Origin of the sequence: Flavobacterium chungnamense, assembly GCF_039539165.1 — a bacterium.
GTDB lineage: Bacteria > Bacteroidota > Bacteroidia > Flavobacteriales > Flavobacteriaceae > Flavobacterium > Flavobacterium chungnamense.
On the sequence record NZ_BAABCS010000016.1, the window covers coordinates 1 to 57,671 of the forward strand.

Genomic DNA, 57,671 nt, shown 5'->3' on the forward strand with positions numbered 1-57,671 from the left:
CATAAGCAAAAGTTTAGTTAAAATATTAAAATTCAACACTTTAAATATACTAACTTTTGCTTTTTTACCCAAATATTTTTACACTTTTATATCGAACTCACGTTAGTTACTCTCTTTTCATTTACAATTTCAGTTGCTCAAGAAGGAAAAAATAAAGAACAGGAAAAAATTATTGAAGAATTTTTAATCAATTGTGCGCAAAGATACAATTACAATACAAGAATGTCAGATTGGCAAAATTGTTTGGACAATGGATTAGCAAAAGATAGTACGATTGCCTACTTATGGCAACAAAAAGCAATGCCCTTTTTTAAAGTAAGAAAGTATGAAATTGGGATGCCCTTTCTTGACAAAGCCGTAAAATATAACGCAGAAAGATGGCAACCTTATCGTGGTTTTATAAAATGTATTTTCTCGAAATCTTACAAAGATGCAATTGATGATTTAGAAGATTGTAAGAAAAAATTTGGTAACGGTTATGTTATGGATCATTCCTATGATTTTTATATTGCTATTTCCTATTTACAATTGAACGAATTTGAAAAAGCTGAGAAAATTCTTCAAAATTATGTTGATGAAATTTATAAAGATCGGGATAAACTTGAACATCCAACAGCTTACTTTTATTTAGGAATTTCAAAATTTGAATTAAAAAAGTTTGATGAAGCCATTGCTGTTTTTGACAAAGCATTAAAAATTTATCCTAATTTTTCTGATATAAAATTTTATAAAGCAATATGTTTAGTACGAAAAGAAAAATTTGAAGAAGCAAAAACATTATTAAAAGAATCGGAAGAAGATTATAAAATTGGCTATAAGTTAAATGAAGATAACACCATTTATGAAACCTATCCTTATCAGAAAAAATGGGACAAATAATAACATCTATCAAACGATAACAAATGTTTATGACTTGATTGATTCTAAAAATTAGAATTCTATTTATCTTTGCAGAAGATTTTCAAAATCTAAAATTTTATATCTAATAGTTAAAAATTAAAAATATGTATCCAGAAGAAATGGTAAAACCAATGCGAGCAGAACTTTCTGAAGCAGGTTTTCAAGATTTATACAGTGCAGAAGAAGTAAAAAATGCAATTAAAACGGAAGGAACAACACTTGTAGTTGTTAACTCAGTTTGTGGTTGTGCTGCAAGAAACGCTCGTCCAGGAGCAAAAATGAGTTTGGACGGAGCAAAAAAACCAGATCATTTAGTAACCGTATTTGCTGGAGTTGACAAAGAAGCTGTTGATGCTGCAAGAGAAGAAATGTTTCCTTTTCCTCCATCATCGCCAAGTATGGCTTTGTTTAAAAATGGTGAATTAGTGCACATGTTAGAACGTCATCACATTGAAGGTCGTCCTGCTGAAATGATTGCTGAAAACTTGAAAGACGCTTACGCAGAATTCTGTTAAGACATAACCGCAAAGAACGCTAAGAATTACGCTAGGTTCGCAAAGAATTATTTACCGCAAATTCAGAGGTTTTAAATTAATCTATGAATCTGCGGTTTATTTTTTTATATCCTTGTGAACTTTGCGAAAAAACTTTGCGTCTTTGCGGTAAAAAACTAACTTTGCACCCGAATTCTTCCATTTAGAATTCAACACATAGTTCTCACTTAAACGTTTATAGCATGCAACTGTATAACACATTAAGCGCAGAAGAAAGAAAAGAGCTAATTGATTTAGCTGGCAAACAACGACTTACATTGTCTTTCTATGCGTATGCCAAAATTGAAGATCCGAAAAAATTTCGCGACGACTTATTTATCCAATGGAACAAACTCGATGCTCTTGGTCGAACGTATGTTGCCAAAGAAGGAATTAATGCTCAAATGAGTGTTCCAGCCGAAAACTTTGAAGCATTTAGAGAAACTTTAGAAGCATATGAATTTATGCGAGGCATTCGGTTGAATGTAGCAGTAGAACATGACGATCACTCATTTTTAAAATTAACTGTAAAAGTTCGAGATAAAATTGTTGCAGACGGATTGAATGACGAAACATTTGATGTAACCAATATTGGTGTGCATTTGAAAGCAAAAGAATTCAATCAAATATTAGAAGATCCTAACACAATTATTGTCGATTTTAGGAATCATTACGAAAGTGAAATCGGCCATTTTAGAGGTGCAATTACTCCTGATGTAGAGACTTTTAGAGAAAGTTTACCGATTATCAACGAGCAATTAAAAGACTTTAAAGAAGATAAAAATTTGGTTATGTATTGCACCGGAGGAATTCGATGTGAGAAAGCTTCTGCATATTTTAAACATCAAGGTTTCAAAAATGTGTTCCAATTAGAAGGCGGAATTATTAATTATGCCAAACAAATAAAGGAAGAAAACATAGAAAGTAAATTCATAGGAAAGAACTTTGTTTTCGACCACAGACTTGGCGAAAGAATTACAGACGATATAGTTTCGCAATGCCACCAATGCGGAAAACCTTGCGACAATCATACCAATTGTGAAAATGATGGTTGCCATTTATTATTCATTCAATGTGATGATTGTAAAGCTGCTATGGAAAATTGTTGTTCAAAAGAATGTTTAGATACCATCCATTTGCCATTGCTAGAACAAGTAAAACTTCGTAGAGGAATTCAAGTTGGAAATAAAGTCTTCCGCAAAGGAAAATCAGAAAATCTATTATTTAAACATTCAGGTGAACTATCTGATAAATCCTTAGCGATTGCTAAAAAACCAAAAGACATTCGTCAGAAAATAAAAGTAAAAAAAGTGCTTGTTGGTAAAGCCGAACATTATTATCCAAAACCACAAGTTGGATTATTTATCATCGAGAATAACGAATTAAATATAGGTGATAAAATCTTAATTTCTGGTCCTACTACAGGAAACGAAGAAGTAATTTTAGACAAAATGATGGTTAACGGAAGTGAAAATTCGATTGCTAAAATAGGTGATAAAGTTACTTTCCTTTTACCTTTTAGAGTAAGATTATCTGATAAATTATTTAAGATTTTAGAGTAACTATTTTAAAAATCAACCATTTAAAATCCCAAATTTCAACTGTTTTTTCAAACTTGGAATTTGGGATTTTTTTATTGGAATTTATTTTTTAAAAATACTATCTTTACAAATTAATCGTTTTATGAACTTAAATTGCTTTTTGGCAATACTACATATATAATTATGGCATGTACAAGTTGTTCAACTTCTGATGGTGGCGCACCTAAGGGTTGTAAAAATAATGGGACTTGCGGCACCGATAGCTGCAATAAATTAACCGTTTTTGATTGGTTGGGAAATATGAATTTACCAACTGGAGAAGCGCCTTTTGATTGTGTAGAAGTACGCTTTAAAAATGGTCGTAAAGAATTTTACAGAAATACTGAAAAACTTACCTTAAGTATTGGTGATATCGTTGCAACTGAAGCTTCGCCTGGTCATGATATAGGAATTGTTACTCTTACAGGAGAATTGGTTAAAGTACAAATGAAGAAAAAAGGTGTTGACCATAAAAGTGTTGACATTACAAAAGTATACAGAAAAGCTTCTCAAAAAGATATCGACATTTGGAGTGAAGCTCGTGATAAAGAAGAACCTATGAAAGTGAAGGCAAGAGAAATTGCTATTGCTTTAAAATTGGAAATGAAGATTTCTGATATCGAATTTCAAGGTGATGGTTCAAAAGCTATTTTCTATTACACGGCAAATGACAGAGTAGATTTTCGTCAGTTAATTAAAGAATTCGCACAAGTATTCAAAACTCGTATTGAAATGAAACAAGTTGGTTTTCGTCAAGAAGCAGCTCGTCTTGGTGGAATTGGTTCTTGTGGAAGGGAGTTGTGTTGTTCAACTTGGTTAACCGATTTTAGAAGTGTAAATACATCTGCGGCTCGCTACCAACAATTATCATTAAATCCTCAAAAATTAGCAGGACAGTGTGGTAAATTAAAATGTTGTTTGAATTATGAATTGGATACTTATCTTGATGCATTAAAAGATTTTCCTGATTTTGAAACCAAATTATACACTGAAAAAGGTGATGCAATTTGCCAAAAACAAGATATTTTCAAAGGATTGATGTGGTTTGCTTATACCGATAATTTTGCTAATTGGCATGTTTTAAAAATTGATCAGGTTAAAGAAATAGTAGCTCAAAATAAAGAAAAAATACGTGTTTCTTCTCTTGAAGATTTTGCAATAGAAATTGTTGTAGAACAAGAAGCAAACTTTAACAATGCAATGGGACAAGAAAGTTTAACTCGATTTGACCAACCAAAAAAGAGCAAGAATAAAAATAAAAACAGAAATAAAAATAAAGCTCAAAATCCAAACACAAATCAAGTAGAAAAAACCGCCTCAAACCCTAATTCAAAACCAAATCAAGGTCAAAATCAAAACGAGCGAAAAAGAAATGACGAAGGAAATCAAAAACCTCAAAATAAAAGACCTATAATCATTAAAAAGAATGAAGATAAAAAATAGCATACTGTTTATTTTAGTAGCGCTTTTAGTTATTTCGTGCGATAAAAAACGTGTTTTCGACGATTATAAATCAGTTGGAAATTCTTGGCATAAAGACAGCGTTGTAACGTTTAAGTTACCTCAATTTGATAGTACAAAAAAATATAACTTATTTGTAAATGTTAGAGACAATAACGATTATCCGTTTAACAATTTGTTTTTAATTGTCGCATTAGAACAGCCTAACAAGAAAACATTAGTTGATACATTAGAATATCAGATGGCAAATCCTGATGGAACGCTTATGGGAGAAGGATTTTCTGATGTAAAAGAGAGTAAACTTTTTTATAAAGACAAAGAAGAATTCAAGTTGAAAGGAGAATATAAAGTTCATATCAAGCAAGCGGTAAGGCAAACCGGAAAAGTAGCTGGAGTTGAAAACTTAAAAGGAATTACTGAAATAGGTTTTAGAGTTGAATCTTTAGACTAGAAATTATGGCACAAAAAACTAATACTCAAAATAAAGGTCAAGTAAAAGACATAAAATATTATTCAAAAAAGTTTTGGAAATTATTTTTTTATACTCTTGGCGGACTTTTTCTTTTCTTTCTATTTGCTTCATGGGGTCTTTTTGGTAAGATGCCTTCATTTGAAGATTTAGAAAATCCAGATTCTAATTTAGCTACTGAAATCATTTCTTCTGACGGAGTTACTTTAGGTAAATTTTATAACGAAAACAGGACTGCCATCAAGTACAAGGATTTGCCAAAATCACTGGTAGATGCTCTAGTTTCAACGGAAGACGAACGTTTCTACGAACACTCTGGAATTGATGCAAGAAGAACTTTTGGTGCAGCAGTACAATTAGGAAGAGATGGTGGTGCGAGTACTATTACTCAACAATTAGCAAAAAATTTATTCCATGGTGAAGGTTCTAAATTTCTTCCTTTTAGAATCGTACAAAAAGCTAAAGAATGGATTATTGCAATTCGTTTAGAAAGACAATATACCAAACAAGAAATTATTGCTCTATACTTAAATCAGGTCGATTTTGTTAATGGAGCTGTTGGAATTCGCTCGGCATCTAAAGTATATTTTAGTAAAGAACCTCGTGATTTAACTGTCGAAGAAAGTGCTTTATTGGTTGGAATGTTAACAAATCCTTCAAGATTCAACCCAAATCGTTTTCCAGAAAGAGCTCTTAAAAGAAGAAATATTGTACTTGGTCAATTGGTTCGAAATAAGCATTTAGAAGAATCTGCAAAGAAAATTTTGGAGAAAAAACCAATAAAATTAGATTTTCATCCTGAAAGTCATCTGGACGGAACAGCAACATATTTTAGAGAATATCTTCGTGATTATATGAAGAATTGGGTTAAAGAAAATAAGAAACCAGACGGAGAAGAATACGATATATACGGTGATGGATTGAAGATTTACACTACTATTGATTCAAAGATTCAAGAACATGCAGAAGAAGCGGTTTTGGCTCATATGAAAAACCTTCAAGAAGAATTTTGGACGCAACAAAAAGGAAATAAAAATGCTCCATTTATAAATATTACTGATGCTGAAACAGATAAAATCATCAAACAAGCAATGAAAAACTCTGAAAGATGGAGAATTTTAAAAGCAGATGAAAAGACAGATGAAGAAATCATAGCCTCTTTCAGTAAAAAGACAAAAATGACTGTATTTACCTGGAAAGGTGAAAGAGATACCATTATGACTCCACTGGATTCTATTAGATATTACAAACACTTCTTGCAAGCTGGATTAATGTCTATGGAACCTCAAACAGGACAAGTGAAAGCTTGGGTTGGAGGAATAAATTATAAATATTTTCAGTACGATCACGTTGGTCAAGGTGCACGTCAAGTAGGTTCAACATTTAAACCTTTTGTTTATGCTACAGCAATCGAACAATTAGGAATGTCTCCTTGTGACACCATAATAGACGGACCTTTTATGATAAGAAAAGGACGCCATCATGTAACTGAAGATTGGGAACCAAGAAATTCTGATCAAAAATACCGAGGAATGGTTACTTTGAAAAAAGCATTGGCAAATTCTATCAACACTATTTCGGCAAAATTAATTGATAAAACCGGACCAGAAGCTGTTGTAGAATTAACCAAAAAACTAGGTGTTACAACAGAAATTCCAGTGCAACCAGCAATTGCATTAGGCGCTGTAGATATTACGGTTCAAGATATGGTTGCTGCTTATAGTACATTCGCAAATCAAGGGGTTTATATAAAACCTCAATTTATATCAAGAATTGAAGATAAAAATGGAGCTATCATTTACGAACCAGTACCAGAGTCTCACGATGTTTTAAACAAAGATGTTGCTTTTGCAGTAATAAAACTTCTTGAAGGTGTTACTGAGGGTGGTTCTGGTGAACGACTTAGAACAGAAGGTGGAGGAAGTGGTGATAATCGTTGGACTGGCTATCCATATATGTTTAAAAATCCAATTGCAGGAAAAACTGGAACAACACAAAACCAATCTGATGGTTGGTTTATTGGAATGGTTCCAAATCTAGTAACTGGTGTTTGGGTTGGTTGTGAAGATCGTTCGGCTCGTTTTAAAAGCATTACTTATGGTCAAGGAGCAACAGCAGCTTTACCTGTTTGGGGGTATTTCATGGAAAAATGTTATGAAGATAAAGACCTCCAAATATCGACAGATGAATTTGAGCGACCAGATAATTTTGCTATAAAAGTAGATTGTTGGACAGCTCCAAAAGCTTCTGTAGCAACAGATTCAACAGATACAGAAGAACAAAACACTGACGAATTTGGTCTTTAAATTTTAGAAAATAAATTCATAGTTAAAATTATGATTAATAAAAAAGTGAATTCAGTTCAAGACGCACTTCAAGGCATTGAAGATAATATGACTATTATGTTAGGCGGTTTTGGATTATGTGGTATACCTGAAAATTCAATTGCAGAATTGGTTAAAAAAGGGACAAAAAATCTAACATGTATTTCAAATAATGCAGGAGTTGATGATTTTGGATTAGGATTATTATTACAACAAAAGCAAATCAAAAAAATGATTTCGTCCTATGTTGGAGAAAATGCAGAGTTTGAACGTCAAATGCTTTCAGGTGAGTTAGAAGTTGAATTAATTCCACAAGGAACTCTTGCTGAACGTTGTCGTGCAGCACAAGCCGGAATTCCTGCATTCTTCACTCCTGCAGGTTACGGAACCGAAGTTGCTATTGGTAAAGAAGTTCGTGAATTCAACGGAAAAATGCACGTAATGGAACACGCTTTCAAAGCCGATTTTTCTATTGTAAAAGCATGGAAAGGCGACGAAGCAGGAAACCTAATTTTCAAAGGAACAGCAAGAAATTTCAATCCATCAATGTGTGGAGCTGGAAAAATAACTATTGCTGAAGTTGAAGAACTTCTTCCAGCAGGAAGCTTAAATCCAAATGAAATTCACATTCCAGGAATATTAATTCAAAGAATCTTCCAAGGCGAAAAATTTGAAAAAAGAATTGAGCAACGTACCACTCGTAAAAGAGCATAATCATGGCATTAGATAAAAACGATATAGCAAAAAGAATAGCTAAAGAAGTAAAAGATGGCTATTATGTAAACTTAGGAATCGGTATTCCAACATTGGTTGCCAATTATGTTAGGACTGATATTTCTGTAGAATTTCAAAGTGAAAATGGAGTTCTCGGAATGGGTCCATTTCCATTTGAAGGCGAAGAAGATGCCGATTTAATCAACGCAGGAAAACAAACTATTACTACGTTGCCTGGAGCAAGTTTCTTCGATTCTGCATTCAGTTTCGGAATGATACGTGGTCAACATGTAGATTTAACCATTCTTGGCGCAATGGAAGTTTCAGAAAACGGAGACATCGCCAATTGGAAAATTCCAGGAAAAATGGTAAAAGGAATGGGTGGAGCAATGGATTTAGTAGCTTCCGCAGATAATATTATCGTTGCTATGATGCACGTTAATAAAGCTGGCGAAAGTAAAATTTTAAAACGTTGTACTTTGCCTTTAACTGGTGTTGGCTGTGTGAAAAAAGTAGTTACAGAGTTAGCCGTTTTAGAAATCACTCCAAAAGGATTCAAATTATTAGAACGCGCACCAGGAGTTTCTGTTGAACACATCATAGCATCAACCGAAGCTGCATTAATTATTGAAGGAGAAATTCCAGAGATGGTTATTGATTAATTTAAGACCAAATGCTTTATTTTGTGTCTCCTACTAATAAAAAATAAGTGTGAAAAATTTATTATAATTATTTTATTTCCGTTATTCATATTTAGCCAATCAAAAAAAATTACTGGATATTTATTTATTCAAGATAGTATTTGTTTAGGTCAAGATAAACAAAAGCAAGTAATTAAACTGGATGCAAAAAATGTAATAATTCATCTGAGCAAAGATCTTTTACATAATAATAAATATTTATGTAAAACCAACCGAAAAGGTAAATTCATAGTAAAAATCTCAGAAGAAGAACTTAATTATTATAGGTACTTACTCTTTACTGGACCAAATATAGAAACTTCATTTATCTCATTAGATTCAGTACCAAACCAATTCAAACATCAGTTAATAAATATAAAAGAAACAGAATACAGCATTGGAAAACCTGCTATTTATTTATATCCGGAAAAAACCCAAGAAATTTCGGTGCAACTTAAATTCAAAGGAAAACTTAAGACCACATACCCTGCTTATAATGAAGGTTGGGAAGTTATTGTAACACCAAATGGCGAATTAACCAATAAAAAAGATAATAGAAAATACAACTATTTATTTTGGGATGGAGTTTATAATTTTCCTGAAAGTCATTACAGTCATAAGGATGGTTTCTTGGTGAAGAAAGAAAATTTAACTTCTTTTTTAATTTCGAAATTAGATTATTTAGGTTTAAATAATACTGAAATTAATGATTTTATTGTTTATTGGCTGCCACAATTAGAACAAAATGAAATAAGCTTAATTCATTTTTGGGTTAACGACAATATCGATCAATCGTCTATTCTAGAGATTAATCCAAAACCCAATACAGAAATAATTGTATTTATGGAGTTCAAAAAAGTATCTAGAACGTACAATATAAAAGAACAAATTCTAACTAAATCGATCCGCAATGGTTTTACTGTTGTCGAGTGGGGTGGAACAAATCTTGATACAAAAAGAATAATAGAATAACTTATTTTCCTCTCAAATACTCCAATAAAACTTCGTTGGCATTCCCAAAGGTTGGAAATTGTTCCACGGTACTCACAACTCGTTTTTTATTCAATTTGTAAGTCAAATCAAATTCGGTGGTGAATAAAATTGCACTTAAGAAAGGATTATTTATAAATTCCAACAATCTATTGAACGTCTTATCAATGGAATGAATTTCAATAATTTCTTCCTTTTGAAACTTGAATTTTAATTCCAACTTCAAAACATCCTCATCCATAATCGGACGAACATAAATATTCATTAATTCAGCATTTCCGATGGTTTTTGCTAAAGTTAATTTGGCAAAAGTTCCATCTTCCAAACTCGATTTAACTTTGGTATAAAATTCTAAAAATGTTTCTTTAAAAGGCATTTGAATAATTTTGATAGCCACAGATTCTCAGAAAGTATAATTAATCTGTGAATCTGTGGCTAATTATATTTATAAGTTAGCAAAGAAATCGTTCCCTTTATCATCAGTAATAATAAAAGCTGGGAAATCTTTAACTGTAATTTTTCTCACGGCTTCCATTCCGAGTTCTTCGAAGTCTACGACCTCAACTTTTAAGATATTATCTTGAGCTAAAATTGCTGCTGGTCCACCGATGGAACCTAAATAGAATCCTCCATAAGTTTTACAAGCTTCCATAACTTCTTTAGTTCTATTTCCTTTAGCAAGCATAATCATACTTCCGCCAGCTTTTTGGAATTCTTCAACATAAACATCCATTCGTCCTGCTGTAGTTGGCCCGAAACTTCCTGATGGCATTCCGTCTGGTGTTTTTGCTGGTCCAGCGTAATATACAGGATGGTTTTTGAAATACTCTGGCATTGGTTTTCCAGCATCCAAAAGTTCTTTGATTTTTGCATGAGCAATATCTCTGGCTACGATTAAAGTTCCGTTTAATTTCAAACGAGTTTTAATTGGATATTTAGATAATTCTGCTAAAATTTCAGACATAGGACGATTCAAATCAACCTCAACTGCCGCTTCCAAATGTGGTGGGATAGCTGGTAAAAATTGCTGCGGATTGACTTCCAATTGTTCTAAGAAAACTCCATCTTTAGTAATCTTTCCTTTGATATTTCTATCGGCAGAACACGAAACTCCTAATCCAACCGGACAAGAAGCAGCATGACGTGGCAAACGAATTACACGAACATCATGCGCAAAATATTTTCCTCCAAATTGTGCACCAATAGCACTTTCTTGGCAATATTGTAGTACTTTTTGTTCCCATTCTAAATCACGAAAAGCTTGACCAGCCATGTTTCCAGTAGTTGGAAGATTATCAAAATATCCTGCAGATGCTTTTTTCACAGCTGCTAAATTTGCCTCAGCAGAAGTTCCACCAATTACCAAAGCCAAATGGTATGGTGGACAAGCAGAAGTTCCTAAATCTTTAATTTTTTCGCGAACAAATTCCTCCATAGATTTTTCATTCAACAAAGATTTCGTCTTTTGATATAAGAATGTTTTGTTCGCAGAACCACCACCTTTTGTTAGAAATAAAAATTCGTAAGAAGCTCCTTTTTTAGCATAAATATCAATTTGAGCGGGCAAATTCGAACCTGAATTTTTCTCTTCAAACATCGAAATTGGAACAATTTGTGAGTAACGAAGATTCTTGTTTTGAAACGTATTGAAAATCCCTTTTGATAACCATTCGGCATCATCAACTCCTGTAAAAACGCTTTCGCCTTTTTTTGCCATAACAATTGCAGTTCCGGTATCTTGACACGACGGCAACTGACCTTCAACAGCTACAGAAGCGTTTTGCAACAAATTATAGGCTACGAATCTATCATTATCAGTAGCTTCTGGGTCATTTAAAATGTTATTCAATTTTTGCAAATGCGCTGTTCGTAACATAAAAGAAACGTCGTTCATGGCTTCCTGCGCCAATAATTCTAATGCTTTTGGATCAACCGTTAGAATTTCTCTGTCTCCAAATTGCTCAACTTTTACGAAGTCAGAAGTAAGTTTTTTGTATTGCGTATCGTCTTTTAATATCGGATACGGATCTTGATATATAAAGTCCATTATTAAATAGTTTTGAAATGTAAAGTTACGGAAAGTAGATTAATTTAAGGACACTTGATTTGGTTATTTAGTATAGATAGTCTCGTATCTAATTTTCTCTATTCTTTTTAATTATTGGATTTTTTTCCATGAAATTAAATCCAATATCAATTATTTTTATGGTTTTGTCTTTCATCAAAATTTTATAATATCTTCCATCTGTAGTTATTCCACTTATATCTGACACTTCATTCCAATCACTAAATTTTAGAGTATACTTTGGATCTACTTCTTTTTTAACTTGTTTGCCTTTCCTTAAAGCCACTTCAAGAAAAAAACTTTCAGAATCTTTTAAACGAAATTTAGAGTCTTTATTTATGAATGAAAAGAGGCTAACTTTCTCATCAAATAAAAACTCATCATCGAATTCGACTTTTACATTTTGATAAGCAAAACTCAATTCTGAATAAGCTTTATCTAAATCTACAGGAGATTGTATATAACAAGAAATAGTTTTTACAATTTTACCGTTCTTAAAAAATGAAATAGTATTTGTTTGACTATCTGTTGCTTGTATTGAATAATTGTCTTTTAATTTTTGAATAGGGATTTTATCAAATAGGTTAAAATAATATTTAACTTGAGCACTATCTAACTTAGATTGTAAATTATTTGTTTGAGTATTTGAAGAATAGGGCTTAAAAAACAAATCCCCTTTTCTATCTATATAGGTAGAATTAAATGGACAACTTCCATAACAAGGACTTCTGTAAATAGTTATTGCATCATAGCTTTTGTCGTCAAAATAATTGTTTTGTTTTTTAACTAATCTATAAAAAGCATTTTCATATCCTCGAATAATCATTGTATCCTTCCATATCTTATTTATTTTGAGTGTATCCCAAGAATTAGAAAATTTATTAAAAAATAAAATATTTGACTTATCAATTTTATAGTTAGTTTTTGATCCTAAAAAATAATAACTTCTTAAAAACTCGTGCCTTTCCTTCGCTTGCCAAACTTTATTGCTAATTGTATAATAAAAGCCTTGTTTGTAATCTATCAAAGAATCATTTAGAATTTCAAAATTATAATGAGGAGCAAATTCAGTTTCCAAAATACTCATAGGAAATTTAACTTTTGTACTATCATAATTAACAACTTTATCGAAATACCAATTTCCTATGTAAGGATTTGTCTTTTCATTTTTACAAGAAAAAAGCAGAAAGAGTACTAAAAAGAATATAAATTTATCCATTTTAAATTTTTAGGAAAACGAAAATTTAGACTTTCTAGTATCTATTTTACAAAAAACCAACTAGCTACAAAAATGGCAGTAATCACACAAATTACATCTACTAAAAGCATTGTTCCTAAAGCATATCGAGTGTTTTTTATATTAACCGAACCGAAATAAACAGCAATAACATAAAACGTACTTTCAGCACTGCATTGAAAAATACTACTCAATCTTCCTGTCATTGAATCGGCGCCAAAAGTATTCATAGAATCAATTAAAAATCCACGTGAGCCTGCAGAACTGAATGGTCTAAGCATTGCAACAGGAAGCGCATCTGTTATTTCTTTGCTTACGCCCATATTGGAAAATCCAAATGCAATCCAGTTACTTATAATTTCAAATAGTCCACTATTTCTGAACAACGAAATAGCAACTAACATTCCTAAAACATAAGGAAAAATAGTGACTCCAGTTTTAACGCCATTATTTGCTCCAACCACAAATGCTTCATAAACGGTGGTGTTTGCTTCTGTAAATTTCTTTTCTTTTACGAATGATAATATCAATGTGAAAACAATAATTACTACCAAAATCAAAGCGGAAAGATTAGAAGTAAAATAATTTTTACCTATTAAATCCAAATGATTTACATACATCAATAAACCAATAATTGCACCTATCATTCCCATTAATCCAGCAACCAAAGACGCACTTTTGAAGTTGATTTTTTGCTTTATTCCTACAATTAAAAACGCAGCAATGGTTCCTATAAAAGAGGTAATTATACAAGGCAACATCACATCAGCAGGATTTGCAGCGCCAGCTGCAGCGCGATATCCAATAATTGAAGTTGCAATTAATGTAAGTCCAGAAGCATGTAAGCACATGAACATGATTTGTGCATCACTAGCTTTATCCTTTTCTGGATTTATTTCTTGTAAACTTTCCATGGCTTTTAATCCAAATGGTGTTGCTGCTGAATCTAATCCTAAGAAATTTGCAGCAAAATTTAGCGTCATATAAGAAATTGAAGGATGATTTTTTGGAATACTTGGAAATACTTTTACAAAAACTGGGCTTAATATTTTTGCCAATTTTTGTGATGCGCCAGAAATAATTAACAATTCCATCAATCCACAAAAAAATGCTAAATAAGCCATAAGTGGTAAAATCAAGTCGAGTAAAGTGCTTTTACAAGTCGGCAATAATCCATCTGATTTTTGTTTTCCACTATAAATTTTAACAACTTTATTAGAAAAAACATAAGTAGAATCAATATTTAAAGTATCACGATTTATGACCATCGTTTTATCTGGAGCCTTTTCGATACTGTCTTTTATAAAAGCAGGTAAATCTTGAAGGTATTTTTCAGAAACTAAAATTGGATCATCCTTTTTTCCGTTTAAAACGAAATCAATAGTGTAGTTACTTCCAGAGAATAAACTAAAAATCACGAAGACAATAGATGAAATAAAGATAACGAGCCAAAATCTACTTAATACCATGGTTTTTTGTTTTTGTAAATATAACTATTTATAAAAATATGCCACAGATTCACAGATTAATTTGATAATAAGAATATAAATTATACACCAAATTTTTAATCCAATTTCAATAAAATCAATAAAAATTTCAATTTTAAAATCAGTGAATCTGTGGCTTATTTATCTATACGTGGTGTATCTCGTCTTCAACCAATAAATCTTCTTTTCTGAAACGTAGAAAAACTTGAGCTACAGCAATCACGTCTTTTTCGCAATAAGTCACAATTCTATCGATGTCTTTTTCTACATAAAAAACATGACCTACTTGGCTTCCGTCGATGTCTCCTTTTGGAGAAGGAATTCCGAGGATTTTGGTTAGTAATTTTAAAGATGTAAAATGCTTATAATCGCCAAATTTCCATAACTCTAAGGTGTCTAAATGTTGAATTTCCCACGGCTTTTTTCCGAATAAATTTAGTTTGTTTGGAATACTAACTTGATTGATAATCATTCGACGAGCAATAAATGGAAAATCAAATTCTTTGGCATTGTGACCACAGAGAATATTTTGGGAACCGTCGAAATGATTATTTAGTAGATTATTGAAGTCTAATAAAATTTTCTTTTCTTCACCAAAAAAAGAGGTTACTCTAAAGTTTCGAATATCACCTTTTGTTGTAAAATAACCAACAGAAATACAGACAATTTTTCCGAATTCGGCCCAAATTCCTGCTCTGTCATAAAATTCTTCGGCAGTGAATTCTTCTTTGCGTTGGTATTGAGTTTTTTGTTCCCAAAGTTGTTTCATTTCATCGTCAAGCGAGTTGAAATTTTCTTCTAATGGAACAGTTTCTATGTCAAGAAACAAAATGTTGTCTAAGCGGATTTTTTCAATCATAATAAGAATTTATATGGCGTTTATATTTATTAAATTACCCTGATTAACATGTAATTAGGTTGCGAATATAATTAAAATGACTTTAAATTTCCAAATTAAAATAAAAAAAACTCCTTGACCAAGTTAAAACAAACTTTGTTGATAGCTAGGTGTTTCGTGTTCAAGAAGCCATTTTTTTCGCCATAAACCTCCTGCATAACCTGTTAAAGAACCATCGGTTCCAATAACTCTGTGGCATGGAACTACAATCCAAAGTGGGTTTTTACCATTAGCTGATGCTACTGCTCGAATGGCTTTTACATCACCAAGCTTTTTGGATAAATCCATGTAGGACATTGTTTTTCCGAAAGGTATATTGAGTAATTCTTGCCACACTTTTTGTTGGAAATCTGTTCCTTTTGGATTTATCTTGAAATCAAAATCTTTACGTTTTCCTTCAAAATATTCTTGAAGTTGTGACACTGCTTCTTGGAGTTCGTTTGGAATTTTTGTGGAAAATTCACCTTCTGATAAAACAGAAATTATAGAAACTCCATTTTCGTCACCAACAATTTTGGTGATTCCGAGTGGCGAATTTATGAAAGCAGTTTTTGACATTCTTTTTTAGAAAGTTTAAATATAAAAAAAATCACAAAGCAAAAAGAAAAACTCTTGACTTTGTGATTTTAAAATAAACATGAAAATTTTATTTTTCTTGACTGTAAATATATTGTTCTAAAGATTCTAATTCTTCATCGGAAAACGTTTTTGTTAAAGCAAAGTTGGCTTTCATTACTTCGTATTGTGTTGGATCAACGATTGGTTTGCCTTCTCCTTTTAGAAATGTAATCATATTTGCATTTTTCTCTTTATAGATTTCTGCAATGTCTTGTATGCTTGGTCCAACTAATTTAATATCGAGTTTGTGGCAAGTTGCGCATGTACCTTTTCCTTCAAAAATTTCTTTTCCTTTTTCGGCTAATGGAAATTCTGATACTTCTGGTTTAACTGCTTCGACATTTTCTTTTTCGTCTGAAACTGGGTTGCCAAATTTATCTGTTTTTTTGTCTCCACCACAACTCACAATGAATAGTGCTACTAATAAAGTTAGTGGTTTTAAAATTGTTTTCATTTTACCTTTAATTAAAATATGTATCAAAGATACATCTGATGACTTATACTAAATATGATTTTTATCAGAGAATAAAAATTCAATACAAATGCTATTTAGCCCTGATGCAAGGGAATCTCGTCTTTTGGGACGAGAAGGAAAGGCAGCAGGAATAAGGTTTGCTGATAAATCCCGAGCCATTCGCTCCTATCTATTCAAAATAATCGCTGCTTCTTTGGCAAAATAAGTTGAAATTAAACTTGCACCTGCTCTTTTGATACACATTAATTGTTCCATCATAATTTTGTCGTGATCTAGCCAACCTCGTTCTGAAGCAGCTTTAATCATGGCATATTCGCCCGAAACGTGAAAAACCGTTACCGGAACGTTCACCGCATTTTTGACTTCACGAACAATGTCTAAATAAGCAATTCCTGGTTTTACCATAACCATATCGGCGCCTTCTTCTACGTCCATAAGTGCTTCTTTGATGGCTTCTATGCGGTTAGCGTAATCCATTTGGTAGGTTTTTTTGTCTTTTGGTACTTCGACATCGGCTTCTCTTGGCGCACTGTCTAAAGCATCGCGAAATGGTCCGTAAAATGCAGATGCATATTTTGCAGAATAACTCATGATTCCCACATTTGAAAATCCAGCGACGTCTAAACCTTGGCGCAAACGCAAAACGCGTCCGTCCATCATATCGCTTGGCGCTACGAAATCGGCTCCAGCTTGTGCGTGAGAAACGGCCATTTTTACAAGTGCGTCGTTGGTCGAGTCATTAGCAACATCACCATTTTCTATAATTCCGTCGTGACCGAAAATTGAGTAAGGATCGAGAGCAACATCTGGCATCACAATCATTTCTGGACAAGCCGATTTTATTGCTTTGATAGCTCTTTGCATTAATCCGTTTGGGTTCCAAGCTTCTTTTCCGGTGTTGTCCTTTAGAGATTCGTCGACTTTTACGTAGATGTTTACTGCACGAATTCCTAAAGCAAAAAGTTCTTTTACTTCTTCAACAGTTAAATCGATGGATCGACGGTAAATACCAACCATTGAAGGAATTTCAACTTTTACGTTTTCGCCTTCTGCAATGAACATAGGAAACATAAAATCGGATGGACTTAATGTGGTTTCGCGAACTAAACTTCTTATGGATTCGTTAACGCGTAATCTTCTGCCTCTTTGTAATGGGAACATATCTTTTAGCTTTAAGCTATCAGCAATTAGCTGTTAGCATTATTTAATTTAGTAATTAATCCGTTAAGCATTTTTTTAATCTCTTCAACTTGAAATAATAATTTTTGACCATTTTCAATTTGTATAAACTGTAAATCAATGCTCAATATTATTTGATATTCTAATTCATTGGCTGAACCAAATGCAAAATATAAAAATCTACAAAAATCCTTATCAGAATTTCTACCACAACCTTCTGCAATATTAGTTGGGATTGAACTTGAAGATCGTTTCATTTGACTAGTTAATGCAAATAATTCGTCTTTAGGAAAATCACGAGTAGTTTTATAAATATCTAAAACTAGCTCATGTGATTTTTGCCAAACAATATATTTTTTATAATCTCTCATCTTTTTGAGCTAACCGCTAATAGCTGATAGCTTACAGCCAGTCTATCGGTTTTTCTAATACTTTAATTAATTTTTCTTCTTCACTTCCAGAAACTGGATGATGGTCGTAATGCCATTGCACATGTGGTGGTAATGACATTAAAATAGATTCAATTCTTCCGTTAGTTTTTAATCCGAATAATGTGCCTTTATCGTGTACCAAATTGAATTCTACATAACGACCACGACGGATTTCTTGCCAAGTTCTTTGTTCTGGAGTGTATGCTAAATTTTTTCTTTTTTCAACAATGGGAACGTAAGCTTCTAGAAAACTGTTGCCAACTTCAGTTACGAAATTGTACCAATCTTCCATTTTCATGGTTTTGGTTTCTTTACAATAATCGAAGAATAATCCACCAAGACCTCGAGCTTCGTTTCTATGAGCGTTCCAAAAATAGTTATCGCATTGTTTTTTATATTTTGGATAAAACTCTGGATTATGCTTATCGCAAGCGGTTTTGCACGTTTGATGAAAATGTTTTCCATCTTCTTCAAACAGATAATAAGGTGTTAAATCTTGTCCACCACCGAACCAACTATTAATTACGTTTCCGTTATAATCATACATTTCAAAATAACGCCAATTTGCGTGAACCGTTGGAGCCATTGGGTTTTTAGGATGAATTACCAAACTCAATCCGCATGCGAAGAAATCTGCTTCACCTACGTTGAACATTTTTTGCATTGCTTCGGGTAATTTTCCGTGAACTGCCGAAATATTTACGCCACCTTTTTCGATTACGTTTCCGTTTTCTATAACACGCGTTCTTCCGCCGCCACCTTCTTGTCGTTCCCAAATGTCTTCACGGAATTTGGCAACACCATCAACTTTTTCTAGTTTGGAAGTGATTTGATCTTGTAGGTTTTGGATGTATGTTAGGAATTTATTTTTCATTTTTTTGAGCTTAAAGCTAATAGCGTTCTGCCGCTACACGACAGTTGTGCGTAGTTCTTGTTACTTTTTCTTACAATATATCTTACTGTCTTTAAGTTTAAACCCAACGCTTGAATATAAATTTATTGCGGCCAATCTATGGTCTTCAGTAAAAAGAAGTATTTCGGAAAGTTCTTTTTCTTCACCTACTTCAACTAATAAGTTTATCAATTTTCTTCCTATACCTTTTCCACGTGAAGCTGAGTCTACAACTACATCTTCAATCCAACCCTTGTTTCCAGATATAACTTTGTAAGTACACATTAATGCAATTCCAATTATTTTATTATTATCCTCACAATATGCAACTGTAATTTGGTTTTTCTCATTCAATATTTCTTCAAGATCCAACTGAATTTTGTTTGGACTTAATTGACGAAATAATTCAGAAACTTGTTCTCTAATGTCTATATTTAAATCATTTTTGTTTAAAATAGCTGCTTTCATTTCTTTTTAAGTGTTTTAAAAAATACAATCTTATTGGGTTATAATTTTATTTCAAATTAAAGTTATAATTTTCTGGGAACACGATAGAATTACTCAAAACTATATTCGGGCAGCTATTTTTTATATTCCTTCACAGCTTCAACAAAAGCCTTCGCATGATCTACTGGAATATTTGGTAAAATTCCGTGACCAAGGTTTACTATATAATTGTCTTTTCCGAATTCGTCTATCATTTCGTGTACCATTTTTTTGATGGTTGGAATTGGAGATAACAATCTTGATGGATCGAAATTTCCTTGTAATGTGATTTTTCCGCCTGTTAAATAACGTGCGTTTCTTGCCGAACAAGTCCAATCTACACCAAGTGCTGATGCTTTACTTTTCGCCATATCGTTCAACGCAAACCAACATCCTTTTCCGAAAACAATAACTTTAGTGTCTTCAGCCAAAGCGTTAACAATTTGGTTGATGTATTTCCAAGAGAATTCTTGATAATCTACTGGTGATAACATTCCGCCCCAAGAATCGAAAATTTGAATGGCATTACAACCTGCTTTTACTTTTTCTTTCAAATACAAAATCGTTGTATCGGTGATTTTTTGTAATAAGGTATGCGCTGCAACTGGATTTGAAAAACAAAACCCTTTAGCTGTATCAAAGCTTTTTGAGCCTTTTCCTTCTACGCAATAGCAAAAAATTGTCCAAGGCGAACCTGCAAAACCAATAAGTGGCACCTCATCGTTCAACATTTCTTTAGTTAATTTGATTGCATCAAAAACATACCCTAAAGTTTCATGAACATCTGGAACAATTACTTGATTTACTTGTTCCATTGTACGAATTGGATTTGGAATAATTGGTCCCAAATTGTCTTTCAATTCAACGTGAATTCCCATAGCTCTTGGAACTACCAAAATATCAGAAAATAAAATCGCTGCATCTGGTTTTACAATTCTAATAGGTTGAACTGTAATTTCTGCAGCTAATTCTGGAGTTTCGCAACGAGTGAAGAAATCATATTTGTCTCGCAAAGCTCTGAATTCTGGTAAATATCTTCCTGCTTGACGCATCATCCAAACTGGTGGTCGTTCTACAGTTTCATTATTTAATGCTCTTAAAAATAGGTCGTTTTTGATCATTTTTTTATTTGTTGCCACGAATTTCACGAATTATCACGAATTATTTCTCGCAAAGTCGCAAAGTCGCGATATTTTAATTATTGTAATATTCTATAACTTCATCTATCACATTTTCTATGGATGGTTTTTCTGCAATGATGATGTTTTTTACTTTTTTGTTTTCTAATGCTTCTGCGGTGGTTTCTCCTATGCAAAAGCACATTTCTTCTTTTATGGTATTCAATTTGAAATAACTTTCAACTCCAGACGGACTGAAAAATAATATTCCGTCTAACTTTTCTTTAATTTTTTTTGAAGTTATGTTGGTTTCATAAACTTCTATTTCGTTGAATGTTATTCCGTTTTCTTTTAGTGTGTTTGGTAAAACGTCACGACGTAAGTTTCCGCTGAAAAAGGTGTAACTTTCTTTTGAATAAATAAGTGAAATTATTTCAGCCAAATCGGATGCGTAACCTGTATAAGCAATTACATTGAATCCATTTTCAGTTAATAAATCTTTTGTTTTCATTCCAACAGAAAAGACATTTTTGCTTTTTAGTTCATCGCATTTTGGATGTTGTAAAATACTTTGAACTGCATTTTGACTTGTAAAAATCAGATTGTCGTTAACTTTTGAAAGTTCGAAATTCTTGATTTTAGTTTCAATGAAATCTTCAATAATTAAAGAAATATTGGCGGCGAGTATATCTTGCTTTTGATTTGGTAAAAGCTTTTTTGTGGATAGTATGTTGATTAGTTTTGTCATTTTATAGGGAACACAGATTTGAGAAATCTATTTTTTTAAAATCTTTTTAATTTCTGCCATTAATTCTGTGCCGCCATTGTTTAAAATTTCTTGAGCTGCATTGAAACCTAGTTTTTTCCATTCGGAAATATCAACTACTTTTTCAATTTCTAGTTTTTGTTTTCCATCGATGGATAATAAAACTCCTTTGAAATTGATAGTATCTTCTTTCTCATTATAGATTGCAATTGCTCCGATTGGCGCTGTACATCCGCCTTCTAACGTTTTTAGAAATTGTCTTTCTATATAGGTACAAATTTCGGTTTCGATGTGATTTAATTGCGAAAGTGCATCCAATGTAAAATTGTCATTTGCCATAGCAACCACAACCATCGCTCCTTGTGCTGGCGCTGGAATCATCCAATCTAAATTGATATAATTCTCTGGTTTTAAGTTGATTCTTTCCAATCCTGCTGCTGCAAAAACGGCTCCGTTCCAATCATTTTCATTAAGTTTTTGCATCCTTGTATTCACATTTCCTCGCAAATCAACCACTTTATGATTTGGATATTTATTCCACCATTGCGCTTGACGACGCAAACTTCCTGTTGCAATTGTTCCATTAGATTCTAAAAAATCTAAGTTTCCTTTATGAACTAAAATGTCTAAAATATTGGCTCTTTCTAAAACGGCAGCTTGAACAATTCCAATTGGAAGTGCCGTAGGAACATCTTTCATAGAATGCACGGCAATATCAACTTGACCATTTATCATTGCAATGTCTAATGTTTTGGTAAAAATTCCTGTGATTCCGAGTTCGTAAAGCGGTTTGTCGAGAATGATATCACCTTGCGATTTTACGGCTATAATTTCGGTTTTATAACCTAAATCGTTGAGTTGTTTTTGAACGGTGTGTGCTTGCCAAAGTGCTAATTCACTATCACGAGTTCCTATACGTATTGTTTTTTCAGACATTTTTTCTTTTTTGAACCATTAAGGAATTAAGGTTCATTGAGGTTTATTGTTGCGAAATTTTATTTTTAAAAAAATGATTTCTCTTGTTCTAACTGAAATACTTTTTCAATCCATTCAATTCCTTCTTCCATTGAGTCGCCATCTTTTAAATGATTTACAAAGTGATTTGTGATTTTTTGAATGATTCTATTGCTGATTAATTCAGCTTGTTCTTCGTCAAAATTAGCCAATTTTTTGCGTTGAAAATTCAACTCGCCGTCTTTGATAGAATTTAATTTTTCTTTCAGAGCATGAATAGTCGGCGCAAACTTTCTGTTTTTGGTCCAAGCTATAAATTCTTCTTTGATTTCCTCTATAATTGCTTCGGCTTGAGGAATATGTAGTTTTCTGTTTTCCAAAGTTTCATCCGTCATTTGCGACAAATGATCCATGTGAATTAAAGTAACGCCTTCAATATCTTTTACATTTTCATTTACATTCTTTGGAATAGATAAATCTAAAATCAACAACGGTTTTTTAAGATTCAAAATAGCTTTGTCAACTGTAGGATTTTGAGCGCCTGTTGCCACTACAACCACATCGGCTTTTTGTAATTCCAATTGTAAATCGGCGTAATCTTTTACAATAACATTTAATTTTTGAGCTAGCTTTTCTGCTTTATCTTTGGTACGATTGATTAAAGTAATTTGCTCGTGTTTGGTATGTTTTACAAGGTTTTCGCAAGTATTTCTTCCGATTTTCCCTGTTCCGAAAAGTAAGATGTTTTTGTTGGCAATATCTTCTACGTTTTTGAAAATATATTGCACTGAGGCAAAAGAAACAGAAGTTGCACCTGAAGAAATTTCGGTTTGTGTTTTAATTTTTTTACTCGCTTGAATAACCGAATTGACCAATCTTTCTAGAAATGAATTAACCATTCCGTTAGATTTACTTTCGTTAAAAGCGGTTTTTAGTTGACTAATAATTTCAAAATCTCCAAGAATTTGACTGTCTAAGCCAGTTCCAACGCGAAACATGTGATTGATTGCTTCTTGATTTTTATAGATATAGGCAACTTCTTGAAATTCTTCTACAGAACCTTGGCTATTAGCACATAAAAGCTTGATTAATTGATATGGATGTTGTGCAAAACCATAAATTTCAGTTCTATTGCATGTAGAAGTAACGATTAAAGAATCAATTCCTTCGGCTTCGGCTTGTATAAGTAAAGTTGCTTTGGCTTGAGCATCTAAACTGAATTTTCCTCTTATTGCTGCATCGGCTTTTTTGTAGCTAAGGCCTAATGCATAAAAAGTGGCGTGTTTCGACATATTAAAATTTTCCATATTTGTACTTTACCTAAAAGTTCAACAAAAATATTACTATACTATTTATAAAAGTAACGCTCAAAGTACTTTTTGTGTCGCTATGCGATTTTTTAAACCTTATTTGACTTTTTAGCGTTATTTATTATAAATTTGCAATGAAACCAAGTCTTTCAGAATAACTTATATAGATTAATTCTAAATAAGTGGATGACATGATTCCAAAATCATATACGAAAAAATATCGCTATGGGTTCACAAGAAGAAATAAAAATTGAAAATGATTTTACCTTAATTCGTTTTCAAAATGATGGAAATGAGAGTTTTCACGTGAAAAGACATGTTAATCAAGGTCTTATTCAATTTCATTTTGGCATCAAGGGAAAAGCTAAATTTGTCTTTAATGATGGAAATTATGCATTAGATTTGAGAGAAGAGAAAGCGCTTTTGTTTTACAATCCCCAAAAAGAATTGCCTTTGAATCTAGAAATCGCTCCAAATTCGTGGATAATTTCAGTTATTATATCCATTCAAAAATTTCATGGTTTGTTTTCTACAGAAGCCGAACATATTCCTTTTTTGAGCGAGGAAAACAAGGATAAAAAATACTATAAAGAAACGGATATCAGTCCGTCGATGGCTATTGTTTTAAGTCAATTGTTTCATTATAATTTGAATCCGTCGATTAAAAATCTTTACTATAAAGGTAAAGGATACGAATTGTTGAGTTTGTATTTCAATCGTTCGGAAGATCCAAATGCAGAACAATGTCCGTTTTTGATAGATGAAGAAAATGTTTTAAAGATCAAAAAAGCTAAAGAAATTATCATCCAAAATATGGCAGAACCACCAGGTTTGGAGGAATTGGCAGAACAAGTTGGATTGAGTTTGAAAAGACTAAAAATGGGTTTCAAACAAATTTATGGCGATACGGTTTACGGATTTCTATTTGATTACAAAATGGATTACGCTCGACAATTATTAGACAGCGGTTCGTATAATGTAAACGAAGTGGGTTTGAAAATTGGCTACAGCACCGGAAGTCATTTTATTGCAGCTTTCAAGAAAAAATTTGCTACAACTCCGAAAAAATATTTGATGTCGATAAATCCGAATACATAATGAGAAAAGTTATAGTGTTATTTGCGTTTATTTTATGTTTTATCTCTTGTAAAAAAGAACCCTTTTTTACAAATTTTGATACTATTGAATATTATCATTTGAAAAGTGACTCTTTATTGAAAATTATTCCAAATGATTCTATAAATGAAAAAATAAATAGCAAATATGATAAATCGACAATAGATGATAAATCGACAATAGATGATGATGTTTTTTTTAAAAGAAAAGAAAATTTTGAAAAGAAAAATTTTTCAAGTGAAGACATTGAAGGTTTTAAGTCATTATTTATTGAAAAGGTTTTTTCTAAGAATAAACTCAATAAATGTTTTCCGTTATACAGAGAGGTTTTGATTTTAAAAAACAGCAAAGAAGTTATTGGAATTGTTGGTATTTGTTTTGACTGTAAAATGTATTACATCAAATATAATAATCAAGAAAACAAAAAAATTCAGGTTAATGGAAGTATTGAAGGTTCTGAATTAGAGACTTTGCTTAAAAAATATCAAACCCAATAAATTTCGTATATCAAACAATCGATAAAAAAAACATAAACATAAATGTAAAAAGTAAGAATAATTTACTTTTACAAAAAATTAAATTTTACTATGAAAGGTGTATTACTTGTAAATTTAGGATCTCCAGAAAGTCCAACCGCAAAAGATGTTAAGCCGTATTTAGATGAGTTTTTAATGGATAAATACGTAATTGACGTTCCGTTTTTATTACGTGCGTTATTGGTTCGAGGAATTATTTTACAAACGCGACCGAAAAAATCGGCAGAAGCTTATGCTCGCATTTGGACTGACGAAGGTTCTCCTTTAATAGTTCTTTCAAAAAAAATGCACCAAAAAGTTCAAAAACTAGTTGATGTTCCTGTGGCTTTAGCAATGCGTTATGGAACAATAACCATTCAAAAAGGATTGCAAGAATTGAAAGACAAAGGTGTTACCGAAGTAATGCTGATGCCTTTATATCCGCAACATGCTATGGCTTCGACTACTACAATTGTTGTTTTAGCAGAAGAATTGCGTCAGAAGTTTTTTCCTGAAATGACTTTTACCAATGTTCCTGCATTTTACAATAAACCTGATTATATTCAGGCATTAGCTAATTCGATGAAAAAGCATTTGGAAGGATTTGATTACGATCATTTGTTGTTTTCGTATCACGGAATTCCGAAGCGTCATATTCGTAAAACAGATGTTACCAAATCACATTGTAAAATGGACAGAACGTGTTGCAATACGCCTTCGCCAGCACATGAATTTTGTTACAGTCATCAATGCTATGAAACTACAAAACAAGTAGTAAAATTATTAGGAATTCCCGAAGGAAAATACAGTCAAACGTTCCAATCAAGATTGGCTGGTGACAAATGGTTAACGCCTTACACCGATGTTGAAATCAACAAAATGCCCGAACAAGGAATTAAGAAATTAGCAGTTGTAACTCCAGCTTTCGTAGCCGATTGTTTAGAAACGTTAGAAGAAATTGCTATGGAAGCTAACGAACAATTTTTACATCATGGTGGCGAAGAATTTATGGCAGTTCCATGTATGAATGATGAGGACGAATGGTGTGGAGTTGTAGCGAATTGGATTGAGGATTTTAAGAAAAAATAAAACTAATATGAAAATTTACTTTTTAATTCTTTTAAGTTTTATTCTTTTTTCTTGTTCAAAAAAAACAGATTCTGATAGTAAAAAATTAGAAAGTAAAACTTTGGATTCAACAACACTAAAGAGCACTGAAAAGAAAACTTCAGTTAGTAATAGTTATCAAGCAGGATTTCATTTAACACATAATATTGAAGTCGATTCTATTGATGGAAAACCAGTGAAATTTTACATTGAAAACAAAAATTGTGACTCTTTGGCTATTGCATTTTATTATGGAAAATACCGGCCAACTGACGGAAATTTAACCGAAAATCTTTTAAACCTATCAGCAACAAATGATAAAAATTTAAGACCTTTTTATCGATGGATTTTAGACAAAACAATTGAAATATCTGACGGTGCTTTAGCCGAATATCCTGGAATTCCTGCGAGAAAATATGCTGAAAAATTTCCCGAAGAATTATTTAATTTTTTAGATTCCGATACCAGTAAAACTAGATATTCAAACTGGACCGATATTATTTCTTATAGTGGATTCTATGAAACTGATGATTATAATAAACCTGAACTAATTAGAAAAAAAATGGCGGCTGAAATGATAAAAAAAAGCTCAATAAAATTGCAAAACAGAATTGCAAAATTCACATTAGATTGTTTTCCAAATGTTAACAAAATTGACCAATAATGGAACTCTACAACTACATAAAATCACTTCACTTAATATTTGTCATCACTTGGTTTGCAGGATTATTTTATATTGTTCGTTTGTTTGTTTATCAAATTGAAGCCAACAATATGCCATCGCCAGATAGAGAAATTTTATTGAAACAATACAAAATAATGACCTACCGACTTTGGTACATCATTACTTGGCCAAGCGGAATTTTAGCAACTATTTTTGCAATTTGGCTACTTGATTTGAATCCTACTTGGCTAGAAATGCCGTGGATGCATGTAAAACTAGTTTTTGTAGCACTATTATTTGCTTATCATTATAAATGTCATTTAATTTATAAAGATTTGCAGAATAATGCATTTAAGTACACTTCTAATTTTATGCGCTTGTGGAATGAAGGTGCCACAATTATTTTATTTGCAGTTGTTTTTTTAGTAATTTTAAAAAATGAATTCAATTGGATTTATGGCGTTGTTGGAATCTTTTTATTTTCCATTATAATAATGTTGGGATTCAAATTTTACAAAAGAATAAGAGAAAAAAAATAGTTGGCAGTTTTAAGTGTTCAGTTAACAGCTGGTACTGAAAACAGAAAACAGAAAACAAACAAATGAAGAACTTCAAAATGTCAATGCTTTCACTTCGAATTAGGATTTTCCTATCGATGATTGTATTGATTTTGATTGCTTCCATTCTAATGGCTTCGATTTCTGTGATTCAGTTTAAAAATGAAGCTCGAAATTACCATCAAGAGCGTCTCGAACGTAAAGAAGATGCCGTAAAGGAGCACATTAATTATATATTATCTAACACCACTTATCCGTTAACAGAAAAAAATCTGCCGTTAATTTTTAAAGACAAAATCCACGAACTTTCAGATATTCATAATGTTGAAATAAACATTTACAGTTTAAATGGAAATCTTTTAAAATCTTCTAAAGCATCGTTTTCTGTTGATAGTATTTCGCCTCCTATTCCTAAATACATTATCAAATTGGTACAATCTTCTATCGAAAAAAGATATGTTGATATTAAAAGTGTGGATGGAATTAAAAATCGTTCATCTTACACACAGATTAAAGATGATAAATTCAAACCACTTGGAATACTGAATTTACCTTATGTTGACGACGATAGTTTTTATGAAAATGAAATTCAAGAATTCTTAATTCGATTGAGTCAAGTTTACTTTTTTATGTTGATTATTGCTTTTGCTTTGGCTTACTTTTTAGCTTCCTATATCACGCAATCTTTAAAAACTATTTCCGATAAAATCAACGAAACTAGTTTGAATCAAAAGAACGAAAAGATCGTAATTGAAGCCAACAGTCGTGAGATTAATTCGTTGATAAAAGCTTATAATGCCATGGTTGATAAATTGGAAGAAAGTGCAACAATGTTAGCACAATCCGAACGTGAACAAGCATGGCGCGAAATGGCAAAACAAGTGGCACACGAAATCAAAAATCCGCTTACGCCTATGCGTTTGACTGTCCAAAGTTTTGAACGAAAATTCAATCCAGAAGATCCTGATTTGAAACAAAAACTGAACGATTATACCAAAACATTGATTCAGCAAATTGATACCATGACTTCGGTTGCTTCAGCTTTTTCAAATTTTGCGTCGATGCCAGCACAACAAAATGAAACACTAAATGTGGTAGAAGTGGTAGAATTTTCATTAGATATTTTCAATGAAGAATACATCATATTTGAAAGTGATGAAGAGGAAATTATCACGATAATGGACCGAACGCAATTGATTAGAATTATAACCAATTTAGTCAAAAATGCCATTCAAGCCATTCCAGATGAAAAAACAGAAAAATCAATTTTAGTTGCAGTAAAACGTGTTGAAAACAATGTAAATATTACTGTAAAAGACAACGGAATTGGAATTGAATTGGAATACATTGAGCATATTTTTGAACCAAAATTCACCACAAAAACAAGCGGAATGGGATTAGGTTTAGGAATTATCAAAAACATTATAGAAAATTACAAAGGAACTATTACATTTGAAACCGAATTAGGAAAAGGAACAACATTTATAGTTTCGCTTCCAATAATTGAAAAATAAAATTATGAACTTCGAAAACATACTACTTTCTACGGAAAACGGAATTGGGCAAATTACCATCAATAGGCCATCAAAATTAAATGCTTTAAATGTGGCAACCATACAAGAATTGCACAACGCTTTTGAAACATTAGATGCTGATGTAGCTACCAAAGTTATTATTCTAACAGGTGAAGGTGAAAAAGCATTTGTTGCAGGAGCCGATATTTCTGAGTTTGCACATTTTTCTGTTGAAGAAGGAGCGCAATTGGCTCAACAAGGACAAGAATTGTTATTTGATTTTATAGAAAATTTAAAAACTCCAGTAATTGCAGCAGTGAACGGATTTGCTCTTGGTGGCGGATTAGAATTGGCAATGTCGTGTCATTTTAGAATAGCGTCAGAAAATGCAAAAATGGGTTTGCCAGAAGTTTCACTTGGAGTAATTCCTGGTTATGGAGGAACGCAACGTTTACCTCAACTTGTTGGAAAAGGCCGCGCGATGGAAATTGTAATGACTGCTGGAATGATGGATGCTGAAACTGCAAAAACTTATGGATTAGTTAATCATGTGGTTCCACAAGCAGAATTAATAGAATTTGCAAAAGGAATTGCTTCTAAAATTATGCGTAATTCTCCTGTAGCTATCGGATATGCCATAAAAGCTATCAATGCTAATTTCAAAGACGGTGTCGATGGTTATAAAACCGAAATTAAAAACTTTGGAAAATGCTTCGGAACTGAAGATTTTAAAGAAGGAACAACTGCATTTTTAGAAAAAAGAAAAGCGGATTTTAAAGGAAAATAATACGCATACCAATAAAAATAACCTCTAAAAACTTTACATGAAAAAACTTTTTACCTGCATTGCAATTGCTTTGCTTTCAAATGTCTCATTGCAGGCGCAAGACATTCCTTTTAAGATTCAACAAAGTGATGTTTTCAAAGACGAATACAAACGATCTACAATTATGTCAGTTGAAGAAGACGGAAACGGCGGATTAATTATTGTTCGTTCCTTTATGGGAGGTGCATTTTCTAGTGCATTTGGCTATTATTTCGAACATTATGATTCTAATATGAAACTCATAAAAGAATTTGAGTATGATTCTAAAAGAAGTGGTGTTATGGGAATTATAGTTAACGGAGACAAAGTAAGTATTATCGATTTTACTTATGTAAAAGAACAAAAAGCCTTTGTTTGTAACGCAAATTCTGCAAGTATAAACGATTTTAATTTTACAAAAAAAGAACTTTTTACACTTCCAAGTGAAGAAGTAAGTGGTTTTTCTTTTTGGGGAGTTGGTGGCGGTTACGACGGCGATACAGGTGCTCAAATGATTGTCAATGAAGATAAAACGGCATTTTCTATTATTGTAGATATTTCTAATAAAAACCAAGAAACACACAAGTTATATTTATTTGACGCTAAGTTAAATCAGAAATTTATTCACGAGTTTAAACGCGATATTAAAGACAAAAAATTTAGATATGAAAACATTGATGTTTCTAAAGATGGAAACACTTTGTATTTATTAGGAAAAGTTTATACTACAGAAAAGAAAAAGAAAAAAGACGGTGGAAAATACCAATATGAACTGTCAAGAATAACTAAAGATGGAATTGCAACTCAAGTTTTTGACACAGAAGAACATTATTCTGGATCATTAAAAACGATTGTTTTTGAAGACCGAGTTAGTTGTGTAGGATTTTATTCTGATAGAAAGGATTCACGATACAAAGGTTTGAGTTATTTTGAAATGGATCCAAAAACGTTAGCTATAAAAAAATCTAAATTCAATCCGTTTACAGAGCAATTTATGATTGATAAATACGGAAAAGACAAAGATAAAGAATTAAGAAACCTTTCTTTTAGAGGAATTTCTGTTACTGCATCTGGTGATATTGTTTTTAATGCCGAAGAATTTTATGTGATTACGACAACCATGATGCAGCCTGGTGGTGGAATGTCCACTAGAACCACTTATTATTACAATGATATTGTAAGTGCAAAACTTAATAAAAGTGGTGATTTAATTTGGGCAAGAAACATCAACAAACGTCAGGCAACAAGTGGTGATGATTCTTATATTTCATACACTTCAACTATCAAAGGTGATGATACTTTTTTCTTTATAAACACAGGAGAAAAAGTTAAAAAAATAAGTAACGATAGGATTCAATTTGGACAAACAAGCGCCAAACGTTCTAATTTAAATATCATTAGAATTAAACCAAATGGTGATTTTGACTATCAAGAAATACTAGATGATAAAGATAGTGAAGTTCCGTTTATGGTTTCTGATGGTGCTGTCACTAACAATTCAGTATATTTTATCGGACGAAAAGGAAAGAAAAAACAACTTTTAAAAGTTACTTTGTAAAACTAAAAAGAGAACCAAATTTGGTTCTCTTTTTTATTTCTCTCCATCCCATTCGGCATAAAACTGCGATAAAAATAGTTCCATGAATTTATGTCTTTCTTGTGCCAATTGTTTTCCAGTTTTGGTATTCATTTTATCTTTTAGCAACAATAATTTTTCGTAAAAATGATTTAACGTTGGTGCTTCACTTTTTTTATATTCTTCTTTGCTCATATTAAGTTTGGGAGCAATTTCTGGATTATATAGTTGTCTATTTTTGAATCCACCATAATTAAATGTTCTTGCAATTCCAATGGCGCCAATGGCGTCTAATCTATCGGCGTCTTGAACAATTTCAAGCTCAATTGAATTGAATTTCTTCGCAAAATTCCCTCCTTTAAAAGAGATGTTTTCAATAATATTTATAACATGAACAATGGTTTCTTCATCTGTGTTTTGCGATTCTAAAAACTCACGAGCTACTTTTGAACCAACAGTTTCATCTCCATCATTAAATTTACTATCGGCAATATCATGAAGTAACGCACCAAGTTTTACAATTTGAACATCACAAACTTCTTCTTGAGCTATCAATAAAGCATTTTTATATACTCTTTCAATATGAAACCAATCGTGACCGGCTTCAGCACCTTTTAGTTTATCTTTTACAAAAAGAATGGTGTTGTCTATTAAATTATTCATTTATTATTTTTATCGAAATTTTACGAATTAAAAAATGTTGATTTTTGAGGATTAACTTCAAAAATCAACATCTATATTCTTTGCTCTATTTTCTTTTTTCTTTATTTTACTAAAGCTGGTTGTACCCATTTAAAAATATAATTTTCATCTGGTAACACCAACCGTTCAGAAATTTTAGCCATTCTTCCTGGCAATTTCATTAGATAATCTCTTGCTTTCTCTGCTTCATCAGTAAGATTCCCTATTTTATCAATTTGCCATTTGTCAATTAATTTTTGCATAATATCTACATAATCATTAGCTGTATAGACACCTAATTTTTGAGCAGAATTAGAAAATTGTTCAAAAGCAACTCCTATTTTTTCACCTGATTCACGTAAGAAAACTGCTGGCATTGTGATTTTTTGTTTCATCATGTATTGAAAAGCCAACATCATTTCGGATGGATCTACTTTAAAAATTTGATCAACAAATTCACAATATGCATGATGATGACGCATTTCATCACCTGCAATTAATTTACAAACTTTAGCCAGTTTTTTATCACCATAATCTTTGGCAATTTGTGAAACTCTATTGTGTGATACATAAGTTGCTAATTCTTGAAAACTTGTGTAAACAAAGTTTTTATAAGGATCACGACCTGTTCCAATATCAAATCCATCAGCAATTAAATGCTGTGTAGTAATTTCAACTTCACGCATGTTTACTCTTCCTGATAGATACAAATATTTATTCAATAAATCGCCATGACGGTTTTCTTCACTTGTCCATTGACGAATCCATCTTGACCAACCATTACGCTCTACATTATCAATTCCTTCTACATCCATCAACCATGATTCGTAGGTTGGAAGTGCTTCTTCTGTAATTGTATCGCCAACCATTGCTACCCAAAAATCATATGGTAAATCTTTGGCTATTTCTTGAATTTCTTTTACATCTTCAAAGAACGTATCACTTTGAGAATCTGGCAAAAAATCAGATGGTTGCCAAATAGTTTCTATTGGAATTAAAAATTTATCGACAAATTCGTCAACTTTATTATCTAGAAATTGCATTACTTCTAGACGTACATTTTTTATGGACATTGTGTATGTATTGTAGACTTTAGATTTGAGACAAAATAAAATCTGATTATTATTTTAATGATTGAACTACTGCTTTTTCTGATTTTTTCATTAATTCTTCAAACGGCAACTCTTTTACTGCAATAGGCTCATGAATAATGAACTCCAATCTGTTTCCTAAACCCATTGGGAAAGCACCAAATTTAACCATTTTCCACGAATTATTTATAGAAATTGGCACAACATAAGCAGAAGGAGCGTATTTACATAATATTTTCAATCCACTTTGTGCGAATTCCTTTGGTTTTCCATCTTTACTTCTTGTTCCTTCAGGAAAAATTACTGCCGAACGTTTGTGTTTTTCAATATATTCTGACAAACCTTTTATGGTTGGAATGGCTTGTTTTGGATCTTTTCTGTCTATAAGAACTGAACCTCCATGTCGCAAATTATAGGATACACTCGGAATTCCTTTTCCTAATTCTTTTTTACTCACAAACTTGGCATGAAACTTTCTTAAATACCAAATCATTCCAACAATATCATACAAACTTTGATGATTTGCCACAAAAATAATTGGAACATTTTCGGGAATTACCTCTCGATTTTTAAACGTATAAGTCGTTCCTAATAGGTTGGTGCATTTTGTTAAAAAGAAATTCAGATAGTCTACACTTTTTTTATGTGCTTGATAACCAAATAAATTAAAACATATCCATTGAACCGGATGAAAAATTACCAAACACAATCCAAAACACAAATAATAAATAACCGAAATTGGATAAGAAATTAGCTTTTCCATAGTTGAAAAAAAATTGTTGGCTAAAGTAATAAAAATTTTACTTTACTAAAATTGTATATTCAAAAGCGCTCAAATTAATTGAACTTCCTAATGTAATTGAAGTATTATCTGATGTATTTATCCATACTGTTCCTACTAGTGCTGTTGGAACTGTAAATATTTTGGCAGAATTTCTCGAATTTGCAATTACAAAAACCTCATCAGCATTTTTTTGCTTTTTAAAAGCTACCAAATCAGCACTAGAAAAATCAATTATAGTTCCTGTACGAATAGCGGCATGCGTATTTCTTAGGTTAATTAACCTTTTGTATTCGGTTAGCATAGTTGGATTTGTTGACCAATTAATAGGTGAATTACTAAAATAAGGCAACTTCACTGTGCAACCAACTTCTTGACCATTATAAATTAACGGAACGCCGTCCATAAAAGATGAAATTACAAATGCTGATAACGATGCTTGAATTCCGCCAAATAGTCCAAGTGGTGTGTCATCCCAAGCGCATTCATCATGGTTAGATGTAAAACGCAGTTTTTGTTTACCCGATGTAATCGTAGAATATTCTAATGTGCTTATATTAAATAAGTCGCTTGCTGCATGGCTATTTTTGAATACATTTTTATTCTTTCCGAAAAAATCCCAACCAAAATTCATATCAAATCCTGCGGTAAAATGATCTGCTCTTGAACCTTCTGCAAACATAATAATATCACGATTTGGAATCAATCGTAAATCATCAATAGCTTGTTTCCAAAAATCAAACGGAACATAATCTGCTGCATCACATCTAAAACCATCAACATTTGCTGTTAAAACCCAGTATTTCATTGCCTTAATCATTTCTAATCTCATAGCAGAATTATTAAAATTCAAATCCGCAACATCTTGCCAGTTTGTTCCTGCAGGATGAATAATGTTTCCAGAAGAGTCTTGCGTATACCAAGACCTATTTTGAATCCATGGATTATCCCAAGATGTGTGATTAGCAACCCAATCAAGTATAACAGCCATACCTCTTTGATGAGCTTCTCTAACAAGTGTTCTTAAGTTTTCTAAATTACCAAATTCAGGATTTACTCCTTTGAAATCTTTAACACAATAAGGTGAATTAATTGAATTTATACTACCTATTGGTGTTGTTGGCATTAACCAAATTACATTTACACCTAGTTCTTTTATTTGATCTAAACGTGAAATAATACCAGCAAAATCACCAGAAGTACTAAAAGCCCTTTCATTAATTTCATACATGACAATGTCAGATGTATTAGGAATTCCTGCAAAAGGTGTTTCATATTGAACAGGTTCAGTTGGTGTAGGAGTTGGCTCAACATTGTTTGATGAATCATCTTTACTACATCCAACAATTAAAAGCATTGCAATTAAAAAAAAGAACTGCCCTTTCGAGAATATATTTTTCATATTTATATTTTACCGCAAGGTACAATCCGATAATTTTAAAACCTAATTTTTAAAGAAATTGACTTATTTAGAATATTGTTTAAAACTCATTTCTATAAACTTCTTTTACAAGGTTTTTTTATTTATTTTTACAACTTAAAAGCCAAAAATATAGAAAAGATGAGTTCAGAAAAAGATGCAAAATTAAAAGCGTTACAACTTACGCTAGACAAATTAGACAAAACCTACGGAAAAGGAACCGTAATGAAAATGGGCGATAAAGCCGTTGAAGAAGTAGAAACTATTTCTTCAGGATCGTTAGGTTTAGATTTAGCTTTAGGTGTAAACGGTTACCCAAAAGGAAGAATTATAGAAATATATGGTCCAGAATCTTCAGGTAAAACTACTTTAACCCTTCACGCCATTGCAGAAGCACAAAAAGCAGGTGGAATTGCAGCATTTATTGATGCAGAACACGCTTTTGATAGAAATTATGCTGAAAAATTAGGTGTTGATATTGAAAATTTAATTATTTCGCAACCAGATAATGGAGAACAAGCTTTAGAAATTGCTGAAAATTTAATCCGTTCGGGAGCAATTGATATTGTTGTTATTGACTCTGTTGCTGCATTAACTCCAAAAAGTGAAATTGAAGGAGAAATGGGTGATTCTAAAATGGGATTGCACGCTCGTTTAATGTCGCAAGCATTGAGAAAATTGACAGGAACGATTAGCAAAACACATTGTACCGTATTTTTCATCAATCAGTTGAGAGAGAAAATTGGTGTAATGTTTGGAAATCCTGAAACTACAACAGGAGGAAATGCTTTAAAATTTTATGCTTCTGTTCGTTTAGACATTCGTCGTTCATCACAAATTAAAGATGGTGAAAATGTTATCGGAAATCGAACTAAAGTAAAAGTGGTTAAAAATAAAGTTGCGCCACCATTTAAAACTGCCGAATTCGACATTATGTATGGAGAAGGTGTTTCTAAAACAGGAGAAATACTTGATTTGGCAGTAGAATTTGAAATAATTAAAAAAGCTGGTTCATGGTTTAGCTACGGTGAAACCAAATTAGGACAAGGTCGAGATGCAGTAAAAGCATTAATAAAAGACAATCCAGAATTGGCTGACGAATTAGAACTGAAAATCAAAGCATTAATCAAAGAAAATAACGCTTAAAAATAAATTATCCGCTTCGGCGGATTTTTTTTTATATTTATACGCAACCTTTTTGTACTTTTTGTATCCTAACTATAAATGAATCTTATTAATATGAAAAAAATAGTTTTTTTAATTGCGTTTTCATTTGTGTTTTTCTCATGCGATGTGAGTGAAGAACAAACATACACTTATGAAATAAACCCTATTTATCAGGTTATTATGCCTACAGAGTTTGCTAAAGATAGCATAACAAATATAACTGTCAAATACAAACGCCCATCCTCTTGTCATTTGTTTAGTAAATTCTATTATGAATCCAATGGTTTTGAGCGAAGTGTGGCAATAGAGAATATTAAAGTTGAACAAGATAATTGTCAAATAGATAACGAAACTGTTTTAGAAATGCCGTTGAAGTTTCTTCCAACAGCAATAGGAACGTATCATTTTAAATTCTGGACTGGAACAGATACGCAAGGTGTAGATCATTATTTAGAATATGATGTAGTAGTAGACCATTAAAATAAAGCTCTTGAGTTTAGAACAATTAATACATGATTGTAAAAAAAATGATATCAAAGCACAAGAACAATTGTACAAGCTATATGCTCCAAAGATGTTCTCGGTATGCTTAAAATATTCGCGCAATTATGCAGAAGCTCAAGATAATTTACAAGATGGATTTTTATTGGTTTTTGATAAAATTCGTTCATTCGAATTCAAAGGTTCATTTGATGGATGGATTAAGAGAGTAATGGTAAATCAAGTTCTTCAACAGTATCGAAATAAAAGTCTTTTAAGTCCAATAGACGAAGATATTGCCGAAGAAGTTGAAGTTGAAATAGAAGATAGTGTATCCATGGATTTTTTGATGAAAATTATTCAAGAATTACCAGACAGGTATCGATTGGTTTTTAATCTTAATGTTTTTGAGAATTATTCCCATCAAGAAATTTCCGATTCGTTAGGAATATCTGTAGGAACATCTAAATCAAATTTATCAAGAGCAAAAATGATATTGAAAGAAAAAATTGAAAATAATACCGGCAGTGTAAAAATGCCTTTTATAAAATGAGTGAAAGAAAAAATATAAACAATCTCTTTCAAGAAAAATTTGAAAATCATGAGGTTATGCCAGAAGAGTTTATCTGGGAAAACATCGAACTCAAATTAAAAGAAAAGAAAAAAAGAAGAGTAATTCCGTTTTGGTGGAAACTATCGGGTATTGCTGCTGCTTTAGTAATTGGTTTTTTTGCTTACAACAGTTTGAACACAACTAATGACAATGAAAATTCGGTTGTAAATCAGGAGAAAAATGATAAAGAAAATACAACTGATTCTATAAATAAAAATACGAATCCAGTTGTTAATAATGGAAGTAAAACCATAAATTTTGATAATTCAAAAACCATTTCATCTGATAACAACGTAAATAATGTAGTTGTTGTAAAAGAAACAAATTCGCAATCTGAAAAGAATAATAAAACAAATTCTAAAATAAATAAAATTGACGTTAAGTCAAATAATGGAACTCAGGTTGCTAATTCTGAAATCAATAAAAAACCATTGGTTAAAACTGATAAAATTAAATCAAATTCAGATGGTCAACTTGTAAACAATGCTTCTGAAAAAGATAAGAATAGAAAAACATCGTTGAAATTGAGCAATATTAATTCTAATAATGAAATTGCTTTTGAAAAAAATAACGATTTAAAAGAAAAAAATAAAACTAATAATTCGTCAAGTAACGAAGTTCTAGTTCAACAAGAAACCAAAGAAAAAGAAAAAAATAATAGTGTTATTGATAAAGTTGTAAATCCGTCAAAAGAGAATAATTCTATTGTAAAGAATACAACATCAGATAGAAAAACAGCTGTTTTAACACCAAAAACAGATGAACCAATAATTAAAAAAAATGACTCAACATCAATTGCTAGTGTTGAGCCTAATGCGCTGGAAGAATTGCTAATTGAAAAAGAAAAGCAAACAGTTACTGAACAAAAAATAAATAGGTGGCAAGTTACCTCTAATGTTGCGCCTATTTATTTCAGTTCAACTTCAAATGGTTCGCCACTTGATAGTAAATTAGTAGATAACGATAAAGTCTATTCGGCTGAGAATATTAGTTATGGTATTGGTGTAAATTATGCGGTAAATAAAAAAATAAAAATAAGAACAGGAATAAACATTTTAAATGTTGACTACGATACTAATGGAATTTTGTATTATCAAACTCCAACAGTAAGCAGTAAATTAAGTGGATTAAATCCTAATGTGCCTGGATCTCTTTTAGTCATTGAAAGTCTAAGTAATGTAAACACTTTATTTAATAGACCTATTCAAAAATTTGAAGGCAGTTTAAATCAAAAATTAGGTTACATAGAGATGCCTCTTGAAGTTACCTACAAAATTTTAGATAAGAATTTCGGAATTGATTTAATTGGAGGAATGAGTACATTAGTTCTTAATAGAAATGAGATTTATCTTCAATCATCAGAATTGAATTTGAAAATTGGTGAAGCAAACAATTTGAACAATGTTCACTTTAGTGGTAATTTAGGATTAGGATTAAAATATGGTTTCTTTAAACGTCTTGAGGCGCGCATCGAACCGGTTTTTAAATATCAAATAAATACATTTAACAACGATGCAGGAAATTTCAAACCATTTGTGTTTGGAGTATACTCAGGAATAAATTATACTTTTTAAGTTAGGTTAGATTAGTTTAAAATTAGTTAAGTGGTGTTATTGCTTTCGAGTAATAACGGAAAAGAGCGCTTTAGTTAGGCGCTCTTTTTTATTTACTATAATCTTCCAATTGTTTCAAAATAATGGAATGAATCTCTTCTTTTATAACTTTTTTATCTTCTAATGTTTTCCCTTTTGTATCAAAAAACTTATGTACTTTAGCTCGCATTATTCCTGGACTTCCACTTAAAAAAGTATAAGACATTCTAGTTTTATTATCGGCAAAGGTTATTGGAACAATTGGAATTTGATGTTCAATAGCTAATTTGAAAGCACCATCTTTAAATTCATCCAACATTATAGCTTCATCAGGAACACCGCCTTCTGGAAAAATACAAATACTTAAACCCTGATTTAATCGTTTTTGAGCTCTTGCAAAAACTTCCATTCTACTCTTTTGGCTACTTCTATCTACTAAAATACAGGTGCGTTTGTAAAAAAAACCAAAAAGAGGAATTTTAGACAATTCTTTTTTTCCAACAAATACAAAAGGATTTTGAGCAACAGAAAGCATCAACATTATATCCGTCATTGAAGTGTGATTGGCGACTAACATATAACTTTTGCCTTTTTCTAACTCTTGATCTCTCTCAATTTTGGTATAAAAACCCATTCCTAAGAGGATGCCTTTGGCCCAAATTCTTGCCATCACAAAAAAATAAGGATACCATTCTTCTTTCAAAATTGAAAGTAATAGAAAGGGCAACATTATTAGGATAAGCGCGCCCATTAAAATATAAAACCAAACGCGCCAAAGGACCCAAAAAATAATTTTTAGCAATCTCATAGCGTCAAAAATAAGTAATAGTATGCAAATTATACTACAAAGGTTTAACTTTGCATCAAATAAATTTAGAATGGCAAAAATACTTACAGGCGTACAAAGCACAGGCACACCACATTTAGGCAATTTACTTGGAGCTATCATTCCGGCAATTGAGTTATCTAATAATCCTGAAAATCAATCGTTTTTATTTATAGCCGATTTACATTCCATCACACAAATAAAAGATGGTGAAACGCTAAGAAAAAACACTTATAGTACTGCTGCAGCTTGGCTTGCTTGTGGTTTAGATATCAATAAAGTAACTTTTTATCGTCAAAGCGATGTGCCTCAAACGGCAGAATTATCATGGTATTTAAGTTGTTTCTTTCCGTTTCAAAGATTGACATTAGCACATTCATTTAAAGATAAAGCTGATAGACTGGAAGACGTAAATGCAGGATTGTTTACATATCCTATGTTGATGGCTGCCGATATTTTATTGTATGATGCTAACTTCGTTCCTGTTGGGAAAGACCAAATGCAACATATTGAAATTACTCGTGATGTAGCTTCAAGATTCAATCATCAAATGGGTGAAACATTCGTTATTCCTGAAGGAAAAGTGCAAGAAGAAACCATGTACATTCCCGGAACTGACGGAAATAAAATGAGTAAATCTCGTGGAAATATTATAGATATTTTCCTTGATGACAAAGCATTACGCAAACAAGTAATGTCTATTGAAAGTGATAGTACTCCACTTGAAGAACCAAAAAATCCAGATACTTGCAAAATATTTGCTCTTTATAAATTACTTGCTAATGCTGAGCAAATTGCAAGCATGAGACAAAATTATCTTGGTGGAAATTATGGTTATGGTCACGCCAAACAAGCTTTGTTTGAATTAATCTGCGAGAAATTTAAAACCGAAAGAGAAAAATATAATTACTACATNGTGATTAAACATCACTCATTCCTTTTTGATTTCTTCTATTATCACTTCTTGCTCTTTCTGAATCTGTTTAAAACTTTGCTCTTTTGTACTTAATCCTTTAGACTCAATAACAATTTTTCCGTTTCTCTCAACTATTATTACATCTTCTTTAAAAGAATAATCGTCATTCAGAAGCTCTTTAGCACCATTGGCAAGTATTGTAAATCTTGGTTCAACAATTGAATTACCATGTATATATAACTTTTCTTCACTATTGTGAAAAGAGGCCAATTTTTTTCCAACATAAAAATTAAATGTTCTCTTAAATTCACTGGTTAAATCCAATTTAAAATCCTGTTTAGATTTTATATAATAAGCTTGCTTAGAAATATTTATTGTATCATAAGCAACCGCATTTTCCAGTAAAATGATATCATAATTTGTTTTATTTGTAAACAACCTGTAATTATATGAAGTTGAAACAAACTGATTTTTATAAACATTAGTGAAAGGATTTTGACCTGTCTTTATAGTATCATTATAAGTCAGATTATTCTTTTCTGTTTTGTCATAATCGGTTAAAAACATTTTGAATGTGTCTATTTTGGCTTGAGATTCTGTGTAATACCTATCTAATTCAGCTGGGGCTTCTTTAATTTGGACATTATCGTAGGTATTATTATCGTAATTATCATAAGTTGAATCAGAATCTGAAGAACATTTATTCGATAAAAAAGCAACTTTTAATAAAATCACTAAAATGATAAAAAACGTTTTCCACGAAAAAACAGATTTTTCACTTTTACCTTCTCTACCATTAATATTATCAAGAACTACTCTCTTATTTGAAGCGATTGTATCCATCAATTCATCATCAAATGAACGGTAATTCGACATTGAAATCATAATGGCTTCAGCAAATTCAGAACTTTTGGTTACATTATAAATATCAACTATAGCATTTAAAAGATGATTTACTTTATCGTCTAATTCTGAACTAACAAAATGAGATAAAAAGGTAAAAAAGTGAGATTGTTTTACGAAAAGTAAAGGAAAATAATTAATATTTTTTGCATGTAAACTTGATAATACAAAATCTAATTTCCCTTCAGCTCTTTTTGCAACTTTATACAACAACTCTTCTGGAAAATATTCTTTGTAAATTAGAAGGTCGTTCATTTCTTCATACTTGTTTTCAATAATCTTTTTATCAAAAAAAGTAGTTAAATCTTCTTGGAGGTATTTTTCAATAAATAATTTTACTTTATCATCATTTACTTCAATATTTTGTGCTGGAAAATCGTCTCTTAGGTAATTTTTCTTGCTGAAAAAATTGTATAAAACTCTAATGTTAGCAATAAATTGAAACTCTGTTGGAAAATATTTTAAAGCTTCTATTAAATTATTAGCGACATTGACATCAATATCTGGGTTGATTTTCTTCTCAACATTAACCTGTTTTTCAATTCTAATAATCTCTTCAGAAGTAATTTGAAGAAGTGAGGATTTATCAATATTTAAATTTTCAAATAATTCTATGATATTCATGCGCTTGTAAATTGAAGAAAAACAAATGTAAAATTTTAACGCTTTATTTCGATTGATTTTATTGAAAAAAATAAAATAATTGTAAATTGCCTACATATTCAAATTAAGTAATAATTCATGGAAGCCATCATCAACCAATTATTTGAAATCGAAAAGAAAGCAACCGAACAAAATCTAGATATTTTTGAACGTAATTTAAACAGGATTCAGCATGAACTTGAAGAGTTAGGTTATAAAATTATTAATCCAATAGGTAACCAATATGATGAAAGAGACGCTTCGATTGAAGCCAATATTCTAAATCCAAGCGCTAAAAAAATTACTAAAGTTTTAAAGCCTGTAATTTATAAAATGCAAAATGACAATTACATTCTATTGCAAAAAGGTATCGTAATTGTTGAATAACTATCAGAAAAAATATGAAAAATATTAATATCGGAATTGACTTGGGTACAACCAATTCTGCCATTGCTAAATATGAAAACGGTAAAGTAACTGTTTACAAAAATCCTGTTGGGTTTAAAGATACTATTCCATCGGTGGTTTCTTTTAGAAAAGGTCGTATTCAAATTGGCGATAAAGCTCGCGAACATTTTTTGTCTAATTCTGAAAATGTTTTTGCTTCTTTCAAAAGAAAAATGGGCTCTGATGAAACCTATTTTATAAAAGATTTGGACAGACAAATTGCTCCATTAGAGCTGTCATCAATGGTGTTGAAAGAGTTGATTAATTTTACTCAAAATGAAAATCCAAAATCGGCGGTAATTACTATTCCTGCATCATTTGACACTATTCAAACTAATGCCACCAAAAAAGCTGGTTACGAAGCTGGATTTGCAGAAGTCGTTTTGCTTCAAGAACCCATTGCGGCTTGTTTGGCTTATTCCAATTTTCAAAATTTAGATATTTCTTCTGAGAAAAAATGGTTGGTTTATGATTTTGGTGGCGGAACTTTTGACGTTGCTTTAGTAAAAATTGACGAACGCGAATTGAAAGTAATCGATCATAAAGGGAATAATTTCCTTGGCGGAGTTGATCTTGACACTCTGTTTGTGGAGAAAATTATTTGTCCAAAAATGGAAGCACAATCTTCAGAAAATAACCTTTGGAATAAAATGATTTCTGGCGAAGATGCGATTTATAAAAAACTGTATTTCGAATTACTTTTTAAAGCAGAAGAAGCTAAAAAAGAACTCTCATTAAAAGAAAAAACCAACATAGAAATTGAATTTGACGAACTGGATTTATCCTTAGATTTAGAATTATCAAAAGTAGAATTTGAAGCTATTGTTGCTTCAAAATTTGAGGAATCATTTCAACTTACACAAAAGTTAATTCAAGAAAATAACCTGAAATTTTCTGAAATTGAACGCATCATACTTGTTGGCGGAACGACATACATTCCTTACATCAGACAAGAATTAGAAAAAAGAAGCCAAACACTTGTAGATTCTAGTATTGATCCAACAACAGCCGTGGTTTTGGGTGCCAGTTTTTATGCTGGTTCCAAACCATCTGAATATGTTGCATCTGAAAAAGAAATGGTTGTTGAACAAGAAACTTTATCGGTTGAACTTATTTTTGAACCTCATTCTAAAGATAAAGAAGAATTGATTGTTGCTATTTTACCAACCGATTTTAATGGATTTTATAGAATTACTAGAAGTGATGGCGGTTTTGATACGGGTTTGCTTGCTGCAAATAAAAAAATCGCTGAATTTGTTCCTCTTTTAGAAAAAACTACCAATATTTTTTCGTTATTTTTATTTGACCAACAACAAAAGCAGGTTTATCAGCATACATCCATTCAAATTACTAATGGACTTTATAATATTTCTGGACAACCTTTGCCTAATGATATTTGTTTAGAAGTTGATGAAGAAAGTGGTAAAACCTTCATGGAACGCATTTTTAAGAAAAACGATATTCTACCTTTAAAGAAAACTATTTACAAAACTTGTTCTAAAAATATCCTAAAAAATTCTGACGATAAATTAATCATCAATATTGTAGAAGGTAATGCCGGAAGCATGATTGGTAGTAACTTAACTATTGGTTACATAGAAATTTGTGGGAAAGATTTTCATCAAGATTTATTGAAAGGAATGGATGTTGAACTGAATTTCAAAATTTCTGAATCGCGCGATTTAAGTATTACGGTTTACATTAGTTCATTAGATTTAGAAATAAAAGAAGTATTCAATCCGCATGAGCGAACCATTTCTTTATCTAAATTAACCGAAGATATTAAAGTGGTTCTCGATGAAGTTTCGGAAGAAATTTACCTCAATGAAGAAGATGAAAACTATGAATATCTTGCTAAATTAAAGCGCATAAAAGATCATTTGGCGGTTTTATACAACGAATCTTTAGAGATTGTAAATGATAAATCGACCGATAAAAAGTATCAAATTGATGAGATGAAACGCTTAACTATTCAGGAATATGACGATTTGGTGCGACACAAACATGTATTGAATGAATTGAGCGAATATCATTATTCTAAAGAAGTTTTCCAAACGTATGCAGAGCAAGCGAATCCGCGTCAAATGGAAGAATATGAAAAAATTATTAAAAATGAAGTTGAGTTTTTACAATCCAACAACAAATATTTAATCCGTAAAAAAACTAAAGAATTAGACAATTTAATTGATTCCGTTTATCTAAAACAAGAATCTCGTTTTATTGATTATTTCTATTATTATCGTTTTAAAGACGAAGACGAATTTACCAACAGAGACAAGTTTTTAAAATTAGTAGAATTGGGTGAAAAAGCTTTAGAGAACCATAGTATGGTCGAATTAAAATCTATTTGCAGTCAATTTTGGGAATTGTTAAAAGTAAAACCAAAACTAAAAGACGACTTCAATAGTTTTGATGGGAATTTAGGATTGAAGTAATTTCTAAACCACTTCAAATAATTTTCCTGGCAAAGGTCTAACAACTCCTTTTAGTTCCATATTCAATAAAATAGAGGCGGTTTTAAAAACTGGCAAATCACAATCGAGAGCAATTACATCTAGTAGTTGCTTTCCGTTTTTTATAAGATAATCGTAGAGTTTTTGTTCGTCGTTTTCTAAAGTGATGAAAAGCTGTTTTTGAATTACTTTTTCTTCTTTAGGTTGTAATTCCCAATTTAGAATATACAAAATATCAGCTGCAGAGGATAGCAAATGGGCACGTTGCGTTTTAATCAAATTATTGCAACCTTGACTAAATTTGTCAGAAATTCTTCCTGGAACGGCAAAAACATCTCTGTTGTAATCATTGGCTAAATTGGCTGTAATTAGCGAGCCTCCTTTTTCGGCACTTTCTATTACAATTGTAGCTTCACTCATTCCGGCTACAATGCGATTTCGTTTCACAAAATTTTCTTTTTCAGGATTTGATGTGCTCCAAAACTCGGTTAAAAAACCTCCATTTTCTTCCATTTTGGCAACGTATTTTTTATGCACTTTTGGATACACTTGATTTAAACCGTGAGCAATCACGCCAATAGTTTGCAGATTATTATCCATTGCGGCTTTGTGAGCAACAATGTCAACACCATAGGCAAATCCGCTAACGATGATTGGATTTAAAGGTGCTAAATCTTCAATTAATTTTTTACAAAATTCCATTCCATACGAAGTAACTTCACGAGTGCCAACAATACTAATTATCTTCTGATGGTTCAAATCCATTTTCCCAGAAGAAAACATTAAAAGCGGACTGTCAATACAATGTTTCAGTCGATTTGGATATTCTTTATCTTGATAATAAAGTAAATTAATGTTGTTGTCTTTGATAAAACGAAGTTCTTCTTCGGCTTGTTTTAAAACCGATTTATCTTTCAAACTTTTAATTAAAGTTTTACCAATTCCGTCAATTGAAGTTAGTTTAGAGGCTTTGGTTTTAAAGATTGATTCGGCATTTTCGCAATGAGAAAGCAATTTTTTGGCAACAATATCGCCAACGCCATCTACTTTTAGTAATGCCAATAAGTGCAGTAATTCTGTGTCGTTCATTATATTAAATCTGTATGGTGTGTATAAATATGACTCTAAAAGTAAGAACAATAAAAATTGTTAACAAAGTTTGTTGATAAAATTTTGCATTCCACATTAAATAATTAAATTTGTCATTATGAAGATGGATCAATACATATCACAATTATTATATCGTTACCAATGTGTAACTGTTCCGGGATTTGGTGCTTTTTTGACCGAAATCCAATCGGCGCAATTGCATCAAGATTCACATTCGTTTTATCCACCAAAGAAATTGATTTCTTTCAATGCTTATTTGAAAAATAATGACGGTTTACTTGCCAATCATATCGCTCAAACTGAAAAAATGAGTTATGAAGTGGCTGTTACTATTATTGAAAATCAAGTAGCTATTTGGAAATCTAAGTTGAATGATTTTGGTGCTATTACCATTAAAAATATTGGTGACCTCACTTTAAATGCTGAACGAAATTTAGTTTTTGTTCCTTCTGATCAAGTTAATTATTTGACTTCTTCTTTTGGATTAACTACATATGTTTCGCCTACTGTAAAACGTGAAGTCTACAAAGAAGAAATTGAAGTTCTTGAGGAGAAAGCTCCTATTGCTTTTACTCCAGAAAAAAGAAGTTCGGGTAATTTCTTAAAATATGCAGCAGTTTTTGTTCTTGGTGCTGGATTACTTGGTGTTGGTGGTTTCTTTGGAAATCAATACTATCAAAATCAAATACAACAAGAAACATTAGCGGTTCAAACAAAAGTTCAAAAGCAAGTAGAACAAAAAATTCAAACAGCTACTTTTATCATTAGCAATCCACTTCCTACTGTAACGCTTACCGTTTCAGAAGGAAAAATGCCTTACCATGTTGTAGCTGGTGCTTTTCAAATGGAGAAAAATGCTGATAAGATGTATGATTTACTTCTAAAATTGGGTTATCCTGCAAGAAGAATTCCTCAAAATAAACATGGATTATTTCCTGTAGTTTACAAAAGTTTTTCTTCCTATACAGAAGCTCAGAATGAAATGCAAAGAATAAAAAAATCGCATAATCCAGAAGCTTGGTTATTAATTCAAGAATTATAGAAAAGTCCCGATTTATTCGGGATTTTTTGTTTTTTGTTCCTTTATTAAAATACTATAATTACTACCTTTGCAAAAAAAACTATGACTCCTAAACATCCTATAGATTCTTTAACAACATTAACCGACTTAGTTTTACCAAGTGAAACCAATCCATTAAATAATCTTTTTGGTGGCGAATTATTAGCTAGAATGGACAGAGCGGCAAGTATTGCAGCAAGAAGACATTCTAGACGAATTGTGGTAACTGCATCTGTCAATCACGTAGCTTTCAACCGTTCTATTCCTTTGGGAAGTGTGGTAACTATTGAAGCAAAAGTTTCAAGAGCTTTTACATCATCTATGGAAATCTTTCTAGACGTATGGATTGAAGATAGAGAATCTGGAAATAAAACTAAAGCCAATGAAGCCATCTACACCTTTGTGGCCGTTGACGAAACAGGAAACCCAGTTGCCGTACCACCATTAGAACCACAAACTGAGGAAGAAAAATCAAGATTTGACGCAGCTTTAAGAAGAAAGCAATTAAGCTTAGTCTTAGCAGGAAAAATGAATCCACATGATGCTACTGAATTGAAAGCATTGTTTTTGTAAATAAAAAAGTCCGCTAATTGCGGACTTTTATTTTTATCTACTTATCCATTGCGATGGATTGGTGTAGGTTGTATTTTGAGAAATCATAAACTTCAGCACTGTTTTACCCTCGGCATTGGTTCGTACTTTTCCTAACACTTGTTTGGTCGATACTTTATCACCGGCACTTACATTTACACTTCCAAGATTTTGATAGATAGTAAAGTAATCTCCGTGTTGCACACAAACAGCTTTGTTTAAAGGCGAAATTACAATTACTTTAGTTACTTCTCCACTAAAAACAGCTCTTGCATTAGAACCTGATTCTGTAGTTATCTCAACACCACTATTGTGAATAACCAACGATTTATAAACTGGATGTGGTTGATCGCCATATCCTAAAGTAATAGTTCCTTTTTCTACTGGCCAAGGCAATCTTCCTTTGTTAGCTTTAAAATTATTTGAAACCAATTGTCCTTCTGGTGTTAAAACAATTTTGGTTGATGTTTCAATCTTCTTCGTTTCGGCAGCAGTTGTTGTTTTTGGATTGGCTTTAGCCTTTGCTGCAGCCGCTTTTTTATTAGCTTCGGCAATCGCATCACGAATCAACTTTTGAATTTGAGCATCAATTTTTCTGTATTCTTGTTGCTTTTTCTTAATCTCAGCGGTAATTTGCTTTTTATTTTTCTTTAAGCTATTGGCGATTTTTTCTTGTTCCTGCTTTTCTTTTTCTAAATCTTGACGTTGCTTTTCTTGCTCAGCAAGTAGTTTTTCTTTCTCCGTTTTTTGTCCGCTTAGTTTCAAGTTATAATCCGCAAGCTTATCTGTTTTATCCTTGATTTCAATACCTTGCATTTTTCTATAGCTAGAATATTGTTTCATGTATTGCAATCTTTTATAGGCTTGCAAGAAATTTTCTGAAGATAACATAAACATAGCACGACTCTGCTGCGAACGACTTTTGTAAGACTTCAAAATCATTTCTGCATAATCATCTTTAAGCACTACCAATTCTCTATTCAACTTATTTATTTGAAGTTGATTGATGTACATGTCATTACTCAACAACTTTGTTTGCTTAGCTGTTGTGTTGATTAGTTTCTCTTTCAATCCAATTTTCTCTTTTTGAATTTGAAGTAATTTTACCACCGATTTTTCTTTACCTCTAACTTCTTGAAGCATGCGTTCTTTTTCACGAATCTCTTCTTGAATTTTAGCTTTTTTCTGTTCAAGTTCTTCCTGACTTTGTTGGCTCCAAGCAAATGAAGTAAGTAAAACTAAAAATAATGTGACTAATTTTTTTTGCATAACCATTATATCTTATCAATGTAAATTCTCTCATATCCTTCAGGAACGCTGTAAGGAAACGATAAATCTTCGTTGAATGTAACCGTTTTATATTCTATATCAATTTTTGTATTCCCTTTCTTTTGTCGAGCATCAATTGCCAAAGATAAAGGTAAAATCATTTCGTTGTGTTTTTTATAATCTGGATAAGCAATTTGCAACGTTCTATCTTGAAAAGGTTGATTGATTTCTTGTCTTTTTATTAAAAAATTTTCGCTTTCAAAATAAAAAGATTTATTGGTTTTCTCCTCAGGCTTTGATTCTAATTTATATAGTTTTTCAATGATTGCAACCGCATATTTTTCTTTATGCAAGTCATCCAATGCTTTTCCTAAGAACATGTTTTGTACTTTGTTGTAATCTAAATCGGTTCCAAGCCATTGGCTTAATCCTTCATAATTGCCTTCAAAATATTTGTTTCCAATCTTTTCATAATACTGAACTGATGTTGGAGTAATTAAAGCTTTAGCCATAGTAATTCCTAAAACCCTAATACTTACTAATATCTTTTCGTTTTTCTTTATTCTTATTTCTGCTGTAACATTTTGAGTGTTTTTCTCATCTTCATATCTCGCACCGGCTTTGATATATAATGTAGAAAAATCTGTTTTATTGTTGTAATGATTCTCTATTATTTTATCAGCAGATAAGGTATTGCTAGCACTACCTTCAGCTAAAATTGCTTTTGGTTTACAAGATGCTAGAAAAATAACAACGAAAAGGACAAAGTATTTTTTCATAAATTAATCCAACTGAATGGCGTGTTTACTATTTTCTTTTTTGTTTTTCAATTAATTGGTTGGCTTTAGAAAAATACAAATCTTTCTTTTTCATATCGCCCAATCCATTAGACGCTTCACCCAACTGAAGGTTGAAATTGATTTCTAAAATAGTATCGTCTATTATAAAATCGATTCCTGATTCTAAAACATCTTTTGCTTTTTTATAATTTTTTAACTGATTGTTTGCCAGTCCATTATAATAATACAACTGTGGCTGTGTTGGAAACAATTGCAATTGCTCTTCAGATACTTTTGCTAATTTATCAAATTGCAAATTCTCTGTATAAGCCTGCATTAAAAGTAGAATGGTTTCCATATCATCGGTTGCATTTTTTAGATGCATTTCATAATATTTTATTGCTTTATTCCAATCTTTTTTGGATTGATAAAATTTGGCTATTTCCTTTGCTACTTTAACTTCTTTATCGTTATCAAAATAACCAATTGCTTTGTCTAAATCTTTATCGTATTGCGGGTTATTCTTTGAAAAAATCAAAAACTCATTCAAAATACGATGCTTAATTTTCTTATCTATTTTATCACTTGCTAAAACAGTATTCATTGATTTTACTGCTTTATCTCCGTCATTGTTATTAATATGGAACTTAAATAAGCTCACTTGAGCCCAATCGGAAGTTGGAATTTCTTTTTCTAATTGCTTGGCGATTTCTAACGCTTTTTCCTCTTGATTGCTTTGAGAATACATATAAATTAGCGCAATATAATTAGCCTCATCTTTAGGATTCTTTTTTATTTTATCAATAAGATTGGCTTTTTCAGAACCTTGATATTTAGCATCGCGTAAGATATCAGCTTTATATAATTCGCGTTTTTCAGATTTTCCTACTGTTTCATTTAGTTCGTTTATCAAATCTAATGCTTTGTCAAATTGCTGTGTATTCATGTACAATGAAACCAAGTCTTCTCTATAATCGGGTTTGAATTCAACTAATTTTTGAACTATAATTATTGCCTGATTAAAATCTCTTGTGTCGTAACAAACGTCATACATTCCAACCCAAGCCCAACGGTTTTTGGGATCAATTTTGGTTACTTTTTCAAAATTATCATAAGCATCTTTATATTTTTTTTGAGAAAGATAATTTTTACCCAATTCAAAAAACACAATTGGATTTTCTGGTTGAATATTTTTACACTTTTCTAGTGCTTCAATAGCTTTATCATAGTTTTCAATGCCTTTTTGTTTCAGAGATTCGTAGTAGTGATTTTCAAATTCATCAGAAACAGTAGCAACATCTTCTGGTTCGGTTTGAGCCAAAAGAACATTTGGAATGAAAAACATTCCAAAAAAGAAACTATATAAAACTATTTTTTTCATCAAATTTCTATTCTAAAACGGAATAATCTCCGATGCTAATACTTGTAAAACTGCCATCAAAACTAACGTGATTTCCTATCATTGCATTATCAAGATTAGCATTTTTAATATGAGCATGAGTTTGAATCAAACTGTTTTTAATGGCGCTATCAATTACATGACATCCTTTTCCTAAAGACACATTCGGACCAACTGTTGCGTTAATTAAAACTACATCTTCAGCAATATAACATGGCGGAATGATGGTTGAATTCTCTTGTTTAACATCGTAATCAACTAAATGAATTCCGTCGTTATGAAGGAAATTTAACATTCTGTTGTTGGTGTCAACCGTTACATCTTTATTTCCGCAATCCATCCATTCATCAACTTTACCCGGAACAAATACCATGCCTTTTGCCATCATTTGTTTGATTCCATCATTAATTTGATATTCACCTCCATGAATGATGTTATTATCAAGTACTGATTGCAACTCATTTTTTAAAACGGCAACATCTTTAAAATAGTATATTCCAATCACTGCTAAATCAGAAACAAACTCCTTTGGTTTTTCAACTAATTCGATTATTTCGCCATTGGAATTCAAATTTACAACTCCAAAAGCTTCAGGTTCATCAACTTGTTTTACCCAAATTACACTATCAGCATTTTGATCTAAATCAAAGTCGGCACGAATTAAAGTATCGGCATAAGCAATTACCGCCGGACCACTCAAAGAATCTTTGGCACACATTATAGCATGACCAGTGCCAAGCGCTTCATTTTGATAATAAATCGTTCCTTTTGCTCCAAGTTTTTCGGCGATTGCAATTAATTCTTCTTCTACTTTTTTGCCAAAACTTTCGTGAATTACAAAAGCTACTTCTTCTATTGGTTGATTCAAAACCCCAGCAATATCTTCTACCAAACGGTGAACTATTGGTTTTCCTGCAATAGGAATTAATGGTTTCGGAATTGTTAAGGTGTGCGGACGTAATCTTGAACCACGACCCGCCATTGGTACTATTATTTTCATGTTAATTGCCCGCGAAAGCGGGTATCTTTTTAATTAAACTTTATTTTCTTATTTTACTAAAATCGAAATTCCAATTTAAACTAATATCCATCCAAGTAAAATTCATTTCCTCAATTAATTTTACTTTCCATTCTCTTTTCCATTTCTTTAATTGCTTTTCCCTAGTTGTGGCATTCAAACCATTATCTAATTCTTCAAAATAAATTAACTTATCGCAATTATATCTGGCTGTAAATGAATTTGGATAAATTTTTAATTTATGTTCTTTGACTCTTTCTATTAAATTATCGGTAACTCCAATATATAGTACTCCATGATACTTATTTGACATTATATAGACATACCACAAACTCATCTTCTTTTACACTAGATTCCTGCCTTCGCAGGAATTATTTCACCCCTGTACTCCCAAAACCACCTTCGCCTCTTGATGTTTCAGATAATTCTAGAACTTCAATCCATTCAGCTCGTTCGTGTTTGGCAATTATTAATTGTGCAATTCTTTCACCGTTTTCAATTACAAAATCTTCATTGGATAAATTTACTAAAATTACTCCTATTTCGCCACGATAATCGGCATCGACTGTTCCAGGAGAATTTAAAACCGTGATTCCTTTTTTTGCAGCTAAACCACTTCTTGGTCTTACTTGTGCTTCGTAACCTATTGGTAATTCAATAAAAAGTCCTGTTTTTACAATAGTTCTTTCTAACGATTTTAAAGTAATTGGTTCGGATATGTTTGCGCGTAAATCCATTCCTGCAGAGGCAATGGTTTCGTAATTAGGTAGTTCGTGTTGTGATTTATTTATAATTTTAATCGTCATGATTTATTATTTTCGTTTGATGATTTTTAAAAGTGTTTCCTTTTCGTTTCTATAAATGAAATATAAAAATAGCGAAAGTAAAACGATTTTCACAAGATAATTTTCTCTCAAATAAGGAATATAAAAAGCAATGGCTGAAAAGGCAATAGATAAGCCTAAATATTTCAGAATTGTATTAATTTCATAAGGAATTGGGTATTTTTTTTGCCCCAATTTATAGGATAGTATCATCATAGTTCCATAAGCCGCAAGAGTAGCAATTGCAGAACCATAATAACTGAATTCCTTAATCAATAAATAATTTAACGCCAAGGTTACCAAGGCTCCAATTATGGATATGTAAGCGCCGATTTTTGTTTTATCAATTAACTTATACCAAACTGATAAATTAGTGTAAATACCTAGAAAGAAATTAGCTAAAACTATCAAAGGAACCACTTTTATTGCATCCCAATATTCTTCACTTGGGACTAATAATAGTTTTAACAAATCAATAAAAATGATAACAAAAAGCGTAATAAACGACCCGAAAATAACAAAATACTTTGTAATCGTTGCATAGGTTTGAGGTGCGTTTTCATTGCTTGCATGACTAAAGAAAAAAGGTTCGATACCAAGTGTGTAAGCTGTGCGAAACAAAACCATAAACATTCCAATTTTATAACAAGCAGAATAAGCTCCAATATCTGCTTTTGGAACATTCATCCAATCTAAAAGAATTTTGTCAAAATGTTCGTTAATAGCAAATGCTAAACCAGCAATTAAAATTGGATAACCATATTGCATCATTTGCTTCCAAAGATTGAAATCGAACTTCCAATTAATCTTGAAATAATCTGGAGAAAGAACTATAAAAGTTAATAAACTTGCAATTAAACCTGAAACAAATATATAGCCTACTTTAAAATTCTCAAAATAAATAGTATTGAAAAATCCGTCGGGATTTGCTTCGGCTAATTTGGGTAGAGCTATTAAAAAAAACAGATTAAAAAGCATGTTTACAGTTACATTTCCAATCTTGATTACTGCATATTGCATTGGTCTTTTAGTGGCTCTTAATCTTGAAAACGGTATGATTACAAGTGCATCTAGAACTAAAATCCAAATAGTATAAGTAATATATTCTACTTTAATTTCTGCCCAGTTTGACAATGTATTTCTAAAGATTAAAGCGAGAAATAAGAATGAAATTGAAGTCCAAAAAATAGAAACTGTTGCTGTAGATATTACACTTTTCTTATTTTCTTCTTTATTATAGAATCTAAAAAAAGCAGTTTCCATTCCATAAGATAAGATTACATTGAAAAAAACCAACCAAGCAAAAACGATGGTGACATCTGCAAACTCTTGTTTTGGCAGTTTTTTTACATACAATGGATTGAGCAAAAAGCTTATCATTCTTGGCAAAACGGTTGCCAAACCATAAATTAGTGTTTGCTTGAAAAGATTTTTATATAAACTCAAGGTGATTTTATTTAATGTGAAACAAAAATAGTTATTAAATCGACTTAATAAAAAAAGAGCCAACAAATGTTGACTCTTACTTACTTTTATTTTGAATTAAACTATCCTTTCAAAGCTTCTGCTCCACCAACAATCTCTAAGATTTCGTTAGTAATTGCAGCTTGACGTGCTTTGTTGTAAGTTAATTTCAATTGATTTCTTAAATCGGTTGCGTTATCAGTTGCTTTATGCATTGCTGTCATACGCGCTCCATGCTCTGATGCAAAAGAATCACGAATTGCTTTATACAATTGTGTTTTTAACATTTTTGGTATTAATGTTTCTACAATTTCTTCTTTAGAAGGTTCAAAAATATAATCTCCTGTTGAAACTGGTTTATCAGATTTAACAGGTGCTAAAGGCAAAAATTGTTCTGTTTGAACGATTTGAGTAGCTGCATTTTTAAATTGATTATAAACCAATTCAATTTTATCATATTCACCAGAAGTAAATTTTTCTGTTAATATATTAGCAATTGTAGTTACATTATCAAAAGTTAAATTATCATAAATATCACTATGATTTTCAATAATTGTACTTGTCTTTGCTAAAATATCATTTCCTTTTTTACCAATTGCAAAAATGTCAACTTGTTTACCAATGTAAGTATCTGCAACAACCTTAGCTTGTTTAATAACATTTGTATTGAAAGCACCGCACAAACCTCTGTTAGAAGTAATTGCTACCACTAAAACCTTATTGATTTCACGTTGTTTTGTAAAACTTCCGCCAACTTCTCCTTCAAGTGTTGATGAAAGGTTTTGCAATAATTCTGTTAATTTTTCGGCATAAGGGCGCATTGCTGTAATTGCATCTTGTGCCTTTTTCAACTTTGCTGCAGAAACCATTTTCATCGCAGAAGTAATCTGCATCGTTGATGAAACGGAAGTAATTCTATTACGGATTTCCTTTAAGTTTGCCATTTTTTTCTAGTAATTAGTAATAAGTAAATAGTAATTAGCTTTTTACTAATCACTATTCACTTTTCACTTATAATTAATTATATTTTGCTGAAATTTCTTTAGCTGCTTTTTCTAAAACATCAGTAATGTTATCATCTAACTTACCAGCTTTAAGAGCATTAAGTGTATCTCTGTGTTTGTTATTTAAGTATTCGATATAATCGTTTTCGAATTCTTTAACTTTATTTACAGGAACGTTTCTTAACAAGTTTTTAGAACCAGCGTAGATAATTGCAACTTGATCTTCAACTGTATAAGGATCGTTTACTGCTTGCTTTAAGATCTCAACGTTTCTTCTACCTTTTTCAATTACGTTTAAAGTAACCGCATCCAAATCAGAACCAAATTTAGCGAAAGCTTCTAATTCACGGAATTGAGCTTGGTCTAATTTTAATGTTCCAGCAACTTTTTTCATTGATTTAATCTGTGCGTTACCTCCAACACGAGATACAGAAATACCTACGTTAATTGCAGGACGAACTCCAGAGTTAAACAAATCTCCATCAAGGAAAATCTGTCCGTCAGTAATCGAAATTACGTTAGTTGGGATATAGGCAGATACGTCACCAGCTTGAGTTTCGATAATTGGTAAAGCAGTTAACGAACCACCACCTTTTACGATACCTTTCAAGTTGTCTGGTAAATCATTCATATTTTTTGCGATATCATCATCAGCAATTACTTTACAAGCTCTTTCTAATAAACGAGAGTGTAAGTAAAAAACATCTCCAGGATAAGCCTCACGACCTGGTGGTCTTCTTAATAAAAGAGACACCTCACGGTAAGCAACCGCTTGTTTTGATAAATCATCATAGATAATCAAAGCAGGACGACCTGAATCACGGAAATATTCACCAATTGCAGCACCTGCCATTGGAGCATATACTTGCATTGGTGCTGGATCAGAAGCATTTGCAGCAACAATAACTGTGTAAGCCATTGCTCCTTTTTCTTCTAATGTTTTTGCGATTAATGCAACAGTTGAAGCTTTTTGCCCAATTGCTACATATATACAGAATACTGGTTGACCAGCATCATAAAATTCTTTTTGATTTAAGATAGTATCAATACAAACAGTTGTTTTACCTGTTTGACGGTCACCAATAACCAACTCACGTTGTCCTCTACCTACTGGAATCATCGCGTCGATAGACTTGATACCTGTTTGTAATGGTTCTGTTACTGGCTGACGAAAGATAACTCCGGGAGCTTTTCTTTCTAATGGCATTTCATATAGTTCTCCACCGATTGGTCCTTTACCATCGATTGGATTACCTAATGTATCTACCACACGACCTACGATTTGCTCACCAACTTTTAAAGAAGCAATACGTTGTGTACGTTTTACTGTAGAACCTTCTCTAATTCCTGTAGATGGTCCTAAAAGTACAACTCCTACGTTGTCTTCTTCTAAGTTCAATACGATAGCTTCCAATCCGTTTTCGAATTGTACTAACTCTCCGTATTGAGCATTTGATAAACCGTAAACACGAGCGATACCATCACCCACTTGAAGTACAGTTCCTACTTCTTCTAACGATGCACCTGATTCAAAACCAGATAATTGTTTTTTTAATATTGCTGAAATTTCAGCAGGTTTAATTTCTGCCATAATATTTATGATTATCTACCTATGTTTATATTAACGCCTGATCTTCTTGGCTCTTCTTTTATTATAACTGTATTCGTATTATTATTTGTCGTCGTTTTGTGTAATCTGTCAGAATAAGGTGTTCCATAT

At 31.7% G+C, this 57,671-nt stretch carries 57 protein-coding genes and 1 pseudogene (1 of these 58 running past the window's edge); 26 read left to right on the forward strand and 32 right to left on the reverse strand.

All coding sequences use genetic code 11. The features are described from left to right. Positions 1 to 222 precede the first annotated feature (222 nt). The 9 genes from ABD771_RS07980 (at position 223) to ABD771_RS08020 (ending at position 9,633) form a co-directional block, all read left to right on the forward strand. Positions 223 to 879, forward strand: a complete 657-nt coding sequence (locus tag ABD771_RS07980) for a tetratricopeptide repeat protein (RefSeq protein ID WP_345093215.1) — start codon at positions 223 to 225, stop codon at positions 877 to 879. 125 nt (positions 880 to 1,004) lie between these two features. Beyond that, positions 1,005 to 1,415, forward strand: coding sequence for a BrxA/BrxB family bacilliredoxin (locus tag ABD771_RS07985; RefSeq protein ID WP_298117920.1), 411 nt, complete (start codon positions 1,005 to 1,007; stop codon positions 1,413 to 1,415). A 221-nt stretch (positions 1,416 to 1,636) separates the two neighbouring features. Next, on the forward strand, positions 1,637 to 2,995 hold the full coding sequence (gene trhO, locus ABD771_RS07990) for an oxygen-dependent tRNA uridine(34) hydroxylase TrhO (RefSeq protein ID WP_345093218.1): 1,359 nt from the start codon (positions 1,637 to 1,639) through the stop codon (positions 2,993 to 2,995). 162 nt (positions 2,996 to 3,157) lie between these two features. Further along, positions 3,158 to 4,456 (forward strand): PSP1 domain-containing protein, encoded by a 1,299-nt coding sequence (locus tag ABD771_RS07995; protein WP_345093221.1) that lies wholly within the window; start codon positions 3,158 to 3,160, stop codon positions 4,454 to 4,456. Then, positions 4,440 to 4,925: a gliding motility lipoprotein GldH gene (locus ABD771_RS08000; RefSeq protein WP_345093224.1), complete on the forward strand. Its 486-nt coding sequence runs from the start codon at positions 4,440 to 4,442 to the stop codon at positions 4,923 to 4,925. The genes ABD771_RS07995 and ABD771_RS08000 overlap by 17 nt, the downstream gene beginning before the upstream one ends. A 5-nt stretch (positions 4,926 to 4,930) precedes the next feature. Next, positions 4,931 to 7,249, forward strand: coding sequence for a penicillin-binding protein 1A (locus tag ABD771_RS08005; RefSeq protein WP_345093227.1), 2,319 nt, complete (start codon positions 4,931 to 4,933; stop codon positions 7,247 to 7,249). A 30-nt stretch (positions 7,250 to 7,279) separates the two neighbouring features. Continuing rightward, the gene (locus ABD771_RS08010; RefSeq protein WP_345093230.1) at positions 7,280 to 7,981 is read left to right on the forward strand and encodes a CoA transferase subunit A; all 702 of its coding nucleotides are present in this window, start codon (positions 7,280 to 7,282) and stop codon (positions 7,979 to 7,981) included. A gap of 2 nt (positions 7,982 to 7,983) precedes the next feature. Beyond that, a complete protein-coding gene (locus tag ABD771_RS08015) occupies positions 7,984 to 8,643 on the forward strand; it encodes a CoA transferase subunit B (protein WP_345093233.1) in 660 nt (219 codons plus the stop codon). Positions 8,644 to 8,664: 21 nt separating this feature from the next. Beyond that, positions 8,665 to 9,633, forward strand: a complete 969-nt coding sequence (locus ABD771_RS08020; RefSeq protein WP_345093236.1) for a hypothetical protein — start codon at positions 8,665 to 8,667, stop codon at positions 9,631 to 9,633. Between the two features lies 1 nt (position 9,634). Here ABD771_RS08020 and ABD771_RS08025 read toward each other — a convergent pair whose 3' ends face one another. The 15 genes from ABD771_RS08025 to hemA form a co-directional block, all read right to left on the reverse strand. Beyond that, positions 9,635 to 10,027, reverse strand: coding sequence for a hypothetical protein (locus ABD771_RS08025; RefSeq protein ID WP_345093239.1), 393 nt, complete (start codon positions 10,025 to 10,027; stop codon positions 9,635 to 9,637). A 69-nt stretch (positions 10,028 to 10,096) separates the two neighbouring features. After that, on the reverse strand, positions 10,097 to 11,698 hold the full coding sequence (locus ABD771_RS08030) for a fumarate hydratase (protein ID WP_345093242.1): 1,602 nt from the start codon (positions 11,696 to 11,698) through the stop codon (positions 10,097 to 10,099). A gap of 88 nt (positions 11,699 to 11,786) precedes the next feature. Further along, a complete protein-coding gene (locus ABD771_RS08035; RefSeq protein WP_345093245.1) occupies positions 11,787 to 12,935 on the reverse strand; it encodes a DUF6438 domain-containing protein in 1,149 nt (382 codons plus the stop codon). Between the two features lie 41 nt (positions 12,936 to 12,976). Next, positions 12,977 to 14,422 (reverse strand): nucleoside recognition domain-containing protein, encoded by a 1,446-nt coding sequence (locus ABD771_RS08040; RefSeq protein ID WP_345093248.1) that lies wholly within the window; start codon positions 14,420 to 14,422, stop codon positions 12,977 to 12,979. 163 nt (positions 14,423 to 14,585) lie between these two features. After that, positions 14,586 to 15,299 carry a 3'-5' exonuclease gene (locus tag ABD771_RS08045; protein WP_345093251.1) on the reverse strand — a complete coding sequence of 238 codons (714 nt, stop codon included), beginning with the start codon at positions 15,297 to 15,299 and terminating at the stop codon, positions 14,586 to 14,588. A gap of 123 nt (positions 15,300 to 15,422) precedes the next feature. Continuing rightward, positions 15,423 to 15,896: a methylated-DNA--[protein]-cysteine S-methyltransferase gene (locus ABD771_RS08050; RefSeq protein ID WP_345093255.1), complete on the reverse strand. Its 474-nt coding sequence runs from the start codon at positions 15,894 to 15,896 to the stop codon at positions 15,423 to 15,425. 88 nt (positions 15,897 to 15,984) lie between these two features. Continuing rightward, on the reverse strand, positions 15,985 to 16,410 hold the full coding sequence (locus ABD771_RS08055) for a c-type cytochrome (protein WP_345093258.1): 426 nt from the start codon (positions 16,408 to 16,410) through the stop codon (positions 15,985 to 15,987). 186 nt (positions 16,411 to 16,596) lie between these two features. Continuing rightward, entirely contained in the window at positions 16,597 to 17,592 is a 996-nt protein-coding gene (gene hemB, locus ABD771_RS08060; RefSeq protein ID WP_345093261.1) for a porphobilinogen synthase, read from the reverse strand. A gap of 26 nt (positions 17,593 to 17,618) precedes the next feature. After that, positions 17,619 to 17,981 carry a four helix bundle protein gene (locus ABD771_RS08065; protein WP_345093264.1) on the reverse strand — a complete coding sequence of 121 codons (363 nt, stop codon included), beginning with the start codon at positions 17,979 to 17,981 and terminating at the stop codon, positions 17,619 to 17,621. A gap of 31 nt (positions 17,982 to 18,012) precedes the next feature. After that, positions 18,013 to 18,915, reverse strand: coding sequence for an oxygen-dependent coproporphyrinogen oxidase (gene hemF, locus ABD771_RS08070; protein ID WP_345093267.1), 903 nt, complete (start codon positions 18,913 to 18,915; stop codon positions 18,013 to 18,015). Between the two features lie 60 nt (positions 18,916 to 18,975). After that, entirely contained in the window at positions 18,976 to 19,401 is a 426-nt protein-coding gene (locus ABD771_RS08075) for a GNAT family N-acetyltransferase (RefSeq protein ID WP_345093270.1), read from the reverse strand. Positions 19,402 to 19,514: 113 nt separating this feature from the next. Continuing rightward, positions 19,515 to 20,540: a uroporphyrinogen decarboxylase gene (gene hemE, locus ABD771_RS08080; RefSeq protein WP_345093273.1), complete on the reverse strand. Its 1,026-nt coding sequence runs from the start codon at positions 20,538 to 20,540 to the stop codon at positions 19,515 to 19,517. Between the two features lie 73 nt (positions 20,541 to 20,613). Then, entirely contained in the window at positions 20,614 to 21,285 is a 672-nt protein-coding gene (locus tag ABD771_RS08085; RefSeq protein ID WP_345093276.1) for a uroporphyrinogen-III synthase, read from the reverse strand. 27 nt (positions 21,286 to 21,312) lie between these two features. Continuing rightward, positions 21,313 to 22,239, reverse strand: coding sequence for a hydroxymethylbilane synthase (gene hemC / locus ABD771_RS08090; RefSeq protein WP_345093279.1), 927 nt, complete (start codon positions 22,237 to 22,239; stop codon positions 21,313 to 21,315). A 65-nt stretch (positions 22,240 to 22,304) separates the two neighbouring features. After that, complete coding sequence (gene hemA, locus ABD771_RS08095) at positions 22,305 to 23,564, reverse strand: glutamyl-tRNA reductase (RefSeq protein WP_345093282.1); 1,260 nt, start codon at positions 23,562 to 23,564, stop codon at positions 22,305 to 22,307. Positions 23,565 to 23,792: 228 nt separating this feature from the next. On the opposite strand from hemA, the gene ABD771_RS08100 reads away from it, so the two are divergent. The 8 genes from ABD771_RS08100 (at position 23,793) to ABD771_RS08135 (ending at position 31,403) form a co-directional block, all read left to right on the forward strand. Next, a complete protein-coding gene (locus ABD771_RS08100) occupies positions 23,793 to 24,665 on the forward strand; it encodes a helix-turn-helix transcriptional regulator (protein ID WP_345093285.1) in 873 nt (290 codons plus the stop codon). Continuing rightward, on the forward strand, positions 24,665 to 25,180 hold the full coding sequence (locus ABD771_RS08105) for a hypothetical protein (RefSeq protein WP_345093287.1): 516 nt from the start codon (positions 24,665 to 24,667) through the stop codon (positions 25,178 to 25,180). Before ABD771_RS08100 ends, ABD771_RS08105 begins: the two co-directional genes overlap by 1 nt. A gap of 90 nt (positions 25,181 to 25,270) precedes the next feature. Continuing rightward, positions 25,271 to 26,287: a ferrochelatase gene (hemH, locus tag ABD771_RS08110; protein WP_345093290.1), complete on the forward strand. Its 1,017-nt coding sequence runs from the start codon at positions 25,271 to 25,273 to the stop codon at positions 26,285 to 26,287. Positions 26,288 to 26,294: 7 nt separating this feature from the next. Next, entirely contained in the window at positions 26,295 to 26,969 is a 675-nt protein-coding gene (locus ABD771_RS08115; protein ID WP_345093293.1) for a hypothetical protein, read from the forward strand. Next, positions 26,969 to 27,508: a CopD family protein gene (locus ABD771_RS08120; RefSeq protein WP_345093296.1), complete on the forward strand. Its 540-nt coding sequence runs from the start codon at positions 26,969 to 26,971 to the stop codon at positions 27,506 to 27,508. Before ABD771_RS08115 ends, ABD771_RS08120 begins: the two co-directional genes overlap by 1 nt. Before the next feature lie 116 nt (positions 27,509 to 27,624). Then, entirely contained in the window at positions 27,625 to 29,040 is a 1,416-nt protein-coding gene (locus ABD771_RS08125; protein ID WP_425556465.1) for a sensor histidine kinase, read from the forward strand. 4 nt (positions 29,041 to 29,044) lie between these two features. Beyond that, on the forward strand, positions 29,045 to 29,827 hold the full coding sequence (locus tag ABD771_RS08130) for an enoyl-CoA hydratase/isomerase family protein (RefSeq protein ID WP_345093302.1): 783 nt from the start codon (positions 29,045 to 29,047) through the stop codon (positions 29,825 to 29,827). Between the two features lie 37 nt (positions 29,828 to 29,864). After that, the gene (locus ABD771_RS08135) at positions 29,865 to 31,403 is read left to right on the forward strand and encodes a hypothetical protein (RefSeq protein WP_345093304.1); all 1,539 of its coding nucleotides are present in this window, start codon (positions 29,865 to 29,867) and stop codon (positions 31,401 to 31,403) included. Positions 31,404 to 31,436: 33 nt separating this feature from the next. Here ABD771_RS08135 and ABD771_RS08140 read toward each other — a convergent pair whose 3' ends face one another. The 4 genes from ABD771_RS08140 to ABD771_RS08155 form a co-directional block, all read right to left on the reverse strand. After that, positions 31,437 to 32,084 carry an HD domain-containing protein gene (locus tag ABD771_RS08140; protein ID WP_345093306.1) on the reverse strand — a complete coding sequence of 216 codons (648 nt, stop codon included), beginning with the start codon at positions 32,082 to 32,084 and terminating at the stop codon, positions 31,437 to 31,439. Between the two features lie 101 nt (positions 32,085 to 32,185). Further along, on the reverse strand, positions 32,186 to 33,175 hold the full coding sequence (locus ABD771_RS08145; RefSeq protein WP_345093308.1) for an acyl-ACP desaturase: 990 nt from the start codon (positions 33,173 to 33,175) through the stop codon (positions 32,186 to 32,188). Positions 33,176 to 33,224: 49 nt separating this feature from the next. After that, entirely contained in the window at positions 33,225 to 33,956 is a 732-nt protein-coding gene (locus ABD771_RS08150) for a lysophospholipid acyltransferase family protein (protein ID WP_345093310.1), read from the reverse strand. 37 nt (positions 33,957 to 33,993) lie between these two features. Then, on the reverse strand, positions 33,994 to 35,376 hold the full coding sequence (locus ABD771_RS08155; protein WP_345093312.1) for an alpha-amylase family glycosyl hydrolase: 1,383 nt from the start codon (positions 35,374 to 35,376) through the stop codon (positions 33,994 to 33,996). A gap of 159 nt (positions 35,377 to 35,535) precedes the next feature. On the opposite strand from ABD771_RS08155, the gene recA reads away from it, so the two are divergent. The 4 genes from recA to ABD771_RS08175 all read left to right on the forward strand — a co-directional run bounded on the left by recA (position 35,536) and on the right by ABD771_RS08175 (position 39,228). Beyond that, positions 35,536 to 36,540 carry a recombinase RecA gene (gene recA / locus ABD771_RS08160; protein ID WP_345093314.1) on the forward strand — a complete coding sequence of 335 codons (1,005 nt, stop codon included), beginning with the start codon at positions 35,536 to 35,538 and terminating at the stop codon, positions 36,538 to 36,540. A 93-nt stretch (positions 36,541 to 36,633) separates the two neighbouring features. Next, a complete protein-coding gene (locus tag ABD771_RS08165; RefSeq protein ID WP_345093317.1) occupies positions 36,634 to 37,041 on the forward strand; it encodes a hypothetical protein in 408 nt (135 codons plus the stop codon). 10 nt (positions 37,042 to 37,051) lie between these two features. Next, positions 37,052 to 37,594, forward strand: coding sequence for an RNA polymerase sigma factor (locus tag ABD771_RS08170; protein WP_345093320.1), 543 nt, complete (start codon positions 37,052 to 37,054; stop codon positions 37,592 to 37,594). Next, positions 37,591 to 39,228 (forward strand): hypothetical protein, encoded by a 1,638-nt coding sequence (locus ABD771_RS08175; protein ID WP_345093323.1) that lies wholly within the window; start codon positions 37,591 to 37,593, stop codon positions 39,226 to 39,228. Before ABD771_RS08170 ends, ABD771_RS08175 begins: the two co-directional genes overlap by 4 nt. A gap of 88 nt (positions 39,229 to 39,316) precedes the next feature. Here the strand turns inward: ABD771_RS08175 and ABD771_RS08180 are convergent, their stop codons facing one another. Continuing rightward, complete coding sequence (locus ABD771_RS08180; RefSeq protein WP_345093327.1) at positions 39,317 to 40,054, reverse strand: lysophospholipid acyltransferase family protein; 738 nt, start codon at positions 40,052 to 40,054, stop codon at positions 39,317 to 39,319. Between the two features lie 70 nt (positions 40,055 to 40,124). Here ABD771_RS08180 and trpS point away from each other — a divergent pair. After that, positions 40,125 to 40,985: pseudogene (trpS, locus tag ABD771_RS08185) on the forward strand (tryptophan--tRNA ligase); the annotation flags it as partial. An 18-nt stretch (positions 40,986 to 41,003) separates the two neighbouring features. Here the strand turns inward: trpS and ABD771_RS08190 are convergent. Then, positions 41,004 to 42,515, reverse strand: a complete 1,512-nt coding sequence (locus ABD771_RS08190) for a hypothetical protein (protein WP_345093333.1) — start codon at positions 42,513 to 42,515, stop codon at positions 41,004 to 41,006. Positions 42,516 to 42,632: 117 nt separating this feature from the next. Between ABD771_RS08190 and ABD771_RS08195 the strand changes: the two genes are divergently transcribed. Beyond that, the gene (locus ABD771_RS08195; RefSeq protein ID WP_298117832.1) at positions 42,633 to 42,920 is read left to right on the forward strand and encodes a hypothetical protein; all 288 of its coding nucleotides are present in this window, start codon (positions 42,633 to 42,635) and stop codon (positions 42,918 to 42,920) included. Positions 42,921 to 42,934: 14 nt separating this feature from the next. Next, on the forward strand, positions 42,935 to 45,415 hold the full coding sequence (locus ABD771_RS08200; RefSeq protein ID WP_345093337.1) for an Hsp70 family protein: 2,481 nt from the start codon (positions 42,935 to 42,937) through the stop codon (positions 45,413 to 45,415). Positions 45,416 to 45,418: 3 nt separating this feature from the next. On the opposite strand, the gene dprA is transcribed toward ABD771_RS08200, so the two are convergent. Continuing rightward, a complete protein-coding gene (dprA, locus tag ABD771_RS08205) occupies positions 45,419 to 46,522 on the reverse strand; it encodes a DNA-processing protein DprA (protein WP_345093340.1) in 1,104 nt (367 codons plus the stop codon). 118 nt (positions 46,523 to 46,640) lie between these two features. On the opposite strand from dprA, the gene ABD771_RS08210 reads away from it, so the two are divergent. Continuing rightward, on the forward strand, positions 46,641 to 47,585 hold the full coding sequence (locus ABD771_RS08210; protein WP_345093343.1) for an HU domain-containing protein: 945 nt from the start codon (positions 46,641 to 46,643) through the stop codon (positions 47,583 to 47,585). 81 nt (positions 47,586 to 47,666) lie between these two features. Further along, positions 47,667 to 48,176 carry an acyl-CoA thioesterase gene (locus ABD771_RS08215; protein WP_298306928.1) on the forward strand — a complete coding sequence of 170 codons (510 nt, stop codon included), beginning with the start codon at positions 47,667 to 47,669 and terminating at the stop codon, positions 48,174 to 48,176. 33 nt (positions 48,177 to 48,209) lie between these two features. Here the strand turns inward: ABD771_RS08215 and ABD771_RS08220 are convergent, their stop codons facing one another. The 10 genes from ABD771_RS08220 to ABD771_RS08265 all read right to left on the reverse strand — a co-directional run. Further along, on the reverse strand, positions 48,210 to 49,463 hold the full coding sequence (locus ABD771_RS08220) for a murein hydrolase activator EnvC family protein (protein WP_345093347.1): 1,254 nt from the start codon (positions 49,461 to 49,463) through the stop codon (positions 48,210 to 48,212). 5 nt (positions 49,464 to 49,468) lie between these two features. After that, positions 49,469 to 50,242: a lipoprotein insertase outer membrane protein LolB1 gene (gene lolB1 / locus ABD771_RS08225; protein ID WP_345093350.1), complete on the reverse strand. Its 774-nt coding sequence runs from the start codon at positions 50,240 to 50,242 to the stop codon at positions 49,469 to 49,471. Between the two features lie 28 nt (positions 50,243 to 50,270). Continuing rightward, positions 50,271 to 51,623 carry a tetratricopeptide repeat protein gene (locus ABD771_RS08230; RefSeq protein ID WP_345093353.1) on the reverse strand — a complete coding sequence of 451 codons (1,353 nt, stop codon included), beginning with the start codon at positions 51,621 to 51,623 and terminating at the stop codon, positions 50,271 to 50,273. A gap of 7 nt (positions 51,624 to 51,630) precedes the next feature. Beyond that, complete coding sequence (locus tag ABD771_RS08235; protein ID WP_345093356.1) at positions 51,631 to 52,641, reverse strand: sugar nucleotidyltransferase; 1,011 nt, start codon at positions 52,639 to 52,641, stop codon at positions 51,631 to 51,633. 40 nt (positions 52,642 to 52,681) lie between these two features. Next, entirely contained in the window at positions 52,682 to 52,996 is a 315-nt protein-coding gene (locus tag ABD771_RS08240; protein ID WP_345093359.1) for a GIY-YIG nuclease family protein, read from the reverse strand. Between the two features lie 34 nt (positions 52,997 to 53,030). Beyond that, positions 53,031 to 53,465: a dUTP diphosphatase gene (gene dut, locus ABD771_RS08245; RefSeq protein WP_345093363.1), complete on the reverse strand. Its 435-nt coding sequence runs from the start codon at positions 53,463 to 53,465 to the stop codon at positions 53,031 to 53,033. A gap of 6 nt (positions 53,466 to 53,471) precedes the next feature. Next, complete coding sequence (locus tag ABD771_RS08250) at positions 53,472 to 54,929, reverse strand: oligosaccharide flippase family protein (RefSeq protein ID WP_345093366.1); 1,458 nt, start codon at positions 54,927 to 54,929, stop codon at positions 53,472 to 53,474. A 101-nt stretch (positions 54,930 to 55,030) separates the two neighbouring features. Continuing rightward, complete coding sequence (gene atpG / locus ABD771_RS08255; RefSeq protein ID WP_345093369.1) at positions 55,031 to 55,891, reverse strand: ATP synthase F1 subunit gamma; 861 nt, start codon at positions 55,889 to 55,891, stop codon at positions 55,031 to 55,033. 73 nt (positions 55,892 to 55,964) lie between these two features. After that, complete coding sequence (gene atpA, locus ABD771_RS08260) at positions 55,965 to 57,542, reverse strand: F0F1 ATP synthase subunit alpha (protein ID WP_344815852.1); 1,578 nt, start codon at positions 57,540 to 57,542, stop codon at positions 55,965 to 55,967. Positions 57,543 to 57,553: 11 nt separating this feature from the next. Further along, positions 57,554 to 57,671 carry the final stretch of a hypothetical protein gene (locus tag ABD771_RS08265; RefSeq protein ID WP_345093372.1) on the reverse strand. Its footprint extends 395 nt past the window's final position, so 118 of the gene's 513 nt are visible here — the last part of the coding sequence; its start codon lies beyond the right edge, outside the window — the gene reads right to left on this strand; it ends in the stop codon at positions 57,554 to 57,556.

Bases quoted from the DNA above. Each gene is read 5' to 3' on its own strand.
- ABD771_RS07980 (WP_345093215.1), top strand. From the start codon at position 223: ATGTCAGATTGGCAAAATTGTTTGGACAATGGATTAGCAAAAGATAGT.
- ABD771_RS07985 (WP_298117920.1), top strand. From the start codon at position 1,005: ATGTATCCAGAAGAAATGGTAAAACCAATGCGAGCAGAACTTTCTGAA.
- trhO (WP_345093218.1), top strand. From the start codon at position 1,637: ATGCAACTGTATAACACATTAAGCGCAGAAGAAAGAAAAGAGCTAATT.
- ABD771_RS07995 (WP_345093221.1), top strand. From the start codon at position 3,158: ATGGCATGTACAAGTTGTTCAACTTCTGATGGTGGCGCACCTAAGGGT.
- ABD771_RS08000 (WP_345093224.1), top strand. From the start codon at position 4,440: ATGAAGATAAAAAATAGCATACTGTTTATTTTAGTAGCGCTTTTAGTT.
- ABD771_RS08005 (WP_345093227.1), top strand. From the start codon at position 4,931: ATGGCACAAAAAACTAATACTCAAAATAAAGGTCAAGTAAAAGACATA.
- ABD771_RS08010 (WP_345093230.1), top strand. From the start codon at position 7,280: ATGATTAATAAAAAAGTGAATTCAGTTCAAGACGCACTTCAAGGCATT.
- ABD771_RS08015 (WP_345093233.1), top strand. From the start codon at position 7,984: ATGGCATTAGATAAAAACGATATAGCAAAAAGAATAGCTAAAGAAGTA.
- ABD771_RS08025 (WP_345093239.1), bottom strand. From the start codon at position 10,027: ATGCCTTTTAAAGAAACATTTTTAGAATTTTATACCAAAGTTAAATCG.
- ABD771_RS08030 (WP_345093242.1), bottom strand. From the start codon at position 11,698: ATGGACTTTATATATCAAGATCCGTATCCGATATTAAAAGACGATACG.
- ABD771_RS08035 (WP_345093245.1), bottom strand. From the start codon at position 12,935: ATGGATAAATTTATATTCTTTTTAGTACTCTTTCTGCTTTTTTCTTGT.
- ABD771_RS08040 (WP_345093248.1), bottom strand. From the start codon at position 14,422: ATGGTATTAAGTAGATTTTGGCTCGTTATCTTTATTTCATCTATTGTC.
- ABD771_RS08045 (WP_345093251.1), bottom strand. From the start codon at position 15,299: ATGATTGAAAAAATCCGCTTAGACAACATTTTGTTTCTTGACATAGAA.
- ABD771_RS08050 (WP_345093255.1), bottom strand. From the start codon at position 15,896: ATGTCAAAAACTGCTTTCATAAATTCGCCACTCGGAATCACCAAAATT.
- ABD771_RS08055 (WP_345093258.1), bottom strand. From the start codon at position 16,410: ATGAAAACAATTTTAAAACCACTAACTTTATTAGTAGCACTATTCATT.
- hemB (WP_345093261.1), bottom strand. From the start codon at position 17,592: ATGTTCCCATTACAAAGAGGCAGAAGATTACGCGTTAACGAATCCATA.
- ABD771_RS08065 (WP_345093264.1), bottom strand. From the start codon at position 17,981: ATGAGAGATTATAAAAAATATATTGTTTGGCAAAAATCACATGAGCTA.
- hemF (WP_345093267.1), bottom strand. From the start codon at position 18,915: ATGAAAAATAAATTCCTAACATACATCCAAAACCTACAAGATCAAATC.
- ABD771_RS08075 (WP_345093270.1), bottom strand. From the start codon at position 19,401: ATGAAAGCAGCTATTTTAAACAAAAATGATTTAAATATAGACATTAGA.
- hemE (WP_345093273.1), bottom strand. From the start codon at position 20,540: ATGATCAAAAACGACCTATTTTTAAGAGCATTAAATAATGAAACTGTA.
- ABD771_RS08085 (WP_345093276.1), bottom strand. From the start codon at position 21,285: ATGACAAAACTAATCAACATACTATCCACAAAAAAGCTTTTACCAAAT.
- hemC (WP_345093279.1), bottom strand. From the start codon at position 22,239: ATGTCTGAAAAAACAATACGTATAGGAACTCGTGATAGTGAATTAGCA.
- hemA (WP_345093282.1), bottom strand. From the start codon at position 23,564: ATGGAAAATTTTAATATGTCGAAACACGCCACTTTTTATGCATTAGGC.
- ABD771_RS08100 (WP_345093285.1), top strand. From the start codon at position 23,793: ATGGGTTCACAAGAAGAAATAAAAATTGAAAATGATTTTACCTTAATT.
- ABD771_RS08105 (WP_345093287.1), top strand. From the start codon at position 24,665: ATGAGAAAAGTTATAGTGTTATTTGCGTTTATTTTATGTTTTATCTCT.
- hemH (WP_345093290.1), top strand. From the start codon at position 25,271: ATGAAAGGTGTATTACTTGTAAATTTAGGATCTCCAGAAAGTCCAACC.
- ABD771_RS08115 (WP_345093293.1), top strand. From the start codon at position 26,295: ATGAAAATTTACTTTTTAATTCTTTTAAGTTTTATTCTTTTTTCTTGT.
- ABD771_RS08120 (WP_345093296.1), top strand. From the start codon at position 26,969: ATGGAACTCTACAACTACATAAAATCACTTCACTTAATATTTGTCATC.
- ABD771_RS08125 (WP_425556465.1), top strand. From the start codon at position 27,625: ATGATTGTATTGATTTTGATTGCTTCCATTCTAATGGCTTCGATTTCT.
- ABD771_RS08130 (WP_345093302.1), top strand. From the start codon at position 29,045: ATGAACTTCGAAAACATACTACTTTCTACGGAAAACGGAATTGGGCAA.
- ABD771_RS08135 (WP_345093304.1), top strand. From the start codon at position 29,865: ATGAAAAAACTTTTTACCTGCATTGCAATTGCTTTGCTTTCAAATGTC.
- ABD771_RS08140 (WP_345093306.1), bottom strand. From the start codon at position 32,084: ATGAATAATTTAATAGACAACACCATTCTTTTTGTAAAAGATAAACTA.
- ABD771_RS08145 (WP_345093308.1), bottom strand. From the start codon at position 33,175: ATGTCCATAAAAAATGTACGTCTAGAAGTAATGCAATTTCTAGATAAT.
- ABD771_RS08150 (WP_345093310.1), bottom strand. From the start codon at position 33,956: ATGGAAAAGCTAATTTCTTATCCAATTTCGGTTATTTATTATTTGTGT.
- ABD771_RS08155 (WP_345093312.1), bottom strand. From the start codon at position 35,376: ATGAAAAATATATTCTCGAAAGGGCAGTTCTTTTTTTTAATTGCAATG.
- recA (WP_345093314.1), top strand. From the start codon at position 35,536: ATGAGTTCAGAAAAAGATGCAAAATTAAAAGCGTTACAACTTACGCTA.
- ABD771_RS08165 (WP_345093317.1), top strand. From the start codon at position 36,634: ATGAAAAAAATAGTTTTTTTAATTGCGTTTTCATTTGTGTTTTTCTCA.
- ABD771_RS08175 (WP_345093323.1), top strand. From the start codon at position 37,591: ATGAGTGAAAGAAAAAATATAAACAATCTCTTTCAAGAAAAATTTGAA.
- ABD771_RS08180 (WP_345093327.1), bottom strand. From the start codon at position 40,054: ATGAGATTGCTAAAAATTATTTTTTGGGTCCTTTGGCGCGTTTGGTTT.
- ABD771_RS08190 (WP_345093333.1), bottom strand. From the start codon at position 42,515: ATGAATATCATAGAATTATTTGAAAATTTAAATATTGATAAATCCTCA.
- ABD771_RS08195 (WP_298117832.1), top strand. From the start codon at position 42,633: ATGGAAGCCATCATCAACCAATTATTTGAAATCGAAAAGAAAGCAACC.
- ABD771_RS08200 (WP_345093337.1), top strand. From the start codon at position 42,935: ATGAAAAATATTAATATCGGAATTGACTTGGGTACAACCAATTCTGCC.
- dprA (WP_345093340.1), bottom strand. From the start codon at position 46,522: ATGAACGACACAGAATTACTGCACTTATTGGCATTACTAAAAGTAGAT.
- ABD771_RS08210 (WP_345093343.1), top strand. From the start codon at position 46,641: ATGAAGATGGATCAATACATATCACAATTATTATATCGTTACCAATGT.
- ABD771_RS08215 (WP_298306928.1), top strand. From the start codon at position 47,667: ATGACTCCTAAACATCCTATAGATTCTTTAACAACATTAACCGACTTA.
- ABD771_RS08220 (WP_345093347.1), bottom strand. From the start codon at position 49,463: ATGCAAAAAAAATTAGTCACATTATTTTTAGTTTTACTTACTTCATTT.
- lolB1 (WP_345093350.1), bottom strand. From the start codon at position 50,242: ATGAAAAAATACTTTGTCCTTTTCGTTGTTATTTTTCTAGCATCTTGT.
- ABD771_RS08230 (WP_345093353.1), bottom strand. From the start codon at position 51,623: ATGAAAAAAATAGTTTTATATAGTTTCTTTTTTGGAATGTTTTTCATT.
- ABD771_RS08235 (WP_345093356.1), bottom strand. From the start codon at position 52,641: ATGAAAATAATAGTACCAATGGCGGGTCGTGGTTCAAGATTACGTCCG.
- ABD771_RS08240 (WP_345093359.1), bottom strand. From the start codon at position 52,996: ATGAGTTTGTGGTATGTCTATATAATGTCAAATAAGTATCATGGAGTA.
- dut (WP_345093363.1), bottom strand. From the start codon at position 53,465: ATGACGATTAAAATTATAAATAAATCACAACACGAACTACCTAATTAC.
- atpG (WP_345093369.1), bottom strand. From the start codon at position 55,891: ATGGCAAACTTAAAGGAAATCCGTAATAGAATTACTTCCGTTTCATCA.
- atpA (WP_344815852.1), bottom strand. From the start codon at position 57,542: ATGGCAGAAATTAAACCTGCTGAAATTTCAGCAATATTAAAAAAACAA.